Annotated in this window: 56 protein-coding genes (2 of these 56 running past the window's edge); all 56 read right to left on the reverse strand. The window is 61.0% G+C overall.

From position 1 onward, the window contains the following. On the reverse strand, positions 1–1171 hold the 5' portion of the coding sequence (locus HGA39_00570) for a nicotinamide-nucleotide amidohydrolase family protein (GenBank protein NTW27850.1). It extends 77 nt beyond the left edge of the window; only the first 1171 of its 1248 coding nucleotides appear in the window; it begins with the start codon at positions 1169–1171; its stop codon lies beyond the left edge, outside the window. A 12-nt stretch (positions 1172–1183) separates the two neighbouring features. Then, positions 1184–1864 carry a CDP-diacylglycerol--glycerol-3-phosphate 3-phosphatidyltransferase gene (gene pgsA / locus HGA39_00575; protein ID NTW27851.1) on the reverse strand — a complete coding sequence of 227 codons (681 nt, stop codon included), beginning with the start codon at positions 1862–1864 and terminating at the stop codon, positions 1184–1186. Between the two features lie 29 nt (positions 1865–1893). After that, complete coding sequence (gene rimO, locus HGA39_00580; GenBank protein NTW27852.1) at positions 1894–3198, reverse strand: 30S ribosomal protein S12 methylthiotransferase RimO; 1305 nt, start codon at positions 3196–3198, stop codon at positions 1894–1896. Positions 3199–3205: 7 nt separating this feature from the next. Further along, positions 3206–3703 (reverse strand): YajQ family cyclic di-GMP-binding protein, encoded by a 498-nt coding sequence (locus HGA39_00585; GenBank protein ID NTW27853.1) that lies wholly within the window; start codon positions 3701–3703, stop codon positions 3206–3208. A gap of 26 nt (positions 3704–3729) precedes the next feature. Further along, positions 3730–4416, reverse strand: a complete 687-nt coding sequence (locus tag HGA39_00590; GenBank protein ID NTW27854.1) for a helix-turn-helix domain-containing protein — start codon at positions 4414–4416, stop codon at positions 3730–3732. Positions 4417–4419: 3 nt separating this feature from the next. After that, positions 4420–6657 carry a DNA translocase FtsK gene (locus tag HGA39_00595; GenBank protein ID NTW27855.1) on the reverse strand — a complete coding sequence of 746 codons (2238 nt, stop codon included), beginning with the start codon at positions 6655–6657 and terminating at the stop codon, positions 4420–4422. A gap of 86 nt (positions 6658–6743) precedes the next feature. Further along, positions 6744–7622, reverse strand: a complete 879-nt coding sequence (locus HGA39_00600) for an undecaprenyl-diphosphate phosphatase (GenBank protein NTW27856.1) — start codon at positions 7620–7622, stop codon at positions 6744–6746. 3 nt (positions 7623–7625) lie between these two features. Continuing rightward, positions 7626–9296, reverse strand: coding sequence for a ribonuclease J (locus HGA39_00605; GenBank protein NTW27857.1), 1671 nt, complete (start codon positions 9294–9296; stop codon positions 7626–7628). A 112-nt stretch (positions 9297–9408) separates the two neighbouring features. Then, entirely contained in the window at positions 9409–10302 is an 894-nt protein-coding gene (gene dapA / locus HGA39_00610) for a 4-hydroxy-tetrahydrodipicolinate synthase (GenBank protein NTW27858.1), read from the reverse strand. Positions 10303–10410: 108 nt separating this feature from the next. Then, positions 10411–11616, reverse strand: coding sequence for an aspartate kinase (locus tag HGA39_00615; GenBank protein NTW27859.1), 1206 nt, complete (start codon positions 11614–11616; stop codon positions 10411–10413). Between the two features lie 43 nt (positions 11617–11659). Beyond that, positions 11660–12451, reverse strand: coding sequence for a 4-hydroxy-tetrahydrodipicolinate reductase (locus tag HGA39_00620; GenBank protein NTW27860.1), 792 nt, complete (start codon positions 12449–12451; stop codon positions 11660–11662). Positions 12452–12480: 29 nt separating this feature from the next. Continuing rightward, complete coding sequence (locus tag HGA39_00625) at positions 12481–13734, reverse strand: insulinase family protein (protein ID NTW27861.1); 1254 nt, start codon at positions 13732–13734, stop codon at positions 12481–12483. 142 nt (positions 13735–13876) lie between these two features. Continuing rightward, a complete protein-coding gene (locus HGA39_00630; GenBank protein NTW27862.1) occupies positions 13877–16072 on the reverse strand; it encodes a polyribonucleotide nucleotidyltransferase in 2196 nt (731 codons plus the stop codon). A gap of 192 nt (positions 16073–16264) precedes the next feature. Then, positions 16265–16534, reverse strand: a complete 270-nt coding sequence (rpsO, locus tag HGA39_00635; protein ID NTW27863.1) for a 30S ribosomal protein S15 — start codon at positions 16532–16534, stop codon at positions 16265–16267. Positions 16535–16599: 65 nt separating this feature from the next. Then, complete coding sequence (locus tag HGA39_00640; protein NTW27864.1) at positions 16600–17556, reverse strand: bifunctional riboflavin kinase/FAD synthetase; 957 nt, start codon at positions 17554–17556, stop codon at positions 16600–16602. Further along, positions 17538–18494 carry a tRNA pseudouridine(55) synthase TruB gene (gene truB, locus HGA39_00645; GenBank protein NTW27865.1) on the reverse strand — a complete coding sequence of 319 codons (957 nt, stop codon included), beginning with the start codon at positions 18492–18494 and terminating at the stop codon, positions 17538–17540. Before truB ends, HGA39_00640 begins: the two co-directional genes overlap by 19 nt. Continuing rightward, positions 18494–19372: a bifunctional oligoribonuclease/PAP phosphatase NrnA gene (locus HGA39_00650; GenBank protein ID NTW27866.1), complete on the reverse strand. Its 879-nt coding sequence runs from the start codon at positions 19370–19372 to the stop codon at positions 18494–18496. The genes truB and HGA39_00650 overlap by 1 nt, the downstream gene beginning before the upstream one ends. Positions 19373–19465: 93 nt before the next feature. Next, positions 19466–19861, reverse strand: coding sequence for a 30S ribosome-binding factor RbfA (gene rbfA, locus HGA39_00655; GenBank protein NTW27867.1), 396 nt, complete (start codon positions 19859–19861; stop codon positions 19466–19468). A 28-nt stretch (positions 19862–19889) separates the two neighbouring features. Then, entirely contained in the window at positions 19890–22421 is a 2532-nt protein-coding gene (gene infB, locus HGA39_00660; protein ID NTW27868.1) for a translation initiation factor IF-2, read from the reverse strand. Between the two features lie 4 nt (positions 22422–22425). Continuing rightward, on the reverse strand, positions 22426–22725 hold the full coding sequence (locus tag HGA39_00665) for a YlxR family protein (protein NTW27869.1): 300 nt from the start codon (positions 22723–22725) through the stop codon (positions 22426–22428). Beyond that, a complete protein-coding gene (nusA, locus tag HGA39_00670) occupies positions 22725–23876 on the reverse strand; it encodes a transcription termination/antitermination protein NusA (protein ID NTW27870.1) in 1152 nt (383 codons plus the stop codon). Before nusA ends, HGA39_00665 begins: the two co-directional genes overlap by 1 nt. After that, positions 23873–24361: a ribosome maturation factor RimP gene (locus HGA39_00675; GenBank protein ID NTW27871.1), complete on the reverse strand. Its 489-nt coding sequence runs from the start codon at positions 24359–24361 to the stop codon at positions 23873–23875. The genes nusA and HGA39_00675 overlap by 4 nt, the downstream gene beginning before the upstream one ends. Positions 24362–24567: 206 nt before the next feature. After that, positions 24568–26286, reverse strand: coding sequence for a proline--tRNA ligase (locus HGA39_00680; GenBank protein NTW27872.1), 1719 nt, complete (start codon positions 26284–26286; stop codon positions 24568–24570). A 190-nt stretch (positions 26287–26476) separates the two neighbouring features. Beyond that, complete coding sequence (locus HGA39_00685) at positions 26477–27787, reverse strand: OFA family MFS transporter (GenBank protein NTW27873.1); 1311 nt, start codon at positions 27785–27787, stop codon at positions 26477–26479. Between the two features lie 246 nt (positions 27788–28033). Next, the gene (gene ispG / locus HGA39_00690; GenBank protein NTW27874.1) at positions 28034–29095 is read right to left on the reverse strand and encodes a flavodoxin-dependent (E)-4-hydroxy-3-methylbut-2-enyl-diphosphate synthase; all 1062 of its coding nucleotides are present in this window, start codon (positions 29093–29095) and stop codon (positions 28034–28036) included. A 22-nt stretch (positions 29096–29117) separates the two neighbouring features. Next, positions 29118–30380, reverse strand: a complete 1263-nt coding sequence (locus tag HGA39_00695; protein ID NTW27875.1) for a site-2 protease family protein — start codon at positions 30378–30380, stop codon at positions 29118–29120. A 109-nt stretch (positions 30381–30489) separates the two neighbouring features. Next, the gene (locus HGA39_00700; protein ID NTW27876.1) at positions 30490–31638 is read right to left on the reverse strand and encodes a 1-deoxy-D-xylulose-5-phosphate reductoisomerase; all 1149 of its coding nucleotides are present in this window, start codon (positions 31636–31638) and stop codon (positions 30490–30492) included. Positions 31639–31655: 17 nt separating this feature from the next. Beyond that, complete coding sequence (locus HGA39_00705) at positions 31656–32528, reverse strand: phosphatidate cytidylyltransferase (GenBank protein NTW27877.1); 873 nt, start codon at positions 32526–32528, stop codon at positions 31656–31658. Next, positions 32528–33304, reverse strand: coding sequence for an isoprenyl transferase (locus HGA39_00710; protein ID NTW27878.1), 777 nt, complete (start codon positions 33302–33304; stop codon positions 32528–32530). The genes HGA39_00705 and HGA39_00710 overlap by 1 nt, the downstream gene beginning before the upstream one ends. Positions 33305–33306: 2 nt before the next feature. Continuing rightward, complete coding sequence (gene frr, locus HGA39_00715) at positions 33307–33867, reverse strand: ribosome recycling factor (GenBank protein NTW27879.1); 561 nt, start codon at positions 33865–33867, stop codon at positions 33307–33309. After that, positions 33864–34592 carry a UMP kinase gene (locus tag HGA39_00720; GenBank protein NTW27880.1) on the reverse strand — a complete coding sequence of 243 codons (729 nt, stop codon included), beginning with the start codon at positions 34590–34592 and terminating at the stop codon, positions 33864–33866. The genes frr and HGA39_00720 overlap by 4 nt, the downstream gene beginning before the upstream one ends. 133 nt (positions 34593–34725) lie before the next feature. Further along, positions 34726–35616 carry an elongation factor Ts gene (locus HGA39_00725; protein ID NTW27881.1) on the reverse strand — a complete coding sequence of 297 codons (891 nt, stop codon included), beginning with the start codon at positions 35614–35616 and terminating at the stop codon, positions 34726–34728. A 67-nt stretch (positions 35617–35683) separates the two neighbouring features. Beyond that, positions 35684–36496 (reverse strand): 30S ribosomal protein S2, encoded by an 813-nt coding sequence (gene rpsB, locus HGA39_00730; GenBank protein NTW27882.1) that lies wholly within the window; start codon positions 36494–36496, stop codon positions 35684–35686. Positions 36497–36671: 175 nt separating this feature from the next. After that, positions 36672–37454: an RNA polymerase sigma factor WhiG gene (whiG, locus tag HGA39_00735; protein ID NTW27883.1), complete on the reverse strand. Its 783-nt coding sequence runs from the start codon at positions 37452–37454 to the stop codon at positions 36672–36674. 36 nt (positions 37455–37490) lie between these two features. Then, positions 37491–38396: a tyrosine recombinase XerC gene (locus tag HGA39_00740; protein ID NTW27884.1), complete on the reverse strand. Its 906-nt coding sequence runs from the start codon at positions 38394–38396 to the stop codon at positions 37491–37493. Further along, positions 38389–39756 carry a methylenetetrahydrofolate--tRNA-(uracil(54)-C(5))-methyltransferase (FADH(2)-oxidizing) TrmFO gene (locus tag HGA39_00745; protein ID NTW27885.1) on the reverse strand — a complete coding sequence of 456 codons (1368 nt, stop codon included), beginning with the start codon at positions 39754–39756 and terminating at the stop codon, positions 38389–38391. Before HGA39_00745 ends, HGA39_00740 begins: the two co-directional genes overlap by 8 nt. 52 nt (positions 39757–39808) lie before the next feature. Beyond that, entirely contained in the window at positions 39809–40708 is a 900-nt protein-coding gene (dprA, locus tag HGA39_00750) for a DNA-protecting protein DprA (protein ID NTW27886.1), read from the reverse strand. Continuing rightward, positions 40705–42189 carry a YifB family Mg chelatase-like AAA ATPase gene (locus HGA39_00755; protein NTW27887.1) on the reverse strand — a complete coding sequence of 495 codons (1485 nt, stop codon included), beginning with the start codon at positions 42187–42189 and terminating at the stop codon, positions 40705–40707. The genes dprA and HGA39_00755 overlap by 4 nt, the downstream gene beginning before the upstream one ends. A 3-nt stretch (positions 42190–42192) precedes the next feature. Then, positions 42193–42561 carry a YraN family protein gene (locus HGA39_00760; GenBank protein ID NTW27888.1) on the reverse strand — a complete coding sequence of 123 codons (369 nt, stop codon included), beginning with the start codon at positions 42559–42561 and terminating at the stop codon, positions 42193–42195. 75 nt (positions 42562–42636) lie between these two features. Further along, positions 42637–43425, reverse strand: a complete 789-nt coding sequence (locus tag HGA39_00765; GenBank protein ID NTW27889.1) for a ribonuclease HII — start codon at positions 43423–43425, stop codon at positions 42637–42639. Positions 43426–43549: 124 nt separating this feature from the next. After that, positions 43550–43894: a 50S ribosomal protein L19 gene (rplS, locus tag HGA39_00770; GenBank protein NTW27890.1), complete on the reverse strand. Its 345-nt coding sequence runs from the start codon at positions 43892–43894 to the stop codon at positions 43550–43552. Between the two features lie 147 nt (positions 43895–44041). Next, positions 44042–44626 carry a signal peptidase I gene (lepB, locus tag HGA39_00775; GenBank protein NTW27891.1) on the reverse strand — a complete coding sequence of 195 codons (585 nt, stop codon included), beginning with the start codon at positions 44624–44626 and terminating at the stop codon, positions 44042–44044. A 16-nt stretch (positions 44627–44642) separates the two neighbouring features. Further along, complete coding sequence (gene trmD, locus HGA39_00780) at positions 44643–45392, reverse strand: tRNA (guanosine(37)-N1)-methyltransferase TrmD (protein ID NTW27892.1); 750 nt, start codon at positions 45390–45392, stop codon at positions 44643–44645. Continuing rightward, positions 45389–45925 carry a 16S rRNA processing protein RimM gene (gene rimM / locus HGA39_00785; protein ID NTW27893.1) on the reverse strand — a complete coding sequence of 179 codons (537 nt, stop codon included), beginning with the start codon at positions 45923–45925 and terminating at the stop codon, positions 45389–45391. Before rimM ends, trmD begins: the two co-directional genes overlap by 4 nt. Before the next feature lie 4 nt (positions 45926–45929). Further along, positions 45930–46178, reverse strand: coding sequence for a KH domain-containing protein (locus tag HGA39_00790; protein ID NTW27894.1), 249 nt, complete (start codon positions 46176–46178; stop codon positions 45930–45932). 11 nt (positions 46179–46189) lie between these two features. Further along, the gene (gene rpsP / locus HGA39_00795; protein NTW27895.1) at positions 46190–46522 is read right to left on the reverse strand and encodes a 30S ribosomal protein S16; all 333 of its coding nucleotides are present in this window, start codon (positions 46520–46522) and stop codon (positions 46190–46192) included. A 141-nt stretch (positions 46523–46663) separates the two neighbouring features. Further along, on the reverse strand, positions 46664–48010 hold the full coding sequence (gene ffh, locus HGA39_00800) for a signal recognition particle protein (protein NTW27896.1): 1347 nt from the start codon (positions 48008–48010) through the stop codon (positions 46664–46666). Positions 48011–48084: 74 nt separating this feature from the next. Next, entirely contained in the window at positions 48085–48996 is a 912-nt protein-coding gene (ftsY, locus tag HGA39_00805) for a signal recognition particle-docking protein FtsY (GenBank protein ID NTW27897.1), read from the reverse strand. Then, the gene (smc, locus tag HGA39_00810) at positions 48977–52540 is read right to left on the reverse strand and encodes a chromosome segregation protein SMC (protein NTW27898.1); all 3564 of its coding nucleotides are present in this window, start codon (positions 52538–52540) and stop codon (positions 48977–48979) included. The genes ftsY and smc overlap by 20 nt, the downstream gene beginning before the upstream one ends. A gap of 125 nt (positions 52541–52665) precedes the next feature. Continuing rightward, complete coding sequence (gene rnc / locus HGA39_00815) at positions 52666–53307, reverse strand: ribonuclease III (protein NTW27899.1); 642 nt, start codon at positions 53305–53307, stop codon at positions 52666–52668. 69 nt (positions 53308–53376) lie between these two features. Beyond that, positions 53377–54606 carry a beta-ketoacyl-ACP synthase II gene (fabF, locus tag HGA39_00820; protein NTW27900.1) on the reverse strand — a complete coding sequence of 410 codons (1230 nt, stop codon included), beginning with the start codon at positions 54604–54606 and terminating at the stop codon, positions 53377–53379. Next, the gene (locus HGA39_00825) at positions 54603–55562 is read right to left on the reverse strand and encodes a nitronate monooxygenase (GenBank protein ID NTW27901.1); all 960 of its coding nucleotides are present in this window, start codon (positions 55560–55562) and stop codon (positions 54603–54605) included. Before HGA39_00825 ends, fabF begins: the two co-directional genes overlap by 4 nt. Before the next feature lie 100 nt (positions 55563–55662). Then, positions 55663–55902, reverse strand: a complete 240-nt coding sequence (locus HGA39_00830; protein NTW27902.1) for an acyl carrier protein — start codon at positions 55900–55902, stop codon at positions 55663–55665. 68 nt (positions 55903–55970) lie between these two features. Then, positions 55971–56720: a 3-oxoacyl-[acyl-carrier-protein] reductase gene (gene fabG / locus HGA39_00835; GenBank protein NTW27903.1), complete on the reverse strand. Its 750-nt coding sequence runs from the start codon at positions 56718–56720 to the stop codon at positions 55971–55973. A 1-nt stretch (position 56721) separates the two neighbouring features. Continuing rightward, entirely contained in the window at positions 56722–57639 is a 918-nt protein-coding gene (gene fabD / locus HGA39_00840) for an ACP S-malonyltransferase (GenBank protein ID NTW27904.1), read from the reverse strand. Further along, positions 57636–57671, reverse strand: the end of a protein-coding gene (fabK, locus tag HGA39_00845; GenBank protein NTW27905.1) for an enoyl-[acyl-carrier-protein] reductase FabK. The gene runs 921 nt beyond the window's last position; the window shows 36 of its 957 coding nt (coding positions 922–957); its start codon lies off the right edge, out of view; the stop codon is at positions 57636–57638. The genes fabD and fabK overlap by 4 nt, the downstream gene beginning before the upstream one ends.

The following is a 57671-nucleotide window of genomic DNA, read 5'->3' on the forward strand; positions in this document are numbered from 1 at the left end:
ACCGGGAGGGAGGCAACGATGAGAACCAGCGACGTTCGATGGCGCGCACCTCGGTCTTTGTGGCAATCGCGAACCACACCAGCCCGACAGGCTTCTCCGGTGTGCCCCCGTCCGGACCCGCCACACCGGTGACCGCGACGGCGATGTCGGCGTCGAACTTTGCACGAGCACCCGAGGCCATGGCGGCAGCAACCTGCGGGCTGACGGCGCCGTGCGCCTCGATGTCGCCGGCGCCCACTCCGAGCAGTTCGAGCTTGGCTTCGTTCGAGTACGACACAAGGCCGCCGAGAAACGTGCCCGATGCGCCCGGCACATCGGTGATGGCTGCCGAGATGAGTCCGCCCGTGCACGACTCGGCAGTGGCCATGGTGATTCCGCGATCAAGCGCCTCTCGGACCAAGGTCTCGCACAGGGTGGACCCGTCGTCGGAGTAGCATGAATCGCCGAGTTCAAGCTTGACCGCTTGAGCCGCCGCGGCAAGCACCGGCTCCCCCGCTCCCTCGTCGGTAAGAATGACGTGAACATCGCCGATCTTGGCGAGGATGGTGAACCCCACGCCGGGATACACCGAAAGTGCCCTCTGAGCAGCGAGTTGGACGTCTGACTCCGGCGATCCCGCGATCCCCAGTTCCCGTGTGGCTGCTCGGCCGTGGTCGAACCTGCCGAGGAAAGCCTCCAACATCGGTTCCATTTCCTTGGGAGGCCCGGGCAAGAGCACCAGCAGACCCGCCGGAGTCTTCGCGACCTGTCCCGGAGCTGTGCCGTGGGAGGAGTACAGGACTTCGGCGCCGTCGAGCACGAGGGCCTGAGACAGGACCTGCTCGGCCGCGCTCTTGTCTAAGAGACGATCCACGGCGACTTGCAGAGACTCGGTGAGCACAGGATCAGCATTCATGCCGAGAAGGAGTGCGTCTGCGGCCGCTGCCCGCGTGACATCGTCGTGTGTGGGCCCGAGGCCGCCGGTGGTGACGACCAGCTCATACTCGCAGACAAGATCCCGCAAGACCTCGGTCAGAACTGACTGATCGTCCCCAACACTGACGATCTTCATGACTCTGAAACTGGTGCCGGACAACTGCCGTGCGACCTGGGCGCTGTTGGTGTCGACACGAAGGCCTTCGACCAACTCGGAGCCGATCGTCACGATCGCCGCAGACTGCCGGTCAGACATGGTGGCACTCCCCTATTCGATCGTAATGTCCCGGTCGCCCGCACCGTCCGTTGCCTCAATGGGGTCACTCTGCCCGGACTGGCCCGAAGACTCCGTCCAAGGGCCGATGAGCACGTCGCGGGCGTGCAGGAAGTAGTCAACCATCGACACAATCGTCATGACGACCGCAGCGCCCATGACCGTCCACGCCGCGTACTGGAAAAGCCCACTGACATCGTGGCCAAACGCAGCGATCAGAGAACTGTCCTTCACAATGAACATGAGGATCGCGATGATCTGAAGCACGGTCTTGAGTTTTCCGTACCACGAGGCGGAGATCACTGTACCTTCTGCTGAGGCGACCATTCGCAGTCCGGACACGATGAACTCTCGAGAGATGATCACAAGGGCGATCCATGCCGGGAGAAGCCGCGTCTCGACAAGGGCGAGCAGGGCGGCGGTGACGAGGAGTTTGTCTGCCAGCGGGTCGAGAAACTTGCCGAATGTCGTGACTTCGTTGCGGGATCTGGCTAGATAGCCATCGACGCCGTCAGTGGCGGCCAGGACCCCGAACACGGCCGCCGCTATCCAAGGACGCAGCGTGTGGATCAGAGCCGAAGCGTGCAGCCAGGTGGGCCAATCGGCAAGGAGGGCCACCAGGAAGACGGGGATCAGAACCATCCTCGATAGCGTCACGCTGTTGGCCGCGTTCAGACGCAGACGGCCTCGGGCCGGTCCGGCCGTCACAGTACCTCACCCTCAAGATCATATCCCAGTGAGTCTTCGATTCTGACAAGGACAATCTCGCCGACCTTGCCGCGATCGAGAAGCACGACGCCATCGATATCGGGCGCCTGCCCGCGCCACCTGCCGAATACGACACCCTCATCCTCGTCGATACCCTCGACAAGCACCTCCAACACGCTGCCGATCCGCCGGGACACATGCTCGATTCCGATCTCATCGGCGAGATCCCGAAGGCTCTGGGCGCGAGCGCGCCGAGTGCGCGCAGGAACCTGGCCGGGCAAGTCAGCAGCTTCAGTTCCCTCTTCAGGAGAGAACGGGAAGACGCCGACATAGTCGAAGTCACTGTGTCGCAGGAAGCGTTTGAGCTCTGATGCGTCCTCGCGGGTCTCGCCTGGGAATCCTGCGATCACTGTGGTGCGCAAGACGCAGTCCGGAAGCGCGGAGCGGATTCGGACCAGGAGCGCGCGAAACTGCGTTGCGTCGCCACCTCGGCGCATGCGTCTGAGCACTGACGATGACGCGTGCTGGAGCGGCAAGTCGAGGTACCTGCAGACGTTTGGGTTCTCGGCGATCGCGCTAAGGAGCCCGTCTGATACCCCATCAGGCTGGACGTACATGAGACGCAGCCATCTCACACCGTCAACTGCGGCCACAGCCCTCACGACGTCTGCAAGGGTGTTGCCGTCATAGAGATCCATGCCGTAGGAGCTCGTGTCTTGTCCGATCAAGACAAGCTCGCGGACTCCAGAGGCGGTGAGTTCGGCAGCTTCAGCCACGATCTCAACCAGCGGACGGCTCTTGTACGGCCCGCGAATGGCAGGGATTGCACAGTATGTACACGCGCGATTGCAGCCGTCGGAGACCTGAAGATATGCCGAGGGTCCGGCAACGGTGCGCGTACTGACACTGGTGGGCTTGGCCCCGGAGGTTGCGGGCGGCCCGACAAGGCTTGTCAGCAATTCAAGCAGCAGCGCCTCCTCTGCGACCGGAAGGAACGCCGCAACCTCAGGAAGGGAGGCCGAGAGTTCGCTTCCGTACCTGGAGGGCATGCATCCCGCCACGACCACTTTTCGTTGCAGACCGTCGGATCGCGCTTCAATCGCGGCGAGGACCGTCTCAATCGACTCCTCTGTGGCTTCCCGGATGAACGAGCACGTATTCACGATGATGACGTCAGCCAGTTCGGGGTCGTCTAGGATGTCGTAACCCGCATTCCGGGCCGATGTTCTCATGTAGTCGGTGTCGACTTCGTTCTTCGGGCAGCCGAGCGTGACGAAGGCAATGTGCGGGTTCGATTGCACGTCGGGACTACCGGTAGTTCGTGAACTGGAGAGGCACGTCGTAGTCCTTGGCTTTGACGGCGGTGATGACCAATTGGAGGTCGTCTCGGCTGGCACTCGAAACCCGAAGCTTATCACCCTCGATCTGAACTTTAACCTTAAACTTGGCATCCCGGATGTCTTTGTTGATCTTGCGCGCGAGGTCCTGCTCGATCCCGCTTACGATCGTTCCCAAGATGCGCACGTTCCCGCTGCTGGCCGATTGCGGCGTGCCCCAGCGTATGGCTTTGAGGTCGATCTGCCTCCGAATGAGCTTCGTGTTGAGGACATCGATGACCTGTCTGCCGATGAAATCGCTCGGAGCCACCACCGTGAACGTCTTGCCCTGCTTGTCGAACTCGATCGTAGAGCCAGAGTCTTTGAGGTCATAGCGCTGAACCAGTTCCTTGGTCGTCTGCTGGAAGGCGTTGTCAACCTCCTGAAGGTCGATCTCGGAGACTATGTCGAAACTGTTGTCCTTGGCCATGTGGGTCCTCCGTGTACGAGAGCGTCCTACTGTTTCTTCTCGGCTGCCAGTGCTAGTACCGCCGGAGTGCCGGCCGGGATCGTAACGACTACGCCGTCGCGCTTCACGGTCACTGCTTTCGCCGTGCCGATCGTGAGAGTGGCCGCCTGTGAGACTTGGAACTCCTTACTTTGCCCACTGGTCAGTGTACCGCTGTAGGCGCTGAGACCGTCGACGATCACGTTGAGCGTTGATGCCGAGTTGGCGGCCACAGACACGCTGAGAGTGAACGGAACGGTTGCAGGTGCAGTCGGCTGAGACGATTGGGTCGGAATGGGCACGTTTTGGGCGCTGTCCTTGGGCCCCAGCACCAGCCATAGGCCGAAGGAGGCCAGGATGATCACGATCGCCGCGGTCAAGGCAACTCTCCAAGGAACGGCATGCTGCTGATGGCGCGGAGCTACCGTTTCTGTCGGCCGGTTGGGTTCCCTTACCTTGCGCTGGCCGGTTTCGCGCTGGTACATCTCGTGGAGACTCAAGGGATCAAGCTCAAGGTAACGGGCGTAGCTGGAGATGTAGCCTCGTACATACCCCGGATCGGGCAGTCGGCCATAGTCTCCAGCCTCAAGCGCCTCCAGCATCTTGCCCCGGATCTTGGTGTGCTCTTCGGCTTGGGAGATCGTTATCCCAAGTTGTATTCGTCGTGCGCGGAGCGTGTCGCCAAGTTCGCCCACGTTTTACCCGCCGCCCTTCGCGTCATCGCGTTCGAATGCCCTTATGGACGCGAGATCCTCTATGTCGACCAGCACCTCGCGCGGTTTGCTTCCATCGGGGGGTCCGACGATCCCCTTCATTTCAAGCATGTCCATGATACGCCCTGCGCGCGCATAGCCGACCTTGAGGCGCCTCTGGAGCATCGATGTCGACCCAAGACCGCTCGTGACCGTTATGTCGGCAGCTTCCCAAATCAGTGGGTCGTCATCATCCCCCGAGTCGACACCGCCGCCTGCCGAGGAAACCTTCAGGTGCAGGATCTCCTCATGGTAGTCGGGCTCCGCCTGCCCCTTGAGGTGGGTGACGACCGCTTCGATCTCCTCTTCAGAGACGTAGCAGCCTTGTATGCGCTTGGGTTTTGCCCATGCGGGAGTCGAGAACAGCATGTCGCCCAGTCCGACGAGTTTGTCGGCCCCGGGCTGGTCGAGGATCACGCGAGAGTCGATCGCACTCGCAACATTAAACGCGATCCTGTTGGTGATGTTTGCCTTGATCAGGCCCGTGACGATGTTGGCTTCTGGGCGCTGGGTGGCGACAATGAGGTGGATGCCGGCCGCGCGAGCAAGCTGCGCGATGCGGCAAATCGAGTCCTCTACCTCTTTGGCGGCAGCCATCATGAGGTCTGCGAGTTCATCGATGACAATCACGAGATACGGCATTTCTTGAGCGCCCTCAGGCCCCTTGCCGGCTTGAATGAGCGCGTTGTATCCGCCGATGTTTCGCGCTCCCGCTGTCTGCAGCGCCTTGAGCCGCCTCTCCATCTCCGAGACAGACCAGGCCAATGCGCTCGCGGCCTCCTTGGACTCGGTCACGACCGGCACGTAGAGGTGTGGAACGCTGTTGTACAAAGACAGTTCGACGCGTTTGGGGTCGATGAGTATCAGTCGCACTTCGGCAGGCGTGGCACGCATGATGATCGACATCAGCATCGCGTTGATCGCAACCGACTTACCCGAACCGGTTGTGCCTCCGATGAGCAGGTGAGGCATCGTTGCAAGATCGGCGAGCACGGCAGCTCCAGCGACATCCTTGCCGATAGCGAGCGTGAGGGGACCGCCCTCCCCTGCCGGCGATAGCACGTCGCCGAGAGTGACCGAGGTGCGCCTCACGTTTGGCACCTCAATGCCCACGAGTGCTTTGCCCGGGATTGGAGCGAGAATCCTTACGGTGGAGCATGCAAGCGAGAGGGCCAAGTCGTCAGAGAGCGCCGTGATGCGAGAGAGGCGAACTCCCTTGGCGATTTCGACTTCGAACAGCGTGACAGTTGGGCCCGCAACCCAAGCAACGACGCGCGCAGGGATATCGAAGGTGGCCAAAGTCTCGGCGATGAGTTCAGCAGTGGAGCGCAGTTCCGTGTCGGAGGCCTTGTGCTTCGCGGCGCTTTCGCTGGTGCACTTGAGCAGATCGAATTTCGGGAGCACAAACCCTTCCATCGCCCGGGGAGCAACAACGACGGAGGCGGCAATGGTTTTGCGGGACGACTCAGGATCGGGTTCGTCCCGCTTGCGGGAGACGGATTCGATCGCCGAGGATCGGGACTTCGGGAGCGCGACTGTCTGAGAGTCTGAGACGAGCGTCTTTGGCGCGCGCTCGCGAGCAAACAGTGACTCAGTTGCTGCCGGCCGACCGGGAATGAGGGTGCGTGCCCACTCCACAAGCGAGGTGATGGACAGACCGGTTATCACTAGGCCTACGATGCCCAGCGTGACAAGCACGACAGAGCCGATAGCGGTTCCGAGAAACCTGGCGAGTACCCAGGCGACTCCGTCGCCCACGTAGCCGCCGTGATTAGCCAGCGTCGCCGCGTCGAAGAAGGCCTGGTTGGGGATTGTCAGACTGGACATCGAAATCGCGGAGAGGATGACTAGGCCGAGCCCCAGTCCTGTGCGCGCCTCCTGCACTTCTGTGCGAACAAAGAAGCTGACGCCCCAGAGGAGCACGAACACGGGTATCAGATACGCGCCGATGCCGAATGTCATCTTGAGAGCTCTGGCTCCGGCGTCTGTCGCAACCCCGGTATGACTGCTCATCACGGCGATCATCAGAGCGATCGCGAGCGCCGAGAGAATCACGCCCGTGATGTCACGTCGCGCGCGGTCTTCGAGCATCGTCGGGCGAGCTTTGCCGGCGGTGCCGCGCTTCCGGGACGCGATGGATGACTTTGAATTGCTGGGTTTTCGCTTGCTACCCGAGGATGCCATTCGTGGACTCCTACTGCGATTTAGGCAACGAATTCATGTGCTGGAACCAGTATAGGTGGACTGACCATTCCTCGTTGTGTCGGAAGCTATCCTCTCAAGAAGAACAGGGCAATGACGAACACTCCGAGCGCGATGCGGTACCACATGAACACCGCGAACGAATGCTTGCGAACATACGACAGCATCAAGCGCATGAACAGCAGCGATGAAGCTGCCGCAGCGATGAAGCCGAGAACCCAGTCCAGCGAGAGAAGCTGGTTCAGCGGAACGTCCCTCAGCCCGAACAGGGCGGCTCCGCCGATTATCGGGAGCGCAGCCATAAACGAGTAGCGGGCCGTCGCATCCCGCGACAGGCCGAGGGCCCTTCCGGTGGTCATCGTGGCGCCCGAACGGGAGACACCGGGTAGAAGCGCGGCTGCCTGCGCGAGTCCAATGAGCGCAGCCTTGCCCCACGTCATTTTCGCTAGCGGATCTTGGCGTCCCACGTAGCGGTCGACGGCCCACAGAAGCACTCCGAAGAGGATGAGCGCCACCCCAATTAGCAGCGGAGCGAAGTGGAACTCAAGAGGTGAAGAGTACTTCTCGATCTTGGAGTCGAACAGCACGCCGATGATCGCGCCGGGTATCGAGGTGGCAAGAAGGAAGCCGATGAAGCGCCGTGCCGAGGACGGGTCCCGGAATGGATTGTCCGCATCCGTAGTACCGGCATCGCGACGCTTCCGAGGTCTTGCCGGCTGCACCGCGCTGCGAAGAAGACCCACCCAGTCTCCCCACAGCGCCAAGAGAATCGCCACGAAGCTGCCCGCATGCAGCGCGATATCAAACTGAGCGCTTGCCAGAACGGGATACTGCTTCTGTATTTCGAAGATCCAGGGAACGAGCTTGAGATGCGCTGTCGAGGAGATCGGCAGGAACTCGGCAACCCCCTGGACGAAGCCGAGAACAACGGCCCACACATGGGTCATTCGTTAGACCTCCATAACGACAGGTATGATCATTGGTCGTCTTCTGATGCGCTCCCACAGGAGCTGAGACAGCGATTCTCGCACGGCATTCTTGATGACACTTTGATCCGTAGCGCCTTCGTTGCCGGTCTTAGCGAGCGTCTTGGCAATCCGCGTGCGCGCATCCGCAAGCAGAGCGTCGCTGTCGGGGCCGAACACGATGCCCCGGGTGACGATCTCTGCCTCACCCATCGCACGCCCGGTTTGCCCGTCGATCGCAACCACCACGGTAATGATGCCGTCCTGCGCGAGTTGCTGACGGTCGCGGATGATCACCTGTCCCACGTCGCCGACGGAGACGCCGTCGACGTACACAACACCGTGCTCGACCTTCTCGGTGACCTTGGCACATGTTCCGTCGAGTTCGAGGCAATCTCCGTTGTCGAGGATGAAGATGTCTTCATCGTACATGCCGATCGCGCCGGCGAGGCGGGCGTGGGCGGCAAGGTGCCGCGATTCACCGTGGATCGGCATGAAGTACGTCGGCTGCACGAGGTTGAGCATGAGCTTGAGTTCCTCCGAGGCCGCATGCCCGGAAACGTGTACGTGGGCCACACTGCGATCGAAGACCACCGCGCCAGCCTTGGAGAGCCGGTTGATCACGCGGCTCACCGCTTTCTCGTTACCGGGAACCGGGGTTGCCGAGATGATCACGGTGTCGCCACGCTCGACGTGGACGGTCTTGTGATCGCCGTTCGCCATGCGGGCCAGCGCCGACAGCGGCTCGCCCTGGCTGCCGGTGCACAGAACGACTATCTTCTCGGGGGGCAGGCCGTGCGTGTCATAGGCGTCGAGGATATTCTCATCGGCGATATCGAGGTAGCCGAGTTCCCGCGCAATCTTGGTGTTGGTGATCATGGAGCGGCCGGTCACCACAATCTTGCGGCCGGCTGCGACCGCTGCGTCACACACCTGCTGCACACGGTGTATGTGGCTTGAAAACGATGCAACGATCACGCGCTGGTGCGCGTGCTCGATGATATCGTGCAGCGCGACGCCGACTTCTGCCTCTGAGTGCGTAAACCCGCTGGTCTCGGCGTTCGTCGAATCCGACATGAGGAGGTCAACTCCAAGCTTACCGAAGCGCGCGAGTGCGCCGTAGTCGGTCAGGCGCCCGTCGATGGGGGTCTGGTCGAGCTTGAAGTCGCCGGTGTGCACGATGTTGCCGACCGGCGTTCGGATGAACACGCCGACACTGCCGGGGATCGAATGGTTCACCGCGAAGAAATCGAATCCGAACTGGCCGAGCGAAACGTGCCCCCCATCGTGGATCTCGCGGAGTTTGGTCTTTGACAGCTTATGTTCGGCGAGCTTGCCCTGAATGAGGCCGAGGGTCAGCTTGGTTCCCAAAATGGGCACGGGTTTGGGCAGGTCTTTGAGCAGGAACGGAAGCGCACCGGTGTGGTCTTCGTGACCGTGCGTGATGATGATCGCACGCAGCTTGTGGGCGCGTTTGACGACGTAGGAGTAGTCGGGAAGGATCAGGTCGACGCCGGGGTGGTCGTCATCGGGAAACATGATCCCTGCGTCGATTAGGACCATGTCGTCCCCATATTCGAAGACCGTCATGTTCTTGCCGATAGCGTCGAGACCGCCGAGCGGTATGACGCGAAGCGCCTGTTTGTTTTGAGCCATGGATACGGGTGTTCTCCTTTCGGCCGTCTGTCGACGGCCCCGTGTAACGGTATGCGTGATTACGTTTGTTCAACCGACCCTGGGATGAGTCGGATATCCATCATGTTGTGTATCAGGTGAGGATTCCGGTGTGCCGCATGACCCGAGCCAGCTCGGCCGTCTGAGCCTCACTGGCTTCGATCAGAGGCAGCCTGACTCCTCCGACCGGAAAGCCGATCAGTTCGAGGGCCTTCTTGGCCATGATCGGGTTGCTGGTCATGAAGAGCGTTTTGATGAGTGGCAGGAGTTCAAGGTGTATACGGAGTGCACGAGTGTGATCGCCGCGCGCCTGTGCATCTACCATTTCGCGGAAACGAAGGCCCGCCACGTGGCTCACGACCGAGATCACGCCAGTGCCGCCGAGTCCCATGATCGGCAATGTGTCCTCGTCGTTGCCCGAGAGTACCTCAAAGCCTTCGGGGGCTCCGGCTACGATCTCTGCGACTTGACCGAGGTTGCCGCTCGCTTCCTTGACAGCGACGATGTTGTCGACGTCGTGCGCGAGGCGCAAGGTTGTCTCGGCGGTCATGTTGATGACGCTGCGTCCGGGAATGTTGTAGAGGATGACAGGCAGGTCAACAGCGTTCGCAATGGTCTTGAAGTGGCGGTACAGTCCCTCCTGCGGAGGTTTGTTGTAGTACGGCACAACAGCCATCACGGCGTCGACGCCAAGATCGGCGACTTCGCGCGTGAAGTCCGCGGAATCCGAGGTGCAGTTGTCGCCGGTGTTTGCGATGATCGGTACCCGACCACCCACTGCCTCGACAACAGCTTTGAACAGTTCGATCTTGTGCGGGTAGAAGACGGTCGGCGACTCACCGGTGGTTCCGCACACGACGAGGGCTTGGCTGCCCTCGGCGATGAGCCTGTCGGCGAGTTCCTGCGCGCGAGGAAGGTCCAACTCAAGGTCAGCCGTGAACGGAGTGACCATCGCGGTGATCATGCGGCCAAATCGCGGCGTGCTCATTTCTGGCTTCCCCTTACAAGACATCCCGCGATGTGCAAGCGGGAACTGTGAACTCATCTTCTCCGTATTGTGCCATACCCTGCCCAAACGCGCTCCTCGCCGAGAGGCTCACGTCGGCGATTCGCCGAGCTCGAACCCATCGTGAAGTGCCTGTATCGCTGCCTGAGTGTCGCCCGAAGAAACCAAGACCGAGATCGTCGTATGGGAGTCGGCAATCTGACATACGTCGACACCGACCTGATCAAGATACTGCGACATGCGTGCCATGACGCCGGGCACGCCGTGCATTCCGGCGCCGACGAGCGTGATCTTCGACAGGCCGGCACGCGCCTCATAGGGAAGGCCGAGCTGGTCGAGGACCGCGATAGCGTCGGGCAAGTCCGTCTCGGCGATCGCGAAAATCAGGAGGTCACCGACGGGAGTGAACATGTCGAGCGAAATGCAGGCCTTAGCCATAGCGGCAAAGACGCGCGTCTGCGCCTGCATGTGGCCACTGTTGCCTTCGGGTGCCGGCAGGCAGACTCGGATGCGCGCGATCCCGGTCGCGTGGCTCACGGCAGTGGCAACCTTGGCCGGCCGGTACGACGCGATGTCTGAGACAAGGGTGCCCGCATGGTCCGAGAACGTGTTTCGGACCCGCACGGCCAAACCGCTTGCGAGAGCGAGTTCCGCCGCAGGCATGTGAACCACGCGCGAGCCGGTCCGCGCCATCTGGAAGAGTTCGTCGGAATGGATCGCGTCAAGGACTGCGGTTCCATCGCACGAGCGCGGATCCGCAGTCATCACGCCGTCGACGTCGGTGTAGATCTCGACTGCTTCCGCGCTCAAGGCGACACCGAGCGCACACGCGGTTGTGTCGCTGCCGCCCCGGCCAAGCGTGGTGAGCCGGCCATCTTGCGCGGCAACGCCCTGAAAGCCTGCGATGACTGGGACTTTGCCGGCTGTAATCGCCTGAAGAAGCGAGGCCGTATGGATCTCGGTGATGCCGGCAGCGCCGGAAATGCCATCGGTTACGATGCCTGCCCCCGGGCCCGTGAACGCGCTTGCCTCGATGCCGACGCCCCGCAATTCGTGCGCAACCACAACAGCCGAGATGGCTTCACCCACGCTTGCCAGAAGATCGCGCTCGGCCGCATCGGTCGGTAAGCCTTCGACTAGGCCGAGGAGCGTGTCGGTCGCATACGGCTCGCCTTTGCGACCCATGGCCGAGACCACCACCACGGGCGCCTTCCCCAGCTCCAGTGCGGCGAGGACTCTGTGTGCCAGTGCGGCCCGCCCCTGGCGATTGGCAACGGACGTGCCGCCGAACTTCATGACAACTATGGGTTTGACTGGTGCTGTGAAATCGTCGGACACCTTACTCCCCCATCAGCCTGTCGAGGCCGACTACCAGTCCGGAAAGGCCGCCCACCCTGCGCACGGCAAGCAGCACGCCCGGCATGAAGCTCGTACGGTCAATGGAATCGTGTCGAATTGAGAGCGTTTGCCCCTGCCCGCCAAAGAGCACTTCCTGATGCGCGACAAGGCCGGGCAGACGGACGGAATGAACGTGCACATCGGCCACGACGGCCCCGCGTGCACCCTCCATGCCGGGTCCTTCCGTTTCGCGTCCGGGCGTGACCGGAACATACTCGCGTGCCTCGGCAATAAGGCGCGCGGTACGCAAGGCCGTTCCCGATGGGGCGTCGGCCTTCTGATCGTGATGCAGTTCGATGATCTCGGCATGTGGCATGAATCGTGCGGCTTTGCGCGCGAACTCCATCATCAGGACCGCACCAATCGCGAAGTTCGGTGCGAAGAAGAGGCACGCGCCTGCAGGCGCGTGTGCGGCGAGGTCGGCAAGCGCACCCTCCGAGAGTCCGGTCGTGCCTATGACGCAATCGACTCCGGCCGCAAGGGCGGTCCGGATGTTGCCTTCAACCACGCTGGGGTGCGTGAAGTCGATCATGACATCGGGGCGGGTAGCGGCAATCGCATCCGTGAGGTTGCCGCGGCACTCGACGTGCTCACCGTCAGACGTCGGGATCAGGCATCCTGCAACGTTGGGGTCGACCGCGGCGACTACAGTCATTCCGTCCGCAGCAGAGACTGCACGGATGACTTCCGCACCTACTCTCCCGGCAGCGCCGGAGACGAGGACTTTGATCATGAGATGCTCCTTCGCTTCTTGGACGGGCGCTATTTCACGAGGTGCTCAAGGTCTTCGGCAGAAAACGGGCCGATCACCGTCAGCACCTTCTCGGAGGAAAGGACTTCTTCTGAGACACGCTTGAGATCATCAATGGTCACGGCATTGTAGCGAGCGAGTACCTCGTCTGCCGAGAGGATCTCTCCGCCGATGATCTCGTTCCTGCCGAGGCGCTGCATGCGGTTTCGGGTCGACTCCATACCAAGAACCATATGTCCGGCGGCGGCCTGTCGGACACGCTCGAGTTCGTCGGCGGTGACGCCGTTTCTGGCGACATTCCCCATTTCGGCTCGGATGAGCTCGACAACCTCCTCGGCATTGCCCGGCCGGGTGCCGGCATAGACCGCGAACGCTCCGGTGTCCTGATACAGCGACGCGAAGCTGTAGACAGCGTAAGCCAGTCCGCGCTTCTCGCGGATCTCCTGGAACAGTCGCGATGCCATGCCGCTGCCGAGAATCCCGTCGAGCAGAGACAGTGCGAAGCGGTCAGGATGATGGGCGTTCATCGTCGAGACGCCGTAGCAGATGTGGGCCTGCTCCGTGTCTTTCTGCGTGACCGAGAGACGCGAGGCGCTGACGGCATGCGCGACGGGGCGTACTGAGCGCGATCCTGACGCGATTCCGCCGAGCTTCTCGGCGGCCATAGCGACCAAGACGTCATGATCGACGTTTCCGGCCGCAGCGACGACAACATTTCCGCTGACGTAGTGCCGTGCGCGAAACGCAGCCGATTGCGCATGATCGAAGCCGCCCACCGTCTGACGGCTGCCGAGAATCGGCAGGCCGATTGGATGATCGGGCCAGAGTGCCTGGCCGAAGAGTTCGTGAATGAGGTCGTCAGGAGCGTCTTCCATGCGCGCGATCTCTTCGATCACGACTTCGCGCTCGCTTACGCATGAGGGATCATCGACGTTTGCGTTGACGACCATGTCGGCGAGGACATCGAACGCCTTCTCGAGATGCTCGTCGACAAAGCGGCTGTAGTAGGCCGTGTATTCCTTGCTGGTGAAAGCGTTCAGTTCCGCGCCGAGCCGATCAAACTCCTCAGAGATCTGGAGTGCTGTGCGGTTCGGCGTGCCCTTGAACATCATGTGTTCCATGAAGTGGGACATGCCGGCTTCTTCCGGCGTCTCGTCTCGGCTCCCCACGGCCAGCCAGATGCCCAAAGTGATCGAGCGGACGGAGTCCATCGGCTCGGAAATGACCGTGATGCCGTTGTCCAGAACGGTCTTGCGATAAAACATGGGAACGCCTCCTGCAGAGGGCTAGGTCGTGGTCGTTAGCTTCATGATAGCCGTATGTCTGACAAACGTACCAAAAGAGCAGCCCCGATGTCATTAAGACACCGGGGCTGCCGGATGGCTCTTGAACACGTGCACGGCCAGACTAGTGATGACGCCGCGGCTGACGGTCGCCTTCGCCGCTGCGGCCACCTTCACGGCGCGGAGGACGCGAGTCGCTGCCGCGGTCGCGTTCTGCTGCGCCCTCGGCACGAGGCGGTGCAACCGGCTTGTCGAGGCGGTCAAGCGAGACCTTGCCGCGATCGTCGATGTCCATGATCTTGACATGCACGGCATCCCCGACCGACAAGACGTCCTCGACCTTGTCGACGCGACCCTGTGCGACGCGCGAGACATGCAACAGGCCGTCTCTGCCCGGGCTCAACTCAACGAAGGCACCGAATGGCTGAATCGAAACGACGCGGCCGTGGTACTCCTCACCGATCTCCGGCACCTTGACGATGGCGCGAATGCGACGGGCGGCTTCCTCTCCACCGAGGTCGCGCGACGCGATAAAGATCGTGCCGTCCTCTTGGATGTCGATGTGTGCGCCGGTCTCTTCCTGAATGCCGCGGACGACCTTGCCGCCGCTTCCGATGACGTCGCGGATCTTGTCGGTCGGGATCTTGACCGTGATGATGCGCGGCGCGTACTTGCTCATCTCGTCACGCGGCACGGTGATGGACTCCATCATCTTGCCGAGGATGAATGCGCGGCCCTCTTTGGCCTGCAGGAGCGCGGCGCGCAGGATGTCGACCGATAGGCCCTTGGCCTTGTTGTCCATCTGCATGGCGGTGATGCCGTTCTCGGTACCTGCGACCTTGAAGTCCATGTCTCCGAGGAAGTCCTCGAGGCCCTGGATATCGGTCAGGATGGCAACGTCGTCACCCTCCTTGATGAGGCCCATCGCGATACCGGACACCGGGGCCTTGATCGGCACGCCGGCGTCCATCAGGGACAGCGTCGAGCCGCAGACCGAGCCCATGGAACTCGATCCATTGGACTCGAGCACCTCGGAGACGATGCGAATCGTGTAGGGGAACGTCGCCTCATCCGGGATAACCGGCAGCAAGGCGCGCTCGGCGAGGGCGCCGTGGCCGATGTCGCGGCGCTTCGGGCCACGCATGAAGCCCGTCTCGCCGGTGGAAAACGGCGGAAAGTTGTAGTGATGGATGTAGCGCTTACCCTCGGACACGTCGATCGTGTCGTTGCGCTGCCACTCGGAGAGCATGCCCAGCGTCAGGACCGACAGGACCTGCGTCTGACCGCGGGTGAAGAGGCCTGAACCGTGGCTGCGCGGCAGATAGCCCGCGGCGGTGGTGATCTGGCGGACCTCATCCAGCTTGCGGCCGTCGGCGCGCTCGCCTTCCTGGAGAACCATTGCGCGCATGGTCTTCTTCTCAAGCTGCTTCAGAACAGCCTTGATGTCCTTACCGTCGGCAGCGATCTCCTGGGGCGTAAACGTGGCGAGCAACTCGTCCTTGACGGCGGCAACGCCGGCCATACGGGCGTGTTTGTCGGCGTTGTGGAGGGCAGCCTTCATCTTCTCGGCGCCGGCGGCGAAGATGCGGTCCTTCAAGGCCTCGTCGATAGAATGCATGACGACTTCCTGCTTGACGATGTCGAGCTTGGCGAGGAACTTCTCCTGCACGTCGCAGAAGACGCCGATTGCCTCCTGAGCGAACATGAGGGCGGCAAGCATGTCCTCTTCGGAAACTTCGTACGCGCCGGCCTCGAGCATGTAAACGGCGTCCCTGGAACCCGCAACCACTAGGTCCAGATCGGAGTTCTCAGTCTCGTCGAACGTCGGGTTGACGAAGAACGCACCAGTGTCCGTGTTGCGACAGATGCGGACGCCGGCAAGAGGGCCCTCAAAGGGCAGTCCCGCTGCCATCAGGGCTGCCGAGGCACCCATGATGGATATGACATCAGGTTGGTTGATCTGGTCAGCCGACAAGACCGTGGCGATGATCTGGACCTCGTTGCGGAACCCATCAGCAAACGAGGAGCGGATGGGACGGTCGATCATGCGGGCGGTGAGGGTGGCCTTCTCGGAAGGGCGCGTCTCGCGCTTGACGAAGCCGCCGGGGAGCTTACCCGCGGCGTACATGCGCTCCTCGAAGTCCACGGTCAGCGGGAAGAAATCCAGATCCTTTGGGAATCTAGAGGCTGTGGCGGTCACAAGGACGATGGTCTCGCCCTGACGCACCAGGACGGCGCCGTCTGCCTGCTTGGCCAGTTCGCCGGTCTCCAACACGTACTGCTTGCCGTAAAGCTCGAAACTCTCGACTACCTTTGCCATCTACTTCTCTCTTCTTCTACGCACCGGACGCCCCATGCGCCGGCCGTCGCCTCTCCTCCGCCTGCGGTGATCGCGGTGCGGAGTATCGGAGCGCGAAGCAACCGCCCCGGGAGCCGCGAGGACTAAAGTGGCTCCTTCAAACAAGAAAGCGGGAGGAGTTGTCCTCCCGCTTTCGGGTCTCCGTGCTTGTTCTTACCCTCGAATACCGAGTGCTGCGATGACCGCACGATATCTCTCGACATCGATCTTCTTGAGGTAGTTCAGCATACGGCGACGCTGTCCCACGAGCTTCAGAAGGCCACGGCGTGTGTGGTGATCTTTCTTGTGGATCTTCAGGTGCTCGGTGAGATCGCGGATCCGCTGCGTGAGCAGCGCGATCTGAACCTCTGCCGAACCGGTGTCACCATCGCCGCGTGCGTAACCGGCGATGATCTCGGACTTCACATCCTTTGACAATGGCATAGCGTTGTACCACCTTTCGAGTGAATTCGCCCCGGTCAGAGATGGGCGTCGGTGACTCGCACCTCTCAGGCCGGGGTAGTTGTAACAGCCGCGGAAGTATAGCACATGACGGCTTGACGCACATTCTCGGCAACCGTGGCTTTGAGCTCGTCTAGGGAGACAAACGTCTTCAGGTCGCGCAACTTCTCGAGAAAGTCGACAGCGATCACGGAGCCATAGAGGTCCCCGCTATAGCCGATGATATGGACTTCAAGGAGGTCGTTCGCCTCGGCAAATGTCGGCGGCACTCCCACGTTGACGGCTGCGGGCCACTTGCTGCCGTCTTGGAGCACGACGCGCGCGGCATACACACCGGGCGCCGGCAAGGCGGCGTAGGGCACTGGTTCTATGTTCGCGGTCGGGAAGCCCAACTCTGCACCTTCGCCGCGACCGTGGTGCACTGTGCCGGTGACACGCGTGGGCCGACCCAGAAGAGCCGCAGCCTCAACAACATTGCCGTTTGCGACCAGAGCGCGGATACGAGTCGCAGTCACAGGCGCATCTCCGACTCTGAGCAGACCGTGGGGTCTGACCTCGAATCCTCGGGTCTTGCCGAGCTCCTGGAGTGTGGCCATGGAACCTGAAGCCTTGCGGCCAAACCGGAAGTCGAATCCCACATGGATCGCCACCGTGCACAATGCCTTGCACAGGATCTCGTCGGCGAAAGCCTCCGGGGTCACGTCCGCGAAAGCCGGGTTGAATGGGATGACGAGGATCGCATCCAGGCCTTGAGCGCCCAAGAGGGCGTATTTGTCCTCGATCGTCAGCAGCTGCCGAGCAGCCCTGTCCGGGGTCACAACCTGATCGGGGTCGCGGTCAAAGGTCACAGCGACAGCTGAGACGCTCCGAGCGCGCGCCTCGGTGATCGCCTCGCGGATCAGGGCTTGGTGCCCAATATGAACCCCATCAAAGACACCGATTGCGGCGACCGAGGCACCGAGACTCTCGCATCCGGGCTGCCACACTATGAGCTTTGCGTGCACCGAGCATCTCCTCTGATTCCGTCAGGAAAAACTGTCTTGGCGGCCAGCGTAGACCCACTACGCGTGTAGATCCCCATCAACCGGCCGCGATGACGAAGTGCGACATCGCCTTGTGCTTCCGCTGCGGCGCCGTTGCATCCAACGGCGAACGGGAGGCTTACCCCGGACGCAACGCGCGTTGCATCTTCCTCCCCCAGTTCGATAGCGGGAAGGCCGAGGGCGTCAAACGGATCGACGAAGAAGTCCGCGATCGCGCCGGCCCCCTCGAGCTCTTCAAGTGTCACTGCCGAAGAAAGATCAAGCGAACCTGATCGTGTCCGCCGCAGTGCGCCGAGATGAGCAGCCGAATCCAAGGCCCGGCCCAGATCCCGCGCAATCGCACGGATGTACGTGCCTTTCGAGACGGTCAGGTCCGCGTCCCAGCACGTGTCCGGATCGAGGTGGATTCCGGTCAGGCTCGCGTCGAGAACCCGTATGACCCGGGGTTCGAGCGCGATTGCCTCTCCCGATCGCGCTGCTTTGTGGGCTATCTGCCCGCCGCGCTTGATCGCCGAGAAATCCGGCGGGACCTGGTTGTGATCGCCCACGAGCGAGGATACCGTCGCGGCGGCAAAAAAGGGGTCGCCCGCCTCGTCAGGCACACACGCGCACCGTGTCGGGGTGCCCTCGGCGTCATCTGTGTCGGTCTCAGTGCCGAAAATGATGCGTGCGGAATAGGACTTCTGAGCAGCTGTGAGATACGGCGCGAGCCGAGTTGCGGTTCCCACAAGTACTACGAGAAGTCCGGTGGCCATGGGATCAAGAGTGCCTGCGTGTCCCACTCGGCCTTCGCCGGTAGCCCGGCGAACCCGGTTGACGACATCGTGGCTCGTCATACCGGCAGGCTTGTCTAGAACGAGAACACCGGAAAGGCCGGTCGCGCCGCGCCGACGAGCCATCATCGATCTGTTCCACCCGGCAGAAGCGGCAACAAGGCCGAGAGGAGCTCATCCATTGTGCCGGTCCATGTGAAGCCGGATGCGGGGACGTGTCCTCCCCCATCGAACCTGCGGGCGATCGAGCCGACATCAAATCCCGTTTTCGAGCGCAGATTCACGCGCACTTCGTTCTCTGCGCGACGCAGCATAAGGGCGACTTCGATTCCCGAGACCAGCCTTATCGCGTCCGGCAGACCTTCGGCTTCGTCGGGGGCGGCTCCAAGGTCGAGGAAGTCGGCAGCCTCAAGCCACGAGTACGCGACTTTGCCGCCATTGGCGACCGTCAGTCTCGAGAGCACGCGAGCCTCGAGTTGCAGAGAGGCTAGGGAGCGATTCTGGTAGAGAAGCCGCGCGACTTCCGGCACATCGGCGCCGGCCTCGACCATATCGGCTGCGTCGCGGAGTGTGGACGCCGAGGTATTGCTGTAGCTGAAGCGTCCGGTGTCGGTGACGAGCGCCACATAGCAGCATTGGGCGATGTCCCTAGTCGGCGCGATGTCGAGCGAATCCATGAGGCGCCATACCATCTGTCCTGTGGCCGCAGCCACAGGGTCCAGGATGTTGATGGTGCCAAAGCTCGACGCGTCAGGGTGATGGTCGATCACGATCGAAACCCGCGAACTTTCGGCGAGCCTGCCTGCTGCTCCGAGGCGCTCCGGGTTTGGCGTGTCGAGCGCCACGAACACATCAGGGACTTCGAGCTGCACCGCCGGAACGAACAGGCCGAACCCGGGGAGAAAGTCAAAGAGGGCCGGCGCGTCGGAGTCGTCTGCAAGCGTGGGCATCGCTGCGATGCCCACGCTGCGAAGCGCGAGCGTCAATGCGAGAACCGAACCCACAGCGTCGCCGTCTGGCCTCGTATGTGCGCACAGAACGACAGAACCGGCCCGGCGTAGTGCGACAGCGGCGTTGTGGTATGCAGCAAGCACGATCTAGACCCCTTGCTCCCCGGGCAAAGCCTCGTCCGCTTCATCTTCCCGGCCCACAAGTGAGGGCGGAACGTCCTTCAGAGCCTCGTTGATGCGCATTCCCGTGTCGACCGATTCATCGATGAAGAATCGCAGTTCAGGGGATACCCGCCACCCGAGTGCGTGCCCCAGCAAAGAGCGAAGTCGGCCCTTCGCCGATTCGAGTCCGGCAATCGCCGTCGAGTATCGTTCGGGATCCGTGCTGACGTAGACCGCGACGATCGAGCGGTCAGGACTCACCTCGGCACCGGTGATCGTGACGAGATCCACGCGGGGGTCCGCAATCTCGTCGATCACCAGTGAAGCGATGACTTCGCGCGCACGTTCATTCAGTCTGCGACTGTTGGGAGTCTGTTTCATGTTCCTACCGCTCTCCTAACGCGACCGATCACGATTCGCGAGCGACTTCGATGACCTTGTAGCCCTCGATGATGTCGCCTTCTTTGAGATCCTGGAAGTTATCAATACCGATGCCACACTCATAGCCCTGCTTGACTGACTTCACGTCGTCCTTGAAACGGCGCAGAGAGTGGATCTTGCCATCTACAATGATGGTTCCGTCTCGGACGACCCGAATCTTGTCATCCCGCGAGATCTCGCCTTCGAGCACATAGCAGCCTGCGATCAGGCCCGCCTTCGGCACGCGGAACAGGTTGCGAACCTCAACGCGGGCGGTGTCCTCCTCGTGGAACTCAGGAGCAAGCATGCCGATACGTGCGGCGTTGATGTCCTCAATGGCCTGGTAGATGACGCGATAGAGCCTGACGTCGATCTCTTCCTGCTCGGCAAGCGCTTTGGCCTTCGGCTGCGGGCGAACGTTGAAACCGATCACGATGGCGTCAGACGCGTTTGCAAGTGTGACGTCGCTCTCGGTGATCGCGCCGACAGCCGAGTGGATGACGTTGATACGCACTTCGGACTGGTCCATCTTGTCCAGCGAGTCCTTGAGAGCTTCGATCGAACCTTGGACGTCTGCCTTGACGATGAGGTTGACCTCCTTGAGGGCGCCTTCGCTGATTCGAGCGAAGAGATCGTCGAGCGACACGTGGCTCTTCTTCTCCCTCGCGAGAGTGCGCTGGCGCAACGCCCGTTCCTCTGCCAAATCCCTAGCGTCACGCTCGTCCGCAAAGACGCGGAAGTCGTCGCCGGCCGACGGAACGCTGGCAAGGCCCTGGACCTCAACCGGATCGGCGGGGGTCGCGTCCTTGACCGTATCACCTCTCGGGCTCACGAGCGCGCGCACACGGCCGTATGACGTGCCTGCGACGATCGAGTCTCCGACTCGAAGCGTGCCACGCTGAACGAGCATGGTCGCGATAGGACCGCGACCCTTATCGAGCTTCGCCTCGATGACGACGCCGCTGGCCATTGCCGCCGGGTTCGCCTTGAGCTCAAGGATGTCCGCCTGAAGGAGAATCATCTCCAGCAACTCGTCGATGTTGAGACGCTTCTTCGCCGAGACGTTCACGAAGATGTTCGTGCCGCCCCACTCTTCAGGGACGATCTCATACTCGGTGAGCATCTGGCGAACCTGCTCGGGGTTGGCGCCTTCCTTGTCAATCTTGTTGACGGCCACGATGATCGGCACATCGGCTGCGCGGGCATGGTGGATAGCCTCAACCGTCTGCGGCATGACACCGTCATCGGCAGCGACAACCAGAACCACGACGTCAGTGGCGTTTGCTCCGCGGGCACGCATTGCGGTGAACGCCTCATGGCCCGGCGTGTCGATGAACGTAATCTGCTTGCCGTTGTGAACGACCACTGATGCCCCGATGTGCTGCGTGATACCACCGGCTTCCGTGGCGGCGACGCCTGAGTCTCGGATGGCGTCGAGCAGCGAGGTCTTGCCGTGGTCGACGTGACCCATAACCGTGACGACCGGCGGACGCGGGTGCAAGTCGGCTGGCTCGTCGTTGTACACGAGTGCCTCTTCCTGCTCCGGCGTGACGATCTTGACCTCACGGCCCATGTCCTCGGCAATGATCTCGATGATGTCGCGCGCCATGGGTTGGTTGACCGTCAGAGGCGTCCCAAGCATGAACAGACGTTTGATGACGTCGTTCGCGGGCACGCCGAGAGCTTCAGCGAAGTCACCGACGGTTGCACCCTCCGCAACGCTTGCCTCTGCGCCGCCAACAGGCAGGTTGACGTGCGCAGCTGCTTCATGGTGCGCGGTGGCCTCGGTATCGGGGCCGATCGGCTTCTTGTGTTTCTTCTTCTTGCGGCCGTTTTCCGCTGCAGCGGCTGCAACGGCAGCCTTGGCCTCGTCGATAACCTTCTGGCGCTGAAGAACCTCGGCCTGGGCGGCCATCTGACGATAGCGCTCTTCTTCTTCTTTGTTGAGCGTTTCCGTCTCCTCGGCCTGAAGGCGAGTGCGTTCGGAGGCTATCGCGGCCTCGAGCCCGGAACGTACTTCCGTCTCGGATGCCGGCGTTGCCGAAGCGACTTCAGCAGGCGCGGGCTCTACGGCGACGACGGGTGCGACCACCTCAGGAACGCGAGCTGCTGCTGCAGCCGCGGCTTGTTGTGCCGCAACCGATGCTGCCGCTGCATGATCGGCTTCCTCCGCAACTCTGCGGGCAGCCTCCTCTGTGCGGGCGCGCTGCTCCTGCTCGCGCTTGCGACGCTCTTCCTCGGCTACCTTGCGACGCTCTTCCTCGGCGGCTTTGAGCTGTGCATCCTCGGCGGCTTTGCGCGCAGCCTCCTCAGCCTGCTGGCGGTCATGCTCTTCGGCCATGGCTGCCTGACGCTCGGCAATCTCAGGGCCGAGCTGCTTGCGGATCTTGTCGACATACGCCTCAACCAGCGTCGAAGCGTGGTTCTTGGCCGGGATCTTCATCCCTTGGAGCTTGTCGAGCAGCTCTTTGCTCGTCATGCCGAACTCCTTGGCGAGTTCGTGAACTCTCATTGCTGGCATATCCTCACCGTCCTGCCTGCGAGCCGAACGTTGTGCGCAGCAGCTCGTCAAAGTCTCGTCTCAACCGGTCGTAGTCGTCGTCTTTCAAGTTCACCTTGAGAGTGGAGTCCAAGCGCCGCCTTTGACGGGCCGTGGTGAAGCACTCAGGTGTCGCGCAGAGGTATGCCCCGCGTCCGTTTGCCTTTCCGGTCGGGTCGATCTCAACATGACCGTCCGGCGTGCGAACGACGCGCACCAAGCCACGCTTGTCGTCAGATTCGCGACATGCGACGCAGGTGCGAGTGGGAACCTTGCGCGCTATCATCACTCGGAGGCTGCCCCCTTGTCGTGGAGTCCACAGTAGTAGCTTCCCGGTCGAGCATGGTTCCTGCATCGGATACCCGTCGGAGTGACGGCCACACAGCGTCCGTCAAAGTCCTCGGCACGTGTGGGCATATGGGCCGAGGCCGAGACCAAACCCTGCTCGGCTGCTCGGGAAACGCTCTTGATGTCGATGCGCCAGCCGGTCAGCTTCGCGGCGAGGCGAGCGTTCTGGCCTTCCTTGCCGATTGCTAGCGACAGCTGGTCGTCAGGGACGATGACTGTGGCAGTATGCGTATCTTCATCGACGATAGTGCGATCGACCTTTGCGGGCGAAAGCGAGTTCGCAACGTAAGCCGCAGGGTCTTCCGACCACGGGATGACGTCGATGCGCTCGCCGCGCAGTTCCGAGACGATCATCCGCACCCGGCTGCCTTTGGGGCCGACACAAGCACCGACCGGGTCGAGTCCGGGCTCGCGGCTGGAAACGGCGATCTTGCTGCGCATGCCCGGCTCGCGCGCCACGCTCTTGATCTCGACGATTCCGTCGTAGACCTCGGGCACCTCGATTTCGAAGAGACGGCGGATCAGGCCGGGGTGCGTACGCGAAACGACGATCGATGGTTCGTTCGATGTCCTGCGAACGTCGATGATGTATGCCTTGATGCGCTGGTTGTGGTCGTAGCGCTCGTTACCGGGCTGCTCACTCGGCGGCAACAGGGCCTCAACACCCTCGCGAAGCTTGATGAGGGTGTAGCGGCTGTCACTCTGCTGAACGGTACCGGTCACGCTCTCGCCAATACGGTCGGCGTATTCATCGAAGATACGCTCGCGTTCGGCCTCACGAATGATCGAGCCGATCACGTTCTTGGCGTTCTGTGCGGCAATGCGACTGACGTCGGCGGGGGTGACGTCGCGTTCTTCGAACTCGGGGGTCTCCCCCGACTCCTCGTCCCACTCTCCGACGGGAACCAGTTCGTAGACGTAGATCCGGCCGGTCTCGCGGTCGATGGTAACGCGTGCCTGGTTCTCGAGGTCGAGAATGCGCTGGTACGTTCCGGCAAGCGACTGCTCCAGCTTGTCCAGCATCTGGTATTCGGAAATATTCTTTTCACGCGCAAGCTGGCGCAGCGCGTCCATCAGCTCGGAGCTCATGAAGACTGCTCCCTTCCCTTGCCGAAGTCGAGGGCACCTTTCAGGCGCGCCTTCTGGACGGAATCGTACGGAATTGCGTGACGCTCGTTGTCAAAGTCGAGGAGTATATCGTCGCCGTCCAACCCGGCAAGAACGCCGGTCCTGGTGCTGCGACGTTCGTCGTTCTTCGACCATACCGTGACGGTCTGACCGGCAAAACGCTCAAAGTCCGCCTTGCGCACAAGCGGGCGATCGATACCCGGCGACGAAACCTCAAGGGTGTACGGCCGCGAGAAGGGGTTCTCGGCATCCAGTACAGCCGATATCCATTCGTTGGCTGCAGAGAGGTCGTCAACGTTGATGCCGCCTTCACGGTCGAGCAGGACACGAACGACAGGCACGCCTCGCCCACCGGCTTGCTCGATGGCCACGAGTTCGAAACCGTGTGCTTCCGCTTCAGGCGCAAGCGCTTCTGTCAGCCGAGAAACGACGTTGTCTTGCTGCATACCTGTCACCTCCTGTCTGCAGAACAAAAGAAGCGAGCGTAAGCCCACTTCTCGCAAAAAACGGCAATGTTCACGTACAGGCGAATCTTAGCACATGGGTGCGGTTGGAAAAAGGTTTCGGGATGCGCCTAGTCTGGGATGCCGATGTGTCACCTTAGGTCGCGCTTGTGCGCGTCTGGGGCGGCTCAATCGTGTTTCGCACTCTTTCAGACTTTGAGTCGTTCCCTCTCGGCCTCAACCAATTCGCGAATGAAGTCGACCGCTGACGCTAACGGCACCGTGCTGCGTTCTGAATCAGAACGCCGTTTCAGCTCGACGACTCCATTTGCCAGCCCTTTCTTGCCCACCACAACCTGGCACGGCCAGCCGATGAGGTCGGCGTCGTTGAACTTGACTCCGGCACGCTGGTCCCGGTCATCGATGACGCATTCTACGCCGGCTGCCGAGAGTTCCCTCCAGATGCGCTCAGCTTCAGGCCAAACGATGTCGTCATCGACCGCGAGAGGAATGACTGCTACTTCAACTGGGGCGACCGACATCGGCCACAAGATTCCGGCGGCATCGTTGTACTGCTCTACGATCGCGGCCAGCGTACGAGTGACGCCGACTCCATAGCAGCCCATGATGAACGGATGCTCTTCGCCCTTCTCGTCCGCATACATCGCGCCCATTGCGACAGAATACTTCGTCCCGAGTTGGAACACCTGCGAGACTTCGATGCCACGTGCACTCTCGAGAAGACCGCCACATACCGGACAACCGTCACCCAGCGCCGCAACCACAAGATCTGCCCACGTATGGACTTTGAAGTCTCTCTCCGGCTGCGCGCAGATGAGGTGATAGTCGCTCTCGTTTGCACCCACGCCCCACGCAACGTCTTCCCGCAGGCTTCTGTCGGCCAAGACAATCGTTCCTGATGGCGGGTCAACCGGGCCCAGTGAGCCCTTCGGGATCCCAAAACGGAGGAACTCTTCCTCGGTGAGCAGCTCGAAGCCCGGGATTGCACCGGCCGCCTTGATTGGATTGAGCTCTCTGTCGCCGGGGATGCACACGTACACCAGTGTGCCGTCGGCCGACTTTCCCGCCATGGTCTTGACGGTGTCATGCTCGGGAATCTTCAGAAACTCCGAGAGCTCCGCGATGGTGCGGATGCCGGGTGTGTGCACACGCTCAAGGGGGCGCGCGTCTACAATGCTCGGCGTGCGCGGGACGACGGTGGCCGCGGCCTCGATGTCGGCAGCCCAACCACAGGCGCAGTAGACAAGCTCGGCCTCGCCGTTCTCGGCTAGGGCCATGAACTCGGTGGTGACTTTGCCGCCGATCTGACCGGAGTCAGCCTCGACAGGCCGGTAGTCAAGGCCGCACCGCGAGCAGATTCGGCCGTAGGCGCCGCTCATGGCGTCGTAGTGCTCCTGAAGCGACTCCTGTGTCGCATGGAAGCTGTAGGCGTCCTTCATGATGAACTCGCGGCCGCGCAACAACCCGAAACGAGGGCGGACTTCGTCACGGAACTTGACCTGTATCTGGTAGAGCGAGATCGGCAGGTCCCGATAGGAACGAACTTCGTTGCGGATGAGCGAGGTGACGATCTCCTCATGCGTCGGCCCGAGGCAGTATTCATGCTCGTGGCGATCCGTGAAGCGGGCCAGTTCAGGGCCGTACACGTCCCATCGGCCGGATTCGCGCCACAACTCGGCTGGCTGCACCATCGGCATCAGTATCTCCTGGCTGCCGATAGCATCCATCTCTTCGCGGACGATCTGCTCGATTTTGGCGAGGGTTCGCTTTCCGAGTGGAAGGAAGGAGTATATGCCGGCCGCATTCTTACGGATCATGCCCGCGCGCAGGAGGAGCCTGTGGCTCGCGAGCTCGGCATCGGAAGGATCTTCCTTCAGGGTGGGTGCATACAGAGTGCTCATGCGCAAAGCGACGGTCATGTGTCCTCTTTCAAGATCGAGTGTCCTGCCCATTTGCAGTCGGCCGAGACCGATGTATATCAAAGGTTGGTGTCCAAGATACCAGCACCATGCGGCGAACGACACTCAATAGGACACATCGGACCCCGGATACGACGATCTCCGGGGTCCGACATTCAATCGAGAACCGATTTGGCAGCTAGGCTTCGTCGGGAATCAACTCGGAGGAACTCTCTACTTCGACGGGAGCCTTCACCACAAAACTCAGGGCCGAGGCCAAGACAAGGAGGCCGGCCGCAATGTAGTAAGCGACCGCGTATGAGCCTGCGGGGTGCACGAGCGTCTTGCTGTGGTCGAAGATGAACGCCGCCAGTTGCGATCCGAAGACTCCACCAACGCCCCAAGCGGTAAAGATCAAGCCGTAGTTGACTCCTCCATTCTTTGTACCGAAGAAGTCGTAGGTCGTCGTCGGGAACAGGGTCAGGTTTGACCCGTAGTTGAATCCGATGAAGAACGCAGCCCCCATGAGCAGCGGGGCGGTTGTGGCGAAGCCCAGAAGCAACATCATGATCGCCTGGAAGACGAACACAATGAGCATGGTCTGGCGGCGGCCGATCCTGTCCGACAACACGCCTGCCACCGGTCGACCGATGCCATTTCCAAGAGCGAGTGTGGCGACCAGCACGTAGCTCATAGTGTTCGCTGTCTGAGCACCAAGCTCCAATGTCGCAACCTTGGCGAGAATGCCCACTATCATCAAGCCAGCAAACGCCGCGAAGGCGTACATGAACCATAGCCCGTAGAAACTTGGCGTGCGCACCATCTCTCGCCATGTGTACTCACGCTGCACAACAGGTTTTGAAGAGCCCGCAGTGGCGACATAGGATCCTGGCGGCACATAGCCGGTAGGAGGATTGTTCAAGAGTTGGGCGACCAGCACAATCACGGCGAAGTATGCGATGCCGAGATACAGAAACGTTTGGTTGACGCTATATGTTGTGATGAGATATGTGGTCAGTGGTGCCGTGTAGATGGAGGCGAGCCCGAAGCCGCCTACCACGATTCCCGCAATCAGCCCTTTTCGCCGGGCCGGGAACCACTTGACCGCCGCAGGCGTGGCCGAGGCATAGGCAAGACCTATCCCCATTCCCGTCAGAATGCCAAACCCCAATACCATCATCCGCGGAAACTCGCCAGCTGCCAGGTGAGCGGGCGAAAAACTCGCCACCAACATTCCCAACCCGACCATGACCCCACCCGCCGTTGCGACGATTCGCGGACCGATACGATCCTGCAGGCGACCGGCAAACACCATGGTGAGTGCGAACGTGCCTACTGCGAATGCATAGGGCCAGTTGGCCTGCTGGGCGGTCCAACCGTAGAGGCCGCCGGCGGCAGCGGATTTCGTGAGCGCTTTGGCGACGATGCTCCACGTGTAGAGCACTCCGAGGGCGAGGTTGATAGTCAACCCCGCGAAGGTGACGATCCATCCTCGTGTATTGGGCTTCATGTGCGTGTCCCTCCTCCTTGATCCGACGGCTGCTGGCGTGATCGGTGCCACGCATCCATTGTCGAATCTGGAGCCTTCGAGCGCGGCACTATGCTTGCAGACGGCGTTAGCTGACGGACAGCGGCGGACTTCTAACGGCGAATGGAGGTGCGCTATCAGCGGACGGGTGAACCAGCGCCGTTCGCGCTGTCGAACAGCCCTCTTGGCGACGATGAGAGTCTGCAGACTCCTCGGAAACAGATGGAATTAGCCCTTCAACGCGTCGAGCCGGGCGATTTCTTCGAAGAGTGCGCTGACAATCTGCTCCTCAGGGACTTTTCGGATGACCTGCCCGTGAGCGAAGATCATCCCCACTCCCCTGCCCGCCGCGACTCCGATGTCTGCGTCCCTAGCTTCGCCCGGCCCGTTGACGACGCAGCCCATTACGGCGACTTTGAGGGGCGTGTCCCATTCGCGCAAACGCGCGGCGACTTCCTCGGCGATCGGAATCAGATCGATTTCGCACCGACCGCATGTCGGGCAACTGACCAGTTCCGGCCCGTTTCGGCGGATGTCCAGTGCGCCGAGGATCTCCCAGCCTACGCGGACTTCCTCTGTCGGGTCCGCAGTGAGCGAAACACGCAATGTGTCGCCAATGCCCTCCGACAGGAGTATGCCAAGACCCACACTCGACTTGACCGTACCGGCCATCAAGGTGCCCGCTTCTGTCACACCGATGTGCAAAGGATACGGGATCTCGCAGGCGAGCAGTCGGTACGCCTCGACCGTGCTGTTGACGTTGGACGCCTTCGCCGAAACGACGATGTCTTCGAAGCCGCGCGACTCAAAGTGGCGGCAAAACGCCGCTGCACTGGCAGCGAGCTTCTGAGCAAGCGGCCAGTCCTTGTCGGCGTATTCGTTGGAGAGGGATCCGGCGTTCACGCCGATCCGGATTGGGATGCCAGCGTTTCCCGCTGCGTCAATGACCGCATTGACGCGATCGCTGTTGCCGATGTTGCCCGGGTTGATGCGGAGCTTGGCTGCTCCCGTTCGGGCCGCTTCGGTGGCAAGAGTATGGTCAAAATGAATATCGGCCACAACGGGAAGCGGGGACTGTAGGCAGATGCTCGCGAAGGCAGGCAGCGATTCTCGCCTCGGTATGGCGACTCGCACGATCTCACAGCCCGCATTCGCAAGAGCGCCAATCTGGGCAAGTGTTGCGACGACGTCGCTGGTGTCCGTGTTGGCCATGGACTGGACGCTGATAGGCGCACACCCTCCCACGGCCACGCCGCCGACGCTGACCGGACGACTTTCGCGACGCTGCATCGCCTTGACCTCCACTGAGATCTTACCCGCCGTTGACTATGAACCTGAGAATATCAGCGTACATGAGGTAGCCGATGAACACGAAGAGGAGTGCCGTCCCCGTTGCCGAGATGCCGAGAACGACATTTCGCGAGAGAGGCTTGCGGGCGATACGTTCAGCGACCTCCATGACTATCTTGCCGCCGTCGAGCGGAGGGATCGGAAGGATGTTCATGGCGCCAAGCGACAGCGAAAGTAGCGCGACAATGAAGGCGTAGTCGATCGGTCCCCGCTGAGCTTCCTGCGAGACTATGACGGAGATCCCGATGATGCTGGTCGACTGACTGACCGAGGACTGGAATGATTTCGGATTGAAGAATCCGGCGATTGCCACGAACACCTGTCCGACCCAAGAGATCGACTGTCTGAAGGCAGCGCCAACCGGAGAGGGCACGTTAATCTGCTGGGGGGCCACTCCCATCATGGCGTTGCCGCTTGCCGATGCGGTGAGCGTCAGATCGATGGTACGGCTCTCGCCCGAGCGCAGTAACGTCACTGCGACCGAATCGCCGGGGACACGGGCGCGCAACGCGTCGATGAGAGCCTGCCAGTCGGCCAGCGTCTGACCGTTGAGCCCTGTGAGAGTGTCGCCTGCTCGAATGTCCGCCGAAGCAGCGGGGCTTCCAGAGACCACTGAGTCGACGGTGAGCGTCGGCTTCACTTCGCCATAGAGCGACAGCACCAGTACGAAAACGAGAATGGCTGCAGCAAGGTTCATAACGACACCCGCCGCGAGAACACAGATACGCTTCCACGTCGGAAGCCCTCGGAAGGTCTCACGTCTCGCACGGGTCAGCAGCGTTATCGGGTCAACGGAATCATCATGAGGGTACCGAGAGACGAAGACGTCGTCCGTGTCGGCTTCAGGCTCGATCGCGCCCCAGTCCGCCAGGGTCGCAAGAATCGAGCCCGCCCTGTCCTCGTCGATGTCACACTCTCGGGCAAGCTGCGGGATTCCCACACTCCCCTCGCGGGTGACGAAAGCCAGTGCCTGGGCGAGCATGGGATCTTCGGGCCCGGGTTCCATGCCCGCGATTCGAACATATCCGCCGAGCGGGATCGCAGTTATTCCGTAAGTTGTCTTCTTGCCCCGAAACCGCAGTGCGGGTCCGGGGAGCCCGATCATGAACTCGTGAACACGAACTCCAAAAGCGCGCGCGACGAGGAAGTGTCCCCCCTCGTGGAGGACAACAAGAATCGAAAACGTAAGGATTCCCCAAAAGATCGCCGAGAGTGCCGTCATCATGAGCTACTCCAATAAGTGCTATTGCCTTCGCACTCCAAGGCTTGTTACGCGGATTGTACGCGAACGTATAGGTGTTCCCAAAACATGTATACCGCCAGATGAGGGCAGTCTACACGCGGGATAATCTAGCTAGGAAGGTCTCCGCGCTAGAGCGCGACCGCCTGTCGACCTCTTCGACCTGCTCAACGGATTCTAGGAGCTCGACATTGTGAGAGGAGAGGACGACTTCGACCGTCTTCTCGATGTCTAGGAAACCACAGCGTCCCGCCAGAAATGCGCCAACAGCAGTTTCATTTGCTGCATTCATGGCCGCGGGGGCCGTACCTCCTGCGTGACCGGCCTCGAGTGCCAGACGCAGACAGCCGAACGTTTCTAAGTCGGGGGCGTCGAAATCAAGGTGGCTTATCTTGAGAAGGTCCACCCGCATGGCCGATGAGGGCCATCGCCTCGGGTGTGAAAGCGCGTATTGGATCGGTATGCGCATGTCGGAGACCCCGAGTTGCGCCTTCACGCTTCCATCGGCGAACTCGACCATAGAATGGATGCACGACTGGCGGTGGACAAGAACCTCGATTGCGTCATAAGGCATGCCGAACAGATGATGGGCCTCAATGACCTCGAGACCCTTGTTCATCAGTGTCGCCGAGTCGATAGTGATCTTGGGACCCATACACCACGTGGGATGTGCTAACGCGTCTTCGGCGGTCACATTCTGAAGCTCAAGGCGGGTTCTCCCATAGAAGGGCCCGCCTGACGCGGTTAGCCAGAGGGCGGTAACGTCATCGGCATGTTCCCCTACAAGGCACTGGAAGATCGCAGAGTGCTCCGAGTCAACCGGCACCAACTGCCCCGGACGGGCAAGGCGGGTTACGAGCCCTCCGCCGACGACCAGCGACTCCTTGTTCGCAAGTGCAAGGGTCTTGCCCGCTTGGAGCGCAGCCACTGTAACCTCCAAACCGGCCGAGCCGACTAGAGCGTTGAGGACGACATCCACTTCGGGATGCGCGGCAAGACTGGTGACTGCCGCTTCGCCACCAAGGACGTTCAGGTGCGGAGCGAGCGTGCGTGCCCGACCGGCAGCCGAAGGATCCGCAAGTGCAACGTGGGAGACGCCGAATGCCGCCGCTTGCGCTACCAGCCGCTCGGCGTTGACATCGGCCGAGAGCGCCACAACTCGGATCTCCCGAGGATGCGCTGCAGCGACATCGAGTGCCTGCCGTCCGATTGAACCGGTCGAGCCGAGCACCGCCACCCGCAGTGGTGCCGGGGGGATGCTCACTGAACGCCTCCCCAGTGCAGAATCCAATACGCGACAAGACACGTGAGAATGAGGGCATCCAGACGATCCAGGAACCCTCCGTGTCCGGGCAATGAGTTGCCCGAATCCTTCACCCCCGCCTCGCGCTTGAGGCGCGATTCGAAGAGGTCTCCGATGATGGAGGCCAATCCGAGTGCGAAGGATAGCGCTATGGCCAGTCCCACCGATACCCCGGTACTCGGTATCAGGAGAGCAAGAGCCACCCACACGATCAATGTGCCGACAAAACCGGCGATGAGCCCCTCGACCGACTTCTTCGGCGATATTCGAGGCAGCAACTTGTGACGGCCGAATATCGAGCCTACGAGATATGCGAGAGAGTCGTTGGCCCATGAGCTGATGACGACCGCCAAGGCGAGCACCATTCCAGCATGAAACGTGTGGACGATAAGGACAAGGAAACCCAGAAGAAAGCCGGTGTAGAGTGCGCCGAAAACCGTTGTGGCAGTATCGGCCATTCGCGAACGGACGAAGAGGACGTGCCAAGCAAACGAGACGGCGATCAGGGCAGTAACGGTGCCGGTCAACCCGGCCATGCCCCAGAGTGCCGCACATATCGGCATCAGCCCGGCTGCGATCACCCCGAACGAAACGTTGAGCAATCTTGGGTCGAGATGCGCCATGACATAAAACTCACGTGCAGCCAATGCGGCCATCGTGCCAAAGACGGCGCCTAGAATCACTGCATTGTAGGCGCCAAAGGGTCCGTAGTCTGCCAGCAGGATTGCGACAAGGACGACAGCGCCGTAGAGGCCGGCGGTAGTCGTTCGTCGGAAGAACGACACCGGCTTGATCCCTTCAGGTTCTTCGATCTGAAACTCGGTCACCATCAACGTCCCCCGAATCTTCGGTCGCGGCCCTGGTACTCGATTACGGCACGCAGAAGATGCGTCCTGTCGAAGTCCGGCCAAAGCGTTGGAGTGAAAAGAATCTCGCTGTAGGCGATCTGCCAGAGCAGGAAGTTGCTGATCCGCATCTCGCCGCTTGTGCGAATCAAAAGATCCGGGTCCGGTGCATTTGAGGTGTAGAGGCGGGAACCCAGCAGGGATTCATCGATCTGGTCTGCCGTCAACGCTCCCGATGCCACATCTGAGACGAGCGAGCGCACCGCGTCGGCGATCTCCATCCGAGAGCCGTAGTTGAGCGCCACGACGAGATTGAGCCCGGTGTTTCCGACAGTGCGCGCGGAGACGTGCTCAAAAGCCTGACGGGTGACGTCGGGCAACGTCTCCATCCGTCCAATCACGCTCACTCGCACGTCCATCCGTTCAAGATTGCCGAGTTCCTTTTCGAGTACGTCGACAAATAGCGACATCAGCCCGGAGACTTCCGTCTGAGGTCTGCTCCAGTTCTCCGAAGAGAAGGAGTATATGGTGAGATATGCAATATCCAGCTCGATACACGCGGCAATGACTTCTCGAACCGCCCTAGCTCCCGCCGAATGCCCGGCAAGTGTGGGTAGTCCGCGTTTTGCGGCCCACCGCCCATTCCCGTCCATGATGATAGCCACGTGGCGGGGTGTGTGGGCAGGGTCAAACTCAGCAAGCAGCGCGGCGGCGCGCTTCCCTTTGAAGAAGTCGGTGCGTGATGTTGCCGAAGGTGCCATTGTTAGACTTCCATGATCTCGGCTTCTTTGCGCTTCAAGGCATCATCCACGTCGCGGATGTGTGTGTCTGTCAGCTTCTGGATTTCAGTCTCCGCACGCCGCAACTCGTCCTCGGAGATATCGGCGTCCTTCTCGGCACGCTCAAGCTTGTTGTTCGCGTCGCGCCGAATGTTGCGGATGGAGATCTTGGTCTCCTCGGCGTAGTGCTTGCACAGTTTCGCGAGATCTCGGCGGCGCTCTTCGGTCAGCGGCGGAAACGGAAGCCGGATGATCGAGCCGTCGTTGCTGGGGGTGATGCCGAGGTCAGAGGCCATGATGGCCTTCTCGATGGCTTTGAGTGCGGACTTGTCCCATGGCTCAATAACGAGCATTTGAGCTTCAGGTGTTTTGATACCCGCGATCTGTGAGATCGGTGTAGACGTGCCGTAGTAGTCGATGTTGATGCCGTCAAGAATCGCGCCGCTTGCCCTGCCGGTGCGGACAGTGCTGAACTCATGCCCGAGAGAGTGCACGGTCTTGGTCATATGATCGCGGGCCTCGTTCAGAATCTCGGTAGTGCTCACAGGTGGTCCCCCCTCACGATCGTCCCCACGGCCTCGCCGCAGAGCGCCCTTTCGATGTTGTTGTCAACTTCCATGTTGAAGACAAGAATCGGCAGGTTATTGTCCATGCATAGCGAGATGGCTGTCGAGTCCATGACCTGCAGACCCATGTTGAGCACGTCTATGTAGGCAAGCTCAACGAATTTCTTGGCGTCAGGGTGGGTCTTTGGATCCGCGTCATAGATGCCATCGACCTTCGTCGCCTTCATTATGCATTCAGCGCCGATTTCGAGTGCTCTCAGCGCGGCAGTGGTATCGGTCGTGAAATATGGGTTGCCGGTTCCGGCCGCGAAGATTACGACCCGACCCTTTTCCAGATGACGCATCGCACGGCGTCTGATGTAGGGTTCGGCGACGGACTGCATGTCGATGGCGCTCATCACGCGAGTGAATACGCCGATACGTTCGAGCGCCTCTTGGAGTGCAAGGGAGTTCATGACTGTGGCCAGCATGCCGATGTAGTCGGCCTGTGCGCGGTCCATGCCGGCAGCGGACGCGGCGATACCGCGAAAGATGTTGCCTCCGCCAACGACGACAGCGATCTCAACGCCGCCTGCGCGAACGCTCTTGATCTGGTCGGCAAGAGAGTTCAGGACCCGCGGTTCTATGCCGTAGCCGCGGTCGCCCATGAGCGCCTCGCCTGAAAGCTTAAGAAGAACTCGGCGGAAACGGTAGTGATCGGACACAGCTCTCCCCTCTTCGTGTCAGACTTGGGCCCGAAAAGATAGGTAGCCCGCAGACAGGATACAGCACTCGGGCCGGCACGTGGATGTGCCGGCCCGAGTCACAACAAAGCATGTTCGACCTTGACCGAGACTGCTATTCGGCCGAAGTCTCGCCCAAGACAAAACGGGTGAAGTTGACGATGACAAGTGTGTCGCCGAGGGCCTTGCCAGTCTGAGCCGCATAGTCGCCTACGGAGATATCGGGGTTCTTCACGAAAGCCTGCTCGACGAGAGCGACCTCCTTGAAGAACTTCTGCAGGCGGCCCTGCGCCATCTTCTCTTGGATCGACTCCGGCTTGCCGGACTCGGCTGCCTGAGCCTTGTAGATGGACATCTCATGCGCGACCAGCTCAGGATCCGCATTCTCACGGCGCACAAAGAACGGCTGTGCGGCCGCGACCTGCATGGCGACGTCTCGGGCAAATGTCTTGAACTCGGCCTGCTCGCCGGTCTCCGGCTTGCCGTACGAGATCGCAACCAGAATACCGATCTTGCCGCCGCCATGGATATAGGATGCGACAGAACCAGTGCCGTCGATCTCCTCGCGAACGAAACGTGCGATACCCATGTTCTCGCCGAGCTTGGAAACCTTCTCCCCAAACAGCTGCTCAACAGTGATCCCGCGCGAAGAAATCGTCTGCGTAAGGAGCTCGGCGATATCGGTGGGGATCTCGGCGGCGATATGCTCGGCGATCTCGGCGGCAAAAGACGTGAACTCGTCGTTGCGACCGACAAAGTCGGTCTCGGAGTTGACCTCGACCAGAACGCCAACCTTGGTGTCCTGGCTGACAAACGCGGCTATCGTGCCTTCGTTTGTCGCGCGTCCTGCCTTCTTCGCAAGTGCAGCAAGCCCGCGTGTGCGAAGAATGTCGATCGCAGTGTTCAGTTCGCCTTCGGCCTCAGAAAGCGCCTTCTTGCACTCCATCATTCCGGCGCCGGTGCACTCCCGAAGCTCTTTGACCATGCCGGCGGTAATCTCAGCCATGGATTCATTCCTCTCGTTAGAACCTGTTCAAATAGGGTTTCAGCGTAGTGCTGAATACCGAGAAAGACTACTCTGCGTTCGTGCTGCCGGCTTCAGCGGCTTCGCCAAGTGAAACAGCAGGATCAGCGGTTTCGACACAGGCGTCCCTGTCCGCGACCAGCGGAACCGGGGCGGTGCTTGCCACTACAGCGGGAACATTGCCTCCACGACCGTCGATTACCGCATCCGCGATAACGCGACACATGAGGCCGACTGAACGGATGGCGTCGTCGTTGGCGGGAATGACGTAGTCGACTTCATCAGGATCGGCGTTGGTGTCGACAAGTCCGATAATCGGGATCCGCAGGCGACGAGCCTCACGAATGGCGATATCTTCACGCTTCGTGTCGACGACGAATATCGCACCAGGGAGCGAACGCATATCGCGAACACCGCCGAGGTTGTCCTGTAGCTTGCCGAGTTCCTTGCGAAGGAGCAGCTGCTCCTTCTTGGGAAGGGTCGCCATACGGCCGTCAGCTTCCATAGCCTCAAGCTCTTCCATGTGCTGCACACGGCTGCGCATAGTAACGAAGTTGGTCAGCATGCCGCCGAGCCAGCGGTGGTTCACGTAGGGCATCCCGCTGCGGAGAGCCTCGTCGCGAATCGGCTCCTGCGCCTGCTTCTTGGTACCCACGAAGAGGATCGACTCGCCGCGCTGAGTAAGCGAACGGGTGAACCTGTAGGAACCATCGAGTTCCTTGAGCGTGCGCTGCAGGTCAAGAATGTAGATGCCACTACGTTCGGTGAAGATGTATGGCTTCATCTTCGGGTTCCAGCGGCGGGTCTGGTGCCCGAAATGCACACCGGCTTCGAGCAGGTCCTTAATTGTAACGACGGGCATAGCATCCTCCAGATCGGTTGTCTTCCGCCCGGTTCAACCCTCTTGCGACCATTCGCGCGGAATGGCACCTCGCACCGAAGTCCCCGGACGTGCTTAGTTAGTAGCTGAGGAAGTATAGCAGAGCGGCCGATATTCGCAATCGACGCGCCGTGCCGTCATGGTTGGAGGAAGGTCTCTAGGACGCCATCGCTGAAGCGAAATGCAGATGAGCACGGAGTCTCAGAACGGCCTTAGTGTGCATTTGGCTTACGCGCGACTCTGTCACTCCCAGAACCTGCCCTATCTCCTTGAGCGTCAGTCCCTCGTAATAGTAGAGCGCGACCACCGTCTTTTCGCGCTCAGGTAGCCCGTCAATCGCATCTGCAAGAAGATCCTTGATCTCGGCCGTCTCGAAGAGTTTCACGGGATCCTCGGCTGAGGCGTCAGGAATCGAGTTGAGCGGGTCTTGGCCTTCGTCGCGATCAAAACCAACCCAGATTTCCTCAAATGAAACGACGGAGGTATACGAGAGCTTGGAGAGTATCTCCTGATACTCCTTGAGCGAAATGCCCATGTGCTCGGAGACTTCACCATCGGTGGGAACTCGCTTCAGCACGCCTTCGAGAGCAGCATACGAGCGCTCAATCTCTTTGGCTCGCGATCGCACTGAACGGGGAACCCAGTCCATGGCACGAAGTTCGTCGATAATCGCGCCTTTGATCCGGGAAATAGCATAGGTCTCGAACTTGATTGCGCGTTCGAGATCGAACTTCTCAATGGCATCGATAAGCCCGAAGATGCCATAGCTTATGAGATCAGCGGTTTCGACCGTTTGGGGAAGGCTCGCAGCAAGGCGACCGGCCACATACTTGACGAGTGGAGAATAGACAAGAATCAACTCGTCACGAGCTGCGGTATCGAGATCGTCTTTGTAGCGGGCCCAAAGGGCGGATGTGTCCGTCCGTGGGTCAGATCTCATGCAGCTCCCCTAACTGCGCTCGCCTGGGCGCCAGTCTCATGCACGCGGATGAGCGTTCCGATGCACGTCTTGGAGCCGCTTCATACTGAGGTGAGTATATATCTGGGTCGTTGACAGGGCAACGTGGCCGAGGAGTTCCTGGACGGTACGCAAGTCGGCTCCCGCTTCCAGAAGATGGGTCGCGAAGGTATGGCGTATTGCATGGGGTGACAGCGACTCGGCTCCGCCAACTTGAATCAGATAGCGTTTGAAGAGCCGTCGAATCGCATCGGACGACAGCCCTATACCCCGCGTGGACAGGAAGACGTAGTCGGGGGATTCAGGTTTGGCGAACGTGGGACGTTCATCCTTCAGATATGCCTGTATGGCAGACATGGCCTGACGGTAGACGGGCACAATCCGCTCCTTTGAACCCTTTCCCATTACCTTCACCTGGCTTTGGCCCACGTCAAGATCCTTAAGCCTCAGTGTCGACACCTCGCTGACACGCGCGCCGGTCGCGTAGAGGAGTTCGAGCACGGCGCGATCCCGAAGACCCGGTGCTTTGGAGGGATCAGGCGCCTCGATGAGTCGTTCGACGATGTCAACGGGGACGACGGTCGGCAGACGTCTCGGCACCTTTGGTGCGGCAATCACGGATGCCGGTTCTGAGCTGACGAGACCTTCGCCGACAAGGTAAGCGAAGAGCGAACGAACAGACGAGAGCCTTCGGGCGACGGTTCGCCGTGCATAGCCTGCTGCGTCGAGCTCCGCCACATAGGCGCGCATCTGACGATGGGTGAGATTGATAGGGTCAACCCCGCCCCGATGCTGCGCCCAATCCAAATACCGCGCGAGATCCGCAGAGTATGCTCGGACGGTGTTGGGTGACGCTCCCCGCTCGACGGCGAGATGATTGAGAAACCGGTCGACGAGTTCTTCGGCTGAGGGGATCTCACTCATGGTCGGTCTTCATGGGCAGTTCGAGGTCAGGCCTTGCGGCACACCATTCGGCGAGATCAGTGCATGCTCTCTCTACGTAGGCGGCATAGCGCTCCTGCTTGCCTCGGACACGCTTCGCTAAGGGTGGCACCAGTCCGAAGTTGACGTGCATGGGCTGATAGTGCGCCGTGGCAGGATCTGTCGCATAACCGATCAACGCACCGAGAGCCGTCGTCTTCGGGAGGATCACTGACTCGTGGCCGGTGATATCCGCCCACGTATTGAGTGCTGCGAGAAGCCCGGAAGCGGCGGCCTCCAGATACCCCTCCGTTCCCGTAATCTGACCGGCAAGTCGTATGCAAGGGTGGTCCTTCAATGTAAGCGTCGGGTCAACGACATTCGGCGCCTCGACGAACGTGTTGCGATGCATTACGCCGAAACGCAGGAACTCTGCATCTCGAAGAGCCGGGATCAGCCCGAATACCCGCCGTTGCTCTGCGAAAGTCAAGTTCGTCTGGAAGCCCACGAGTCCCCAGATGGTCCGATCGGCATTCTCGGCACGGAGTTGGACGACCGCCCATGGCCGAAGCCCAGTTCCTGGGTCGGTGAGACCGACGGGCTTCAATGCGCCGAAACGCAAGGCATCGCGACCTGTGCGGGCGACTTCCTCGACTGGTTGGCATGCCTGGAAGAGCTCCATGCGCTCAAAGTCCTTTGGCATCGCGCGTTGTGCAGCCACAAGAGCATCGTAGAAGAGGTCGTATTCTTCCCTGGTCATGGGCGCGTTGAGGTAGTCGTCACCCTCCCCTTTCCCATAGCGCGACTGCGCAAACAAAGAACCTTCGTCAAGTGACTCGCCGAGGACTATCGGCGATGCCGCATCATAGAAAGACAGAAGTTCGTTTCCCACAAGTCGTGTCAACACTCGCTCAAGGGCCGGACTGGTCAAGGGACCCGTTGCGATTATCGTGTGGCCGTCGGGCAGAGCGTCAGCCTCTTCCCGAAGGACTTCGATACGCGGATGCCCCTCGATGCGCTGCGTCAGCGTCCGTGCGAACAGATCTCTGTCAACCGCCAGGCTTCCGCCGGCGGCGACCCGCGTCCTATGCGCGGTCTGGAGAACAACGCTACCCAACATGGCCATTTCGGATTTCAGAAGACCTGCTGCGGTGTTGGGACTCATGCCTTTCAGGGAGTTGGAACATACAAGCTCGCCGAGATCGGCCGTATGGTGGGCAGGCGTGTACCGAGTCGGGCGCATCTCGATCAATCGCACCGGAATGCCTCGCAAGGCAAGCTGCCAGGCAGCTTCACAGCCTGCAAGACCACCACCCAGCACCGTAACGCGATCTCTTGACGTCGAATCCTGCGAGAAAGTCACATAGCTCCAATGTTTAGAAACATGGACAGTGTAACGTCCCTGAGGGTGAATTTCAGCATGGACCGTACCTTCCGTCCGGGTACTTGCCAACGTGGCCTTCAGCCTGCAACCGGCCGATTCTTCTGGCTACAGTCACAATATCGAGCTGCAGATCGCGGGCCAGATCATCTGGACGGGTTGGACTCGCAAGGAGGGCGGCGAGTACTTCGTCGCGTTCCTCGGTTCCGGCGTGTCGTGTACCGATCCCTTCCGCCGGTGGTGCCGTGAACGTTGCATAGCCAATCGCTTCGGCGAACTCGGACACATCGGTCACGGGAGTAGCGCCTTGGCGGATCAAGCGGTTCGCGCCGCGGCACTCCGGAGCATAAATCGAACCGGGAACAGCCATGACATCGCGGCCGCATGCAAGAGCAAAGTCGGCTGTTGAAAACGTCCCACTCGGCAGTCCCGCCTCTGTGACCAGGAGCGCGCCAGAAAGGCCCGCGATGATTCGATTGCGAGCTCGAAATGTCCATTTAGAGGGGGGATAGCTCCAGTCAAACTCGGAGACAACGGCGCCTCTCGCAACAATTTCTGTTAGGAGCGGTCCGACAGCGCGTGGGTAGACCACGTCTGCGCCACAGCCGAGAACAGCGACAGTGACTCCCAGCGCATCGAGAGCCGCTCTGTGAGCCGCCTGGTCGCATCCCATTGCGGCCCCCGAGATCACCGTGTAGCCGGCTTGAGCCGCCCACCTGCCAAACTCGCTCGCTGCCCTCAAACCATAAGGCGTAGCCTTGCGCGCGCCGACAATTGCCACGCAGGGTCGGTTGAGGACATCGGGATTGCCTAGCCCCCGCAAGACGAGCGGTGCATTCGGTGTCCCCTGCAGGCTGCTTGGATATCCCTCCTCGCCAAGCCTCAGTTCGAATCGTCGGACACTGTCCGGGACCCAAGACGGACACTGGTTCACCCATCCTCCTTCAATCGAAAGCCGATTGCCTCGGCAACGTGCTCGGTGCTCACATCGACCGAGGCCTCGATGTCGGCGACTGTTCTTGCGACCCGCAGCAACCGTGTCACACTTCGACCCGACAAGTGTTGTAAGCGAGCGACGTTCTCTACGAGCCTCAAAGCCTCATCTGTGAGATCACGAGCCGCGGAGCGGACCTGTACAGAGTCCGTCGAATGTCGAGCCATGCGTTCTCGTGAGAAGGCTCTTGCTTCAAGCACGATCTGGCGCAACTCCGCGGAGCCGGCGCTCTTCGCCGGGCTCATCAGGAGGGATGGGTCTACGCGCCCAACATCGATGACGAGGTCTATTCGATCCATGAGAGGGCCACCAATCCGGGCTTGATATCGAGCGATCGTAGACGGCGGACACCTGCAGGTCTTCTGGGTGTCGCCGAGATACCCACACGGGCATGGGTTGGCCGCTCCGACAAGAGCGAAGCGCGCGGGAAATCGCAACCTGCCTTCGGCTCGAACCAAGGTAATGTGTCCGCTCTCAAGGGGTTGCCTCAGGGTTTGGAGGGATGCTGGACCGAACTCAGGCATCTCGTCGAGGAACAGGACTCCGTTGTGCGAGAGGGAGGCTTCGCCCGGGCGTGGAGGCGATCCCCCGCCGACCAGACCCGCAACAGACGCCGAGTGGTGAGGCGCGCGAAAAGGGCGTATGCCTTGGATGATCGGGGACTCGTCGAGCCCTGCGACCGAATGAACCAGTGCAGTCTCTAGGCGCTCGTCGTTTTCGAGCGGCGGCAGGATCGAGGGGAGCCGTCGCGCAAGCATGGTCTTTCCGGAACCCGGGGGTCCGACCATCAGAATGTTGTGTCTTCCCGCCGCAGCGATGAGCAGAGCGCGTTTGGCCATTTCGTGCCCCGCGACCTCCGCGAAGTCTGCCATGTGCGAAATGTCATCTGCATCATCAGATCTTCCGATATAGGCTGCCGGCGGAACATGCTGTTTGAGCTGGCGCAAGTGTGAGACCGGGTGATAGCTCAGTTTGTCCAGCTGAAGGTGTTGTGAAGAGTCTGCCGGGCCGAGCAGCGGCAAGCCGCACTGCCTCGCGTGAAGTGCATGCGCGAGCATGCCGGGGATACTGCAGACTGATCCATCCAACGAGAGCTCACCAACCGCAATGAAGTCACAGGCCAGCTGTCTCGGGATCTGCCCGGTTGCAGCGAGTATCCCGATGGCGATCGGCAAGTCAAACCCGGTTCCGTGTTTGCGCAACGGCCCGGGAGCAAGGTTCACGACCACACGGGAGTTGGGAACGGAGTACCCCGCACTTCTGATTGCCGAACGAACTCGCTCTCGGGACTCCTGGACTGCCAAGTCGGCCAGCCCGACGATGAAGAAAGCGGGAAGGCCGACTCCAACATCGATCTCCGCACGAACTTTCACCGCTTCCACGCCTATCAGAGTGGAAGTGAGAACACTGCATTGTCCCATGCGTCAGTCCGAGCTAAACGCTGCGCGGTGGTGGCGCAGAAGCGCCCTGTGCTCATCGACAACTGCCAGTGTGACCACGTCGAAGCGCACCGGCATGCATCCCATTCCCGTGCTTTGCAGATAGGCCTCGGCGAGTCTCGCATAACGCCTCTGCTTGGCCGGTGTCACGGCGTCTTCCGCCGTGCCCTTCGAGTTGCCTCGACGCGTCTTGACTTCGCACAGCACGAGTGACTGGCCATCAAGCGCGACAATGTCGATCTCCCCTGCGGTGCAGCGCCAGTTCCTTGCAATTATCGTAAACCCATTGCGCTCAAGGAATGCCGCTGCGGCATCTTCTCCGCGCTGACCAAGCTTCTTCTTCTCGTCGGACATCACAAAACCACCTCCGCCATGGATCATGACGAAGGTGGTTAACGGCAACCTTAACGAGGTCTGTTCGCCCCAGTCCTAGAAGAGCTGTGGCGTGCCACCGCCTGAGGAAAACGACCTGCGATGGATTGTCGTCAGCCCACATCGCGCGATAGCGGCAAGGTGTTCCGGCGTCCCATAACCCTTATTCACGGCAAAAGCGTAGTCCGGATAGTCGCTGTCCAATTGCGTCATGAGGTGATCTCGAGTCACCTTCGCAAGAATGGATGCCGCCGCAATGGCAGCCACCTTCGCATCGCCCTTGACTACGGCAGTCTCATGTTCGACCACACGCAGAGGTAGTCCATCTATGAGCAGATGGTCAATCTCGATACCAAGCCCGGCGATCGCGCACAGGACTGCCTTCTTCAGTGCTGCAGTGACACCCATTCCATCGATCTCCCACGCTTCCACATGCGAAACCGAGTAGGCATACGCGGTGGCTCGGATCTGCTCGGCGAGTACGCTTCTGCGTGCCGGTGTCAGGCGCTTGCTATCGTCCAGTCCCTCGATGAGTGGCTCGTCAGGCAGGACCACGGCTGCAACCGTCATAGGTCCTGCAAGGGCGCCTCGTCCCACTTCATCGACTCCGGCAATCAGGGCGTAACCCTGCGCTTTCAGCGCGGCCTCGATCTGATAAAGCCTCAGGGTGCGTTCACGTTCGCGGTTCGCGGCCTCAACCCGCGCGCTGGCAGAAACACAGGCGGCCCGGATCCCCGCCCGGGGATCGTCTGAGTAATGCGAGAGTAGCTCGGGCAGTTGAGGACTCGTGGCCATCGCGAGAATTCGCCGGATTTCGGTTACGGAAAGGTCCTTGGAACGGTTCATCCGATCACGCATCTCCCAAACACACGGAAAGAAGCAGGGCGCGGGGTGCGCCCTGCTTCTTAAAGTCTAACTCTGTTGCAGCCGATGCCGCGAGAGATCGAGCATCCCCGCGTGCGCAGGCGGCTTAGTAGCCCTTTTCCTTGAGGCGGGCTGCTTTGCCGATCTTGTCGCGCAGGAAGTACAGCTTGCTGCGGCGAACCTTGCCGTGCGAAAGCACTTCGATCTTGTCGATCTTGGGCGAGTGCACGGGATACGTACGCTCAACACCAATACCGAACGATAGCTTGCGAACCGTGAACGTCTCACGGTTGCTGGCACCGTGACGGCGGATCACAACGCCCTGGAATACCTGCGTGCGTTCGCGAGTGCCTTCGATGATCTTGTAGTGAACTTTGACGGAATCGCCGACGTTCACCTCGGCAAGGTCATCCCGAATCTGCTGCTGCTCAATGGCTCTGATGATGTCCATGTTCCTGTGATTCCTGTTCGTCGATTAGACCTTGCGATTCCGCGGGAAGCGGGCGCGAGTGGGAAGTATATCCCACAGCCGCAAAGGGAGCAACGTTGAAGTCTGCGAGATGTTGTTCCTCCCTCACGTTGAGCTGTCGAAAGACCCTTACTGCAGCTTGCCAAACTGGCTGAGAGGCCAGTAAGTCCAGATTGCACGAGCTTGCACCTGGGTGACGGAGATAGTGCCGAAATAGCGGCTGTCAGCGCTGTTTGTTCGATTGTCGCCCATCACCCAGAGCTTACCGTCGGGAACTGTCAGCGGCATGCTCACCGTTATTCCGGGCTCCAATACGCTCGGCTGGCCGTGCGTATACGGCTCATCCAGCTTCTTTCCGTCGACATACACGGAGTTGTTCTTGATGTCGACGGTCTGCCCTCCTACCGCGATGACACGCTTGACAAGCACCGGATACGCCCCGTTTGGATCGTTGAACACGACCACATCTCCATATTGCGGAGATCGGGCAAAGCGGTAACTGATCTTCTCGGCAAGGAGGTAGTTGCCGATGGCGATTGTAGGCTCCATTGAGCCTGTCGGGACGACGAACGGTTGCACAACGAATACCTTAATCCCTTGCGCGAACGCGAATGCGATCGCGATGAGGACGATCGTCTCGATCAGCCAACGCCATGTAGACTGCGCCTGCTTTGGCCGAGGCGGCGCCGTCACATCTGCTTCTGTGTTGTCCATAAGATCCGTCATCGATCTACTCGCTTTCCGATGCGGCGTCGCATGCGGTCTCGGTCGCTGCAATTTCAAGCTCCGCCGCGCTCAGACTCACCCGCGACAGCAGGTCAGGCCGCATGCGGGCCGTCTTTCTTACAGCTTGTTCCCTGCGCCACTGCAAAATCTTCCCATGATCGCCGTTTCGCAACACTTCCGGCACCTCAAGATTGCGATAGACCGCGGGACGCGTGTACTGAGGGTACTCAAGCAATCCAAAGGAGAACGACTCGTCACCGCTTGAATCCTGGTCGCCGAGAACCCCTGGCACAAGGCGTGAAACGGCGTCTATCGTCACCATCGCCGGCAACTCGCCGCCGGTCAGCACATAGTCGCCGATGGAGAGTTCAAGATCGGCTCGCGTCATTACGCGCTCGTCAAAACCTTCGTAGCGCCCGCACACAAAAATGAGCCGCTCTTTCTCGGCAAGCTCGGTGACGAGCGCCTGTGAAAGCGGCATACCGGCTGGGGTCATGAAGACGACGAATCCGGGTTCGTCCTCAAGTTCTTGGACCGCATCGAGCGCTTCGAAGATGGGCTCGGGCTTCATGACCAGCCCGGCACCGCCACCGTATGGAGAATCGTCGGTCGTCCGATGCCTGTCGTGCGTCCAGTCGCGCAGGTTGTGAACACGGAGCTCGAGCAGGCCTCTCTCGCGGGCAAGTCCCACGATCGACGCCGACATGGGTCCTTCGAACATCTCGGGAAAGATTGTGATGACATCGGTTATCACGTTTCGTAGGCCTCTCCGGGCATAAGCCCCGGCAGCAACCTCACCGTGATCCGGCGTTCTGGCCGATCCACATCGAGCACGACATCGTCGATCACGGGAATGAGCACCTCGCCGAACGAACCATCAACGACCCATACGTCGTTTGCCCCGGTGTAGATAATCTCGGACACCGATCCGAGAAGGCCATGCTCTTCGTCGATGACGTCGAAACCTATCACGTCGTCAGGGTCGTCTTCCATGTCATACCAATTGGCAGGCAGGTCTTCAGTACGTACGAGGATATCGGCTCCGCGAAGCTGGACGGCGACATTGACGTCGTCGATCCCTTCGATGGTGAGCATTGGCCCCTTTGACCCTTGGCGAATTCCTGTGATGCGACCACCGCGGGCAGAGGCTGGTGGTGGTACGAACCAGACTCGCAAGCCTAGGGCAAAATCAAAAGAAAGGTCGGTGGCCGGAGCCACACAAACCTCCCCTTTGAGTCCATGCGTTTTGACAACCCGGCCAATCGGGACGTGCGCAGAGGGGCTCATGTCCCTATTCTGCGACTTCAACCTCGACCTGCTTGTCAGGGGTGCTCCCCGCCGCACGCGCGAGAGAGCGGATCGCTTTGATGATGCGACCTTGGCGGCCAATCACCTTGCCGACGTCAGCAGGATCGAGTGCGATCTCGAAGGTCACGGCGGCGTCAGACTCTTTCGTGGTGACGACGACGGTTTCAGGCGCATCGACAAGCGCCTCGACAATGTACTTGATGAGCCCCGCCGTGTCGGCTGAGGATGCCATCATTACCCTGTCTACTCGGCAGCAGCGGTTGCTGCTTTGGCCTCGGCGGCCGACTTCGCGACGGCCTTCTTGGAGGGCTTCGCTTCGACCTCCTTGGCCGCTTTGTCGCCGCGAGCGATCGCTATAAGTTTTGCTGCAGCTTCAGTGGGCTGAGCGCCCTTGGCGAGCCAAGCGTCGACTTCGGCGATATCGATCTCAACAGTGGACGGAGTCGTACGGGGATTGTAGCGCCCGACGATTCCGAGGAACCGACCATCGCGACGAGCGCGACCATCAGCGACTACGACGCGGTAAAACGGCGCCTTCTTTGCGCCGTGACGCGCCAAGCGGATCTTGACAGCCAACAGTTCACCTCCGGTAAAGGCGGCCCCATCAGGGCCGCACTGCGTGCAAGCAGAGCGGTTGCATATACTACGACAGTACGCCGAATGGGTCAAAGCACGGAGTGGAGTCGGCATCTCAGGCGCTGCCTGTAACGCGTCGAACTATCGTCCAAAACCGCCGGGCAGACCAGGCATGCGCATCCGTTTCCCACCTTTTCCGCCTTGTGCCATGAGTTGCTTCATCATCTTTCGTGATTCCGTGAACTGCTTGAGAAGCTGATTGACGTCCCGGACTTCGACCCCGGCTCCTTGGGCGATTCTCACTCGCCGTTCGCCGTTGATGAGTTGCGGTTTCTCTCGCTCCCGCCTCGTCATCGAGAAGATTATCGCCTCGGTGCGGCCCAAAGCGCCCTCATCCACATCGGCTGCCGGTGCACCAAGCTTTCCCATGCCGGGCAACGATTTCATGAGGTTGCCGATGCCACCCATCTTGCGCACCTGTTGGATCTGGCTCAGAAAGTCATCGAGGTTGAAGTCGGCTTTCTTGAGCCGCTGCGCCATCTCGACGTTTTCCTCGGCCTGGCCGATCTCCTGGGCCTTCTCGATGAGGGAGACGACGTCCCCCATGCCGAGGATGCGCTTGGCCATCCTGTCCGGAAAGAAGGGGTCGAGAGACTCGGGCTTCTCCCCTTCCGACGCGAACTTGATCGGCTTGCCTGTCACCTGGGTAACCGAAAGCGCTGCGCCTCCGCGCGCGTCTCCGTCGAGCTTGCTCATGATGACACCGTCGAAATCGACGCGCTCGGCAAAAACGGTTGCCGCGTTGACCGCGTCCTGGCCGGCCATTGAGTCGACGACCATGAGGACCTGATCGGGCCTGGTGGCATCCCTGATCCGAACCGCCTCGGTCATCATGTCCTCGTCGACATGAAGGCGCCCGGCGGTGTCGATGATGACGATGTCTTTCAGAGTGTCGATCGCCTGCCTCACGCCGTCTTTAGCGATCTTGACCGGATCGGCTCCTTCGCCACGGTATACGGGGATGTCAAGCTCCCTGCCGAGAGCTTCAAGCTGGTCGATAGCGGCAGGGCGGTAGACGTCGCACGCGACCATGAGCGGATGGTGGCCTTGCTTGCGCAGAAGATAGGCCAGCTTCGCTGTTGCGGTGGTCTTGCCGGAGCCCTGAAGGCCCACAAGCATGATCACGTTCGGGACCCGGCCTGACAATACCAAGCGAGAGTTCGTGGAGCCGAGCAACGTGGTCATTTCATCCAGCACGATCTTGACAACCTGCTGGCCCGGCGTAAGCGAGCTCATCACCTCGGAGCCAACGGCACGCTCGCGGATCTTGGCGACGAAGTCCTTCACGACCTTGTAGTTCACGTCAGCTTCGAGCAGCGCCATGCGGATCTCGCGCATTGCGACATCGACGTCGGCCTCAGTGAGACGTCCTTTGCCGGTGAGTCCGCTGAACACGTGCTGAAGTCTGTCTGAGAGGCTCTGAAACATCGCCATACGTTCCTCCGTTCATCCTGAAGTGTCCGGCAGTCTTTCGTGGCCGAGTAGACCGGTTCCGAGCGAGATCACCCCTTGACGAGCGCCGCCGAGAACTCCGCCGCGTCGAAAGGTCTTAGGTCGTCGATACCTTCCCCTACTCCTATGCGAAGCACCGGTATGCCGAGCTCGCGCGCGATGGCGACCGCTATGCCGCCCTTGGCGGTCCCATCCAGTTTTGTGAGCACGATACCGTCGATTGCGAGCGCCGCGCCAAACTCTCGTGCCTGCGCAAGGCCGTTTTGCCCTGTGGTTGAGTCCATGACGAGGATCGTGCGTACAGCCGCCTTGCTGCGGTTCTCTGCGACACGTTTGATCTTGGTCAGCTCGCGCATCAGGTCTGCCGAGGTGTGAAGCCTCCCGGCCGTGTCGATCAGCGTCAGGTCAGCGCCCGATTTCTCGGCGGACTCGATCGTCTCGAAAGCCACGGCCGCAGGATCGGCTCCGCGGTCACGGCGAACGACAGGGACGCCTGCCCTCTCGGCCCAGATGTCGAGCTGCTCGGACGCGGCTGCGCGAAACGTGTCCGCGGAGCCGAGAACCACCTTGCGCCCGGCTTCGGCTCCCTGCTTGGCTACCTTGCCCACCGTAGTGGTCTTGCCTGCACCGTTGACTCCAACGAAAAGGAGCGTTACTGGGCGCACGTCGAACGGGTCCTCATCGGGATCCGGGAACTCGGCGGCGATGCTCTCCACGAGAGCCTCGATGACCGCGGCGGAATCGGGGAGATTCTCACGCTTCGATCTGTCCTTCAGGCGCGCGACGATCTCAGTGGTGCCGGTGACCCCGATGTCGGAAGCCAGCAGCGTGTCTTCGAGATCAGACCAGAACTCATCATCAAGGTCAGGTCCCTTGCCGAGAAGCACGTTGAGTTGCCCTGCAAGCCGCTCTCGGCTCCTTGAGAGCCCGTCGGCGAGCCGGCTATACCACGATGGGCTCATGTTCCACTTCCGCTGTCACGCGAGCCCTGTCAAGCTTCTGGCTCACAACCTTCGAAACACCATCGGCCTGCATGGAAACGCCGTAGAGCACGTCAGCCATCTCCATGGTGCGTCGCTGATGGGTGACGATCAGGAACTGCGTCGAAGTTCGCATGGAGTCGACGAACGTGACGAAACGGCGCAGGTTTGTGTCGTCCAAAGCGGCTTCAACTTCGTCGAGGATATAGAAGGGGCACGGCCGGGTCCGATAGACGGCGAAAAGAAGCGCGAGCGCCGTCAGCGACTTCTCGCCGCCGGAGAGAAGCGACATCTTCGCGACCTTCTTACCCCGAGGCTGCGCGATCACTTCGACGCCGGTGGTGTCGGGATCATCCGGATCCGTCAGGCACAGCCGGGCCGAGCCGCCGGGGAACAGGACGGCGAATATCTCCTGGAAGGCCTCGTCGACCTGTTCGAAGGCCTCGAGAAACCTGTCTCTGACTTTGCGGTCGATAGCCGCGACCACCTTGTGAAGCGCCTTGCGGCTTCCATCGAGGTCGTCGACTTGGGACGTCATGAAGTCGCGCCGGGCTTTCAGAGACTCGAACTCCCGCATCGCCACCGGGTTGACCGGCCCGATCGAGGAGATCTGCTTTCGCAGCCGATGAGCACGATCTTCCGCCGCCCTGCGGTCTTCCAACTCCGGCAGTGCCAGCGCCCGTTCCAGCGAGATACCGAGTTCCTCAACGATGCGGTGGGCGGCCTGGTTCACCTGAAGCTCGGTCTGGCCCTTCTTCACACGAACATCGGTAGCGGTAGTGCTCTTTCCATCGATCTCGGCCTGAACTTCGCGGACGGCGCTTTGAGCCGCTTGGATCGTCTCGCGCAAAGACTCCGAGTCCGCCTGCTCGAAACAGGCGCGGTCCTTGAGTTTGGCGGCCCAGTGCTCGGCACGCTCCTGCAATGCAACGTAGAGATCATGAACGGGTTGGATTCGTTCGCGAAGCAGCTCGAGTGCCTGCTCCGTCTCCTTGGACTGCCGTATAGCGGTTTCCAGTTCGCGCAACTCGGAGTTGACGCCGTTGAGCTGTCTCTTGAGGTGTACTTCCCGTTCGGACACTGTGGCGATGTCCACCTGGCAGACGCTCAGTCGCTCAGAGACCGCGCTCTCCTCTCGAAAGCGCAGGTCGCGTTGCTCGCGAGCGATTGCCTGCGTCTCCTCGAAGCTTTCGAGCGTCGAGGTTGCCGAGGCGATCTTCTCGGCAAGATGGCCCACCGTCGGCTGGTCCTTGACGGAGCGCTCACGGATCGCGCCGATGCGAGTGTCAATCCCGCTTGCTTCCGTTTCCAGTGTGGTGAGTTGCTGCTCGAGCCGGCCGACCTCCTCGAGCATGGAGTCGTGTTCCCCGGTACACGCCGCGATCTTCTGCGAAAGGTCGAGTGCGTCCTGTTGTGCCGCCGAGAGTGCTTCTGCGGCAGCGGCGCTCTCCGATTCCGAGTCGCCAAGTGCGGCAGAAAGCGCGCCGATGCCGTCGGTCAACTCTGCGAAGCGGCGTTTCCGGGCAAGCACGCTCTCCGTGTCGTTGAGCTGCATGCCGAGCGTGAGCTTGCCGGTGGGCCAGACCACCGCACCTTCAGCTGTCGCAAAGCGAGCGCCTGAGGTGTCCGCTGCCGAGGCCTGCAAAGCCGCAGTGACGTTATCGACGACGAACACGTCGCCCAAGAGCGCCTCAACGGCAGGCCGCATGGACTCTTCGAAAACCAATTCGTCGAGAAGTCGCATGCCGGTTGTCGGCATACCCCTCAGATTCGAACGCGCGCCGGACAGAGGAACGACCGAAAGCTCGCCTTGGGACTCGGCCAGCAGCCCGTCTGCAAGGGTCGCGGCAGTGAGGGCGTCTGCAACCAGCACGCCGAACAAGTCGGCGCCGAGAAGCCTTTCCACGAGCACCTCGTAGTGCTTCGGAGCCCGAATTGCCTCGGTGACGGGGCCGATTAGACCCGGCAGACCGCCTTCGTTGGTCAGCGCCCATGCTAGGGCCGGGGACGCGGCGGCAAACGCACGGTCGACTTCCTCCAGCCCACGGAGCTCCGCACGCGCTTCGGCCAGCGCGTTGCGCCGGCTGTCGAGATCGCGCCGACGGGACTCCAAAACGCGTACCCGCTTGTCGACATCGGAGTCGGCAAGCGCCAGATCGCGCTTCAGGTGGCTCAGGCGAGCCGAGACCCCATCGAGACGGCTGCGCCGTGCGGAGAGAGTTGCTTGAGCAGCAAGTCGCTGATCTCTGATCTGCGACGCCCGCTCTGCCAGCAGGTCGTCTTCAAGCCTGAAGGCAGACAGCGCCTGTTCGGCGAGCGCTGAAGCCGCCCGATCGTCTTCAAGTTGCTTGCGAACGCGGCGAATCTCGGCGGCCAGGCGTGAGAGCTCCTCATCGGCAGCGATGCGGGCCTTACGCACGGCCTCGGCTTCACGACGCACTTCGTTGAGTTGTCCGTAAAGCGCTTTGAGACGGCCGTCGGCGTCCACCCGCTCCAGCGACAGCCGTTCAAGCTCCGCGGAACGCTGCACCGTGCGATTGTCGGACTGGTGGAGCTTCTGCCGAAGTTCAGAGAGCTTCTCGATGAGGTTCTTGCCCTTTTCTTCAAGCAGCAGCAAGCCGGCATCAAGACGCTCGAGAATCGACTGCATCCTACGCCGTTGTTCGGAGAGATCGCCGACAAACAGGCCTTTCTCCTCCAACAGCGACTGGAACTTCGCGAGTTCACGTTCCTTCTCGGCTAGGCGATAGCGGGACAGCTCGATGTCGGCATCCGCTTCGCGTTCAAGCTTCGAGATCTCTTCCCACTGGCCCTGAAGCCGACGCAGATCGTCGACGGCCATGCCGAGCTCATGCTCTCGCAATTCCGCCGAGAGCGCCGCATGCTCCTGCGCGCGCGTCGCCTGGCGCTCGAGCGGCCGGAGCTGGCGTTCGATTTCGGACGAGATGTCGCGTGCCCTTGCGAGATAGGCGTCCATGGCAGAGAGCTTGCGCAGCGCGCGTTCTTTGCGCTTCTTGTGCTTCAGGACACCCGCGGCTTCGTCGATGAGTCCGCGTCTGTCTTCGGGACGCGAGTTTAAGACCTCATCTAGGCGACCTTGGCTAATGATGGAATGCGTGTCTCGACCGAGACCGGAGTCGTGAAGCAGATCTTGGATGTCCATGAGACGTGACGGTGACTGGTTGATGAGGTACTCACTGTCGCCGTTGCGAAACATGCGACGGGTAATGGTGACTTCGGAAAACTCCAGCGGCAATGTGCCGTCGCTGTTGTCGAGCACGAGGTCGACTTCCGCCACGCCCACAGGCTGGCGTGCCGAGGAGCCTGCGAAAATGACGTCTTCCATCGCTTGCCCGCGCAGGCTCTTGGCAGACTGCTCGCCCAGTACCCATAGAACCGCATCGGAGATGTTGGACTTGCCGGATCCGTTTGGCCCGACGATGACGGTGACGCCGGGTTCGAACAGCATGACGCCCTTATCGGCGAATGACTTGAAACCTCGGAATATCAGGGACTTGAGGTACACGTTCCCCCTAGGGCGCGGACTGGCATACGGAACGAAAAACGCACACAAAACCGGAGGCAAGTGTAGCACAGGAGGATCGCCTGACCGCCCCTCGTGGGGCTCTCCGACAGACGATTTGCGAGGGCCTAAAGTCGTTCCAGAGCCGCTGAAGCCGCAGCCGCTTCGGCGTCTTTCTTCGTCCGCCCGCTCCCCTGTCCGACGACGATGCCCTCCATCTCCACCGCGCAGGTGAACGTCCGGGCGTGTGGTGGGCCATCCTCGGCAATGAGGCGGTAGGTCGGGGCGAGGCCCCTGGCCTGAGTGATTTCTTGAAGCAGTGACTTTGGATTCTCGGGTGTCGACGCGGCGTCTTCCGAGATCCGCGAGCCAAGCGTCGCAAGAACCCACTCGCGGGCAGCAGGGAGCCCGGCGTCCAAGTAGAGCGCTGCCACAAGTGCCTCGTAGACATTCTCGAGTGCACTCACCAAACCTCTGCCGCCGGTGCCCCGCTCGCTGTCACCAACGATCAGTGCGCCGCCAAGGCCCAAATCGGCCGCTACTTCCGAGAGTGTGGTGCCGGCAACAGCCGAGATCTTGATGCGGGTCATTCCGCCTTCAGGCATGTCGGGATAGCGGCGGAACACCTCCTCGGCGATGACGAAGCCCACAACCGAGTCGCCAAGAAACTCGAGACGTTCGTAGTACGCGCCCGGATCCTTGGCCTCGATCGCCGAAGGATGTGTGAGGGCGCGCAGGAGCAGATCGCGGTCCGAGAACCGGTGGCCCATGACCTTCTCGGCGAGCGCCAGCCGCTGAGAGCCTTCCGCAGATGCGTTTGCCACAGTCTTGCCGGCCTCCTATACCCGCGCGAGAACGAGAGTCGCGTTATGTCCGCCGAAACCGAAGGAGTTGCTCATGGTGACGGATAGATCCGCAGCACGGGCAACGTTGGGAACGTAGTCAAGATCGCATTCCGGGTCCGGAGTGGCAAGGTTGATTGTGGGCGGAATGATGGAGTTCTCCATTGCCAGGATGCAGACCGCGGCTTCGACGGCACCCGCGCCGCCGAGCAGGTGCCCCATCATCGATTTCGTCGAGCTGACGGGTGGCACACACTGCCCAAACACCGACTTGATCGCTTTTGTCTCTGCGGCGTCGCCCGCATCGGTTGAAGTGCCGTGGGCGTTGATGTAGCTGACGTCGCATGGCGACAGCCGACCCTCTTCCAGTGCAATCTGCATTGCACGGAAGGCACCGCTTCCGTCGGGTGCGGGCGCTGTCATGTGGTAGGCGTCGGCGCTGGCGCCGTACCCCACAAGCTCGGCACGGATATGCGCGCCGCGGGCGACAGCGTGATCCCAATCCTCGAGAACGAGGATTCCTCCGCCTTCGGCGATGACGAAGCCGTCGCGGCTCGCGTCCCAAGGACGCGATGCGCCGGTGGGATCGTCGTTACGGGTGGACAGGGCCCTCAGTGCACAGAAGCCCGCGACGCCGAGCGGCGTGACGCCGGAATCGAATCCGCCGGCAATCATGACGTCGGCTCTGCCACGACGGATCGCCTCGGCGGCTTCTCCGATCGCGTGAGACCCCGTGGCACACGCCGAAACCACCGCGTAGTTGATTCCCTTAAGCCCGTATCGGATCGAAATATGACCGGCAGCTAGGTCGGTGATCATCATTGGAACGAGAAATGGGCTCACGCGACCCGGGCCGCGCTCGAGCAGGATCTCCTTCTGCTCCTCCATGAGTCCGAGTCCGCCGATGCCCGAGCCGACGATGACACCCGAGCGCAAGGCGAGATCATCTGAGATCTCAGTGAGTCCGGCGTCGCGCATTGCTTCGTCGGCAGCGACCATCGCGAACTGCTGGAAGCGCGACATGCGCCTGGCTTCCTTGTGGTCCAACACGCCGCTCGGGTCGAAGTCCTTGATGTAGCCGGCGATTCGCGATGAGTATCCGGTAGTGTCGAAGTGCTCAATCGCGGAGATGCCGCTGCGCCCGCTGACGAGAGAGTCCCACATTGCATCGACACCGATACCTACCGGTGTCACGACTCCGAGGCCGGTGACGGCAATCCTCTTCATGAAGCTTCCTCTCCGGATGATTTCCACTCGGCTTCAAGACGCCTCATCAGTTCAGCGACGGTCGGAACGTCGGTGATTCGTGCCGCCGAGGAGCCGGCAAAGACGAGCCCGTTCTCGACGTCTCCGCTTTGGGCGAGTTCGAGTTCCTTCATGATGCAGTAGTCTTTGTGGCATTCCTTGAGGCACGCCGCGCACCGCTCGATCGGCGGGTACTCGCCTCGGTGTGCACGCTCCCAGAACGGGTTCTTCAAAGCCCGTCCGGGCAGACCGACCGGACTTTTCACGAGCACAATATCTTCAGGTGACGCATTCACATACATCTGCTTGAACGCATCAGGGGCAGATGACTCAACCGTCGCCGCAAAACGGGTACCCATCTGGACGCCAGCGGCACCCGTGTCGAGAGCCTTGCGGATGTCGGCGCCCGTCACGATACCGCCGGCACCAATCACCGGCAGATCAACGGACGCCACGATTTCCGGAAGCAGGTCAAGCATCAGCCGATCGGTGCCGAGGTGACCTCCGGCTTCGAAACCTTCGACGATGAGCGCGGACGCCCCGAACTTCTCGGCGAGCCGGGCAACGCGCGTGGAGCCGACGATCGGCACCACCGGCACGCGGAACTCACGTCCCCATGCAAAGACGTCTCGCGAGAACCCAGCACCAGCGATCACTAGGTCGGCGCCCTCCGCCATGGCCGTCTGCACGAGTTCTTTGAATTTTCGCACCGCGACCATGATGTTGACGCCGATCACGCCATCCGTCGCCTCGCGCGCTTTGCGGATCTCGGCGGCCAGCTCCCCCGCAGTCAGTCCGCTGCCAGCAATTACGCCGATGCCGCCTGCTTGGGCAACCGCCGAAGCAAGCGGGGCCATCGAGATCCGGACGGCCATCCCGCCTTGAACGATGGGGAGGCGGGCTGTGCGCTCCCCAATTGTGAGTGTTGGCATGTCCACGCTCGAATGCCCTTCGGTCGGATGGAGGGTGCAATGGGTTGATATCCCCGCACGCTACAGGAAGAGATCTGAAGCGTGCGGAGAACCTTCAGCCGAAGACCTAAGCGTTCGCTGCGATGTAGGAGACAGCATCGCCGACCGTCTTGATGCTCTCGGCATCTTCGTCCGGAATCGAGACCCCGAACTCTTCCTCAAGCGCCATCACGAGTTCGACGATATCGAGCGAGTCGGCACCCAGATCATCGACAAACGACGCCTCCTCAGTGACGTCATCCTCCTCGACGTTGAGTTGCTCGACTATGACTGCTTTGACCTTCTCGACAACTTCATCGTGCTCCATACGAAAAGACCTCCTCCGGTCGCTTTCAATCTCCAACAAAGACGGACAGATGTGTCCGGTGACGCACTCTACATAAACGTCATCCCGCCGTCGATGGCAAGAGTCTGACCCGTGATATATGCGGCCTCGTCGCTAGCCAGAAACGCGACGGCTTTTGCGACGTCGGCCGGAGCGCCGAGCCTGGCGAGCGAGATCTGCTTGATGATGGCCTCCCGCGCGGTTTCCGAAAGCGCGGCCGTCATGTCTGTCTCGATAAAGCCTGGGGCCACGGCGTTGACGCGCACGCCTCTCGATGCAAGCTCTTTCGCCACAGACTTAGTCAGGCCAATGACGCCGGCCTTCGCTGCCGCGTAGTTCGCCTGCCCGGCATTGCCGATGAGCCCTATCACGGATGTGACGTTGACGACTGCGCCGCTGCGCTGCTTCATCAAGTGGCGTGTGGCCGCACGAGTGACATTGAAGACGCCGGTGAGGTTGGTGCCGATAACGGACTCCCAGTCTTCGTCACTCATGCGCACCAGAAGCCCGTCGCGGGTGATGCCGGCGTTGTTGACGAGTATGTCCAGCCCGCCGAGTTCTCGCAGCGTCGCTTCGATAAGGCCCGTGCACGCCTCAGGATCGCTGACATCGGCCTGTACTGAGATCGCTCGTGACCCGTTCTCTCGAATCCGCCGAACGATGTTCTCGGCGGCATCAGCCGATCCGGCATAGTTCACGGCCACCGAGGCTCCGCTAGCACCCAGCAATTCGGCGATCGCCGCGCCTATTCCGCGCGAAGCACCCGTGACGAGGGCTACCTTTCCGGTCAGATCCGCCACTTCATGCCACCTCCCCAACGATGATCTCCAGGTCCGAGGACTCGACCGCGAAGGCGGTCAAGCCTTCCACCCGCCGAGCCAACCCGGAAAGCACGGTGCCGGGTCCGGACTCAATGACAGTTGTAGGACCATCCGCTAAGAGCGCCACCATGGCCTCAGTCCACCTTACAGGGGAGGTGATCTGAGCGCGAAGCCGCTCTCTGATTCGCACTGCATTGGTCTCGGCGACGGGATCAGTGTTCTGTACCACCGGGATGCGCGCGTCGTTGAACTGCGCGCCGGCGAGAAGGTCAGCAAACGCCTCCTGCGCGCCCAACATGAGCGGTGTGTGAAACGGGCCGGCGACAGCCAGAGGCACGACCCTCTTTGCGCCCGCTTCCGTCAGGCGAGGGCTTGCTTCTTCAAGTCCTGCAAAACGCCCCGAAATGACAACCTGCCCCGGGGCGTTGTCGTTGGCGATCCAGATATCTGCAATCTCCGCGACGGCGGCAGACGCCTGAGAAGCAGTCAGCCCCAGTACTGCCATCATACCTCCGGGGTTATTCTCGGCGGCCGATGCCATGAGCCGGCTCCGTTCGACAACCAATTCAAGTCCGGCTTCCGGCGAGAACACTCCCGCCACCGCCAGAGCCGCCAACTCGCCGAGAGAATGGCCTGCCACCGCAGACGGCCGGATGCCGCAGTCCAGAAGCGTGAAGCCCCATGCGATGTCGACGAGATAGATAAGCGGCTGCGCGACGCGGGTATCCGCGAGCGCTGAAACTGGACCCTTGGCCGCAATCTTGCGCAACTCGAGACCTGAAAGTGCCTCAGCAGCGTCCAAGAGCCGATCGAGCGAATCGAAATCGGGGACGTTGTCCAACATCCCGGGACGTTGTGAGCCCTGGCCCGGAAAGATGAGTGCGCTGCGTGCGGTCACGCCTGTACCCGATGCGTCAGAGTAGCAAGACG

The sequence above is a fragment of the Coriobacteriia bacterium genome (assembly GCA_013336165.1).
GTDB lineage: Bacteria > Actinomycetota > Coriobacteriia > Anaerosomatales > JAAXUF01 > JAAXUF01.

Coding starts and splice junctions, on each gene's coding strand:
- HGA39_00760 (NTW27888.1), bottom strand. CDS start 42,561: ATGTCCGACGAGAAGAAGAAGCTTGGTCAGCGCGGAGAAGATGCCGCA.
- HGA39_00765 (NTW27889.1), bottom strand. CDS start 43,425: ATGAACCGTTCCAAGGACCTTTCCGTAACCGAAATCCGGCGAATTCTC.
- truB (NTW27865.1), bottom strand. CDS start 18,494: ATGGCTCGTCGGCGCGGCGCGACCGGCCTTTCCGGTGTTCTCGTTCTA.
- HGA39_00600 (NTW27856.1), bottom strand. CDS start 7,622: ATGACCCATGTGTGGGCCGTTGTTCTCGGCTTCGTCCAGGGGGTTGCC.
- HGA39_00620 (NTW27860.1), bottom strand. CDS start 12,451: ATGATCAAAGTCCTCGTCTCCGGCGCTGCCGGGAGAGTAGGTGCGGAA.
- HGA39_00605 (NTW27857.1), bottom strand. CDS start 9,296: ATGGCTCAAAACAAACAGGCGCTTCGCGTCATACCGCTCGGCGGTCTC.
- HGA39_00705 (NTW27877.1), bottom strand. CDS start 32,528: ATGGTGACCGAGTTTCAGATCGAAGAACCTGAAGGGATCAAGCCGGTG.
- HGA39_00740 (NTW27884.1), bottom strand. CDS start 38,396: ATGAGTGAGATCCCCTCAGCCGAAGAACTCGTCGACCGGTTTCTCAAT.
- infB (NTW27868.1), bottom strand. CDS start 22,421: ATGCCAGCAATGAGAGTTCACGAACTCGCCAAGGAGTTCGGCATGACG.
- HGA39_00615 (NTW27859.1), bottom strand. CDS start 11,616: ATGAAGTTCGGCGGCACGTCCGTTGCCAATCGCCAGGGGCGGGCCGCA.
- HGA39_00595 (NTW27855.1), bottom strand. CDS start 6,657: ATGGCATCCTCGGGTAGCAAGCGAAAACCCAGCAATTCAAAGTCATCC.
- HGA39_00790 (NTW27894.1), bottom strand. CDS start 46,178: ATGGCATCCTCAGCCGACACGGCGGGGCTCATCAAGTACATTGTCGAG.
- HGA39_00710 (NTW27878.1), bottom strand. CDS start 33,304: ATGGCACCTTCGGCAACATCACGCACCGACTTCTTCAAAGGGAAGCGC.
- HGA39_00685 (NTW27873.1), bottom strand. CDS start 27,787: ATGAAGCCCAATACACGAGGATGGATCGTCACCTTCGCGGGGTTGACT.
- HGA39_00625 (NTW27861.1), bottom strand. CDS start 13,734: ATGTTTTATCGCAAGACCGTTCTGGACAACGGCATCACGGTCATTTCC.
- rnc (NTW27899.1), bottom strand. CDS start 53,307: ATGGGCCACCGGTTCTCGGACCGCGATCTGCTCCTGCGCGCCCTCACA.
- ftsY (NTW27897.1), bottom strand. CDS start 48,996: ATGAGCCCATCGTGGTATAGCCGGCTCGCCGACGGGCTCTCAAGGAGC.
- ispG (NTW27874.1), bottom strand. CDS start 29,095: ATGCAGCGTCGCGAAAGTCGTCCGGTCAGCGTCGGCGGCGTGGCCGTG.
- HGA39_00725 (NTW27881.1), bottom strand. CDS start 35,616: ATGGCTGAGATTACCGCCGGCATGGTCAAAGAGCTTCGGGAGTGCACC.
- fabF (NTW27900.1), bottom strand. CDS start 54,606: ATGAAGAGGATTGCCGTCACCGGCCTCGGAGTCGTGACACCGGTAGGT.
- rpsO (NTW27863.1), bottom strand. CDS start 16,534: ATGCCATTGTCAAAGGATGTGAAGTCCGAGATCATCGCCGGTTACGCA.
- HGA39_00675 (NTW27871.1), bottom strand. CDS start 24,361: ATGCAGCAAGACAACGTCGTTTCTCGGCTGACAGAAGCGCTTGCGCCT.
- rimM (NTW27893.1), bottom strand. CDS start 45,925: ATGAGCCCCTCTGCGCACGTCCCGATTGGCCGGGTTGTCAAAACGCAT.
- HGA39_00830 (NTW27902.1), bottom strand. CDS start 55,902: ATGGAGCACGATGAAGTTGTCGAGAAGGTCAAAGCAGTCATAGTCGAG.
- rbfA (NTW27867.1), bottom strand. CDS start 19,861: ATGAAACAGACTCCCAACAGTCGCAGACTGAATGAACGTGCGCGCGAA.
- HGA39_00630 (NTW27862.1), bottom strand. CDS start 16,072: ATGGCAAAGGTAGTCGAGAGTTTCGAGCTTTACGGCAAGCAGTACGTG.
- ffh (NTW27896.1), bottom strand. CDS start 48,010: ATGTTTCAGAGCCTCTCAGACAGACTTCAGCACGTGTTCAGCGGACTC.
- rplS (NTW27890.1), bottom strand. CDS start 43,894: ATGGACATCATCAGAGCCATTGAGCAGCAGCAGATTCGGGATGACCTT.
- HGA39_00665 (NTW27869.1), bottom strand. CDS start 22,725: ATGATAGCGCGCAAGGTTCCCACTCGCACCTGCGTCGCATGTCGCGAA.
- HGA39_00755 (NTW27887.1), bottom strand. CDS start 42,189: ATGGGACAATGCAGTGTTCTCACTTCCACTCTGATAGGCGTGGAAGCG.
- HGA39_00695 (NTW27875.1), bottom strand. CDS start 30,380: ATGATGACGGCACTCTCGGCGATCTTTTGGGGAATCCTTACGTTTTCG.
- whiG (NTW27883.1), bottom strand. CDS start 37,454: ATGAGATCTGACCCACGGACGGACACATCCGCCCTTTGGGCCCGCTAC.
- rpsB (NTW27882.1), bottom strand. CDS start 36,496: ATGCCCGTCGTTACAATTAAGGACCTGCTCGAAGCCGGTGTGCATTTC.
- nusA (NTW27870.1), bottom strand. CDS start 23,876: ATGAGCTCCGAGCTGATGGACGCGCTGCGCCAGCTTGCGCGTGAAAAG.
- HGA39_00585 (NTW27853.1), bottom strand. CDS start 3,703: ATGGCCAAGGACAACAGTTTCGACATAGTCTCCGAGATCGACCTTCAG.
- lepB (NTW27891.1), bottom strand. CDS start 44,626: ATGGACAACACAGAAGCAGATGTGACGGCGCCGCCTCGGCCAAAGCAG.
- dapA (NTW27858.1), bottom strand. CDS start 10,302: ATGAGCACGCCGCGATTTGGCCGCATGATCACCGCGATGGTCACTCCG.